46 protein-coding genes and 1 tRNA gene (2 of these 47 running past the window's edge) are annotated in these 57,671 nt (G+C 64.1%); 20 read left to right on the top strand and 27 right to left on the bottom strand.

All coding sequences use genetic code 11. The features are described 5' to 3' along the window. From AAF481_08845 to AAF481_08835, 3 genes are all read right to left on the bottom strand, one after another. Nucleotides 1-325, bottom strand: partial view of a hypothetical protein gene (locus AAF481_08845; protein ID MEM7481266.1) — the 5' portion only. 191 nt of this gene lie to the left of the window's left edge; the window shows 325 of its 516 coding nt (coding positions 1-325); the start codon lies at nt 323-325; its stop codon lies beyond the left edge, outside the window. A gap of 2 nt (nt 326-327) precedes the next feature. Further along, entirely contained in the window at nt 328-1,584 is a 1,257-nt protein-coding gene (locus tag AAF481_08840) for an XRE family transcriptional regulator (protein MEM7481265.1), read from the bottom strand. A gap of 362 nt (nt 1,585-1,946) precedes the next feature. Further along, nucleotides 1,947-2,022: transfer RNA gene (locus AAF481_08835), tRNA-Glu, on the bottom strand. A 123-nt stretch (nt 2,023-2,145) separates the two neighbouring features. On the opposite strand from AAF481_08835, the gene AAF481_08830 reads away from it, so the two are divergent. After that, a complete protein-coding gene (locus AAF481_08830) occupies nt 2,146-2,595 on the top strand; it encodes an SRPBCC domain-containing protein (protein MEM7481264.1) in 450 nt (149 codons plus the stop codon). A gap of 300 nt (nt 2,596-2,895) precedes the next feature. Here the strand turns inward: AAF481_08830 and AAF481_08825 are convergent, their stop codons facing one another. After that, complete coding sequence (locus AAF481_08825) at nt 2,896-3,105, bottom strand: hypothetical protein (GenBank protein ID MEM7481263.1); 210 nt, start codon at nt 3,103-3,105, stop codon at nt 2,896-2,898. Nucleotides 3,106-3,502: 397 nt separating this feature from the next. On the opposite strand from AAF481_08825, the gene AAF481_08820 reads away from it, so the two are divergent. From AAF481_08820 to AAF481_08795, 6 genes are all read left to right on the top strand, one after another. After that, complete coding sequence (locus AAF481_08820) at nt 3,503-3,952, top strand: ArsI/CadI family heavy metal resistance metalloenzyme (GenBank protein ID MEM7481262.1); 450 nt, start codon at nt 3,503-3,505, stop codon at nt 3,950-3,952. After that, on the top strand, nt 3,904-4,575 hold the full coding sequence (locus AAF481_08815) for a sigma-70 family RNA polymerase sigma factor (protein MEM7481261.1): 672 nt from the start codon (nt 3,904-3,906) through the stop codon (nt 4,573-4,575). Before AAF481_08820 ends, AAF481_08815 begins: the two co-directional genes overlap by 49 nt. A 221-nt stretch (nt 4,576-4,796) precedes the next feature. Then, on the top strand, nt 4,797-5,540 hold the full coding sequence (locus tag AAF481_08810) for a hypothetical protein (GenBank protein MEM7481260.1): 744 nt from the start codon (nt 4,797-4,799) through the stop codon (nt 5,538-5,540). Then, nucleotides 5,537-6,913: a PKD domain-containing protein gene (locus AAF481_08805; GenBank protein ID MEM7481259.1), complete on the top strand. Its 1,377-nt coding sequence runs from the start codon at nt 5,537-5,539 to the stop codon at nt 6,911-6,913. Before AAF481_08810 ends, AAF481_08805 begins: the two co-directional genes overlap by 4 nt. Before the next feature lie 214 nt (nt 6,914-7,127). Next, nucleotides 7,128-7,895 carry a hypothetical protein gene (locus tag AAF481_08800; protein MEM7481258.1) on the top strand — a complete coding sequence of 256 codons (768 nt, stop codon included), beginning with the start codon at nt 7,128-7,130 and terminating at the stop codon, nt 7,893-7,895. Then, nucleotides 7,892-9,280 (top strand): PKD domain-containing protein, encoded by a 1,389-nt coding sequence (locus AAF481_08795; GenBank protein MEM7481257.1) that lies wholly within the window; start codon nt 7,892-7,894, stop codon nt 9,278-9,280. Before AAF481_08800 ends, AAF481_08795 begins: the two co-directional genes overlap by 4 nt. A gap of 631 nt (nt 9,281-9,911) precedes the next feature. Here AAF481_08795 and AAF481_08790 read toward each other — a convergent pair. Both AAF481_08790 and AAF481_08785 read right to left on the bottom strand, forming a co-directional pair. Beyond that, entirely contained in the window at nt 9,912-11,249 is a 1,338-nt protein-coding gene (locus AAF481_08790; protein ID MEM7481256.1) for an ABC transporter permease, read from the bottom strand. Further along, nucleotides 11,239-12,141, bottom strand: coding sequence for an ATP-binding cassette domain-containing protein (locus AAF481_08785; protein MEM7481255.1), 903 nt, complete (start codon nt 12,139-12,141; stop codon nt 11,239-11,241). The genes AAF481_08790 and AAF481_08785 overlap by 11 nt, the downstream gene beginning before the upstream one ends. Nucleotides 12,142-12,407: 266 nt before the next feature. Here AAF481_08785 and AAF481_08780 point away from each other — a divergent pair, with 266 nt between their 5' ends. Next, nucleotides 12,408-14,525, top strand: a complete 2,118-nt coding sequence (locus AAF481_08780; protein ID MEM7481254.1) for a TonB-dependent receptor — start codon at nt 12,408-12,410, stop codon at nt 14,523-14,525. 11 nt (nt 14,526-14,536) lie between these two features. On the opposite strand, the gene AAF481_08775 is transcribed toward AAF481_08780, so the two are convergent. Together AAF481_08775 and AAF481_08770 are read right to left on the bottom strand one after the other, a co-directional pair. Continuing rightward, nucleotides 14,537-17,929, bottom strand: coding sequence for a hypothetical protein (locus tag AAF481_08775; GenBank protein MEM7481253.1), 3,393 nt, complete (start codon nt 17,927-17,929; stop codon nt 14,537-14,539). Between the two features lie 283 nt (nt 17,930-18,212). Next, nucleotides 18,213-19,169 (bottom strand): outer membrane beta-barrel protein, encoded by a 957-nt coding sequence (locus AAF481_08770; GenBank protein ID MEM7481252.1) that lies wholly within the window; start codon nt 19,167-19,169, stop codon nt 18,213-18,215. 151 nt (nt 19,170-19,320) lie between these two features. On the opposite strand from AAF481_08770, the gene AAF481_08765 reads away from it, so the two are divergent. Together AAF481_08765 and AAF481_08760 are read left to right on the top strand one after the other, a co-directional pair. Then, nucleotides 19,321-19,860, top strand: coding sequence for an RNA polymerase sigma factor (locus tag AAF481_08765; GenBank protein MEM7481251.1), 540 nt, complete (start codon nt 19,321-19,323; stop codon nt 19,858-19,860). Next, complete coding sequence (locus tag AAF481_08760; protein ID MEM7481250.1) at nt 19,857-20,531, top strand: hypothetical protein; 675 nt, start codon at nt 19,857-19,859, stop codon at nt 20,529-20,531. The genes AAF481_08765 and AAF481_08760 overlap by 4 nt, the downstream gene beginning before the upstream one ends. Here AAF481_08760 and AAF481_08755 read toward each other — a convergent pair. Beyond that, on the bottom strand, nt 20,528-22,999 hold the full coding sequence (locus AAF481_08755) for a CHAT domain-containing protein (GenBank protein MEM7481249.1): 2,472 nt from the start codon (nt 22,997-22,999) through the stop codon (nt 20,528-20,530). The two genes, AAF481_08760 and AAF481_08755, sit on opposite strands and share 4 nt — an antisense overlap. A 283-nt stretch (nt 23,000-23,282) precedes the next feature. On the opposite strand from AAF481_08755, the gene AAF481_08750 reads away from it, so the two are divergent. Continuing rightward, the gene (locus AAF481_08750; GenBank protein MEM7481248.1) at nt 23,283-23,840 is read left to right on the top strand and encodes a hypothetical protein; all 558 of its coding nucleotides are present in this window, start codon (nt 23,283-23,285) and stop codon (nt 23,838-23,840) included. On the opposite strand, the gene AAF481_08745 is transcribed toward AAF481_08750, so the two are convergent. From AAF481_08745 to AAF481_08735, 3 genes are read right to left on the bottom strand one after another with little or no spacing between them, the layout of a single operon-like run. Next, nucleotides 23,837-24,076, bottom strand: coding sequence for a hypothetical protein (locus AAF481_08745; protein MEM7481247.1), 240 nt, complete (start codon nt 24,074-24,076; stop codon nt 23,837-23,839). The two genes, AAF481_08750 and AAF481_08745, sit on opposite strands and share 4 nt — an antisense overlap. After that, nucleotides 24,073-24,690, bottom strand: coding sequence for a NapC/NirT family cytochrome c (locus AAF481_08740; GenBank protein MEM7481246.1), 618 nt, complete (start codon nt 24,688-24,690; stop codon nt 24,073-24,075). The genes AAF481_08745 and AAF481_08740 overlap by 4 nt, the downstream gene beginning before the upstream one ends. A gap of 5 nt (nt 24,691-24,695) precedes the next feature. Continuing rightward, complete coding sequence (locus tag AAF481_08735; GenBank protein ID MEM7481245.1) at nt 24,696-25,061, bottom strand: hypothetical protein; 366 nt, start codon at nt 25,059-25,061, stop codon at nt 24,696-24,698. A gap of 249 nt (nt 25,062-25,310) precedes the next feature. Between AAF481_08735 and AAF481_08730 the strand changes: the two genes are divergently transcribed. Then, nucleotides 25,311-26,294 carry a hypothetical protein gene (locus AAF481_08730; protein MEM7481244.1) on the top strand — a complete coding sequence of 328 codons (984 nt, stop codon included), beginning with the start codon at nt 25,311-25,313 and terminating at the stop codon, nt 26,292-26,294. A 57-nt stretch (nt 26,295-26,351) separates the two neighbouring features. Continuing rightward, nucleotides 26,352-27,020 (top strand): hypothetical protein, encoded by a 669-nt coding sequence (locus tag AAF481_08725; GenBank protein MEM7481243.1) that lies wholly within the window; start codon nt 26,352-26,354, stop codon nt 27,018-27,020. A 171-nt stretch (nt 27,021-27,191) separates the two neighbouring features. Here the strand turns inward: AAF481_08725 and AAF481_08720 are convergent, their stop codons facing one another. Continuing rightward, on the bottom strand, nt 27,192-29,105 hold the full coding sequence (locus tag AAF481_08720; GenBank protein MEM7481242.1) for a serine hydrolase: 1,914 nt from the start codon (nt 29,103-29,105) through the stop codon (nt 27,192-27,194). Nucleotides 29,106-30,591: 1,486 nt separating this feature from the next. On the opposite strand from AAF481_08720, the gene AAF481_08715 reads away from it, so the two are divergent. Then, nucleotides 30,592-31,101: a sigma-70 family RNA polymerase sigma factor gene (locus tag AAF481_08715; GenBank protein MEM7481241.1), complete on the top strand. Its 510-nt coding sequence runs from the start codon at nt 30,592-30,594 to the stop codon at nt 31,099-31,101. Further along, nucleotides 31,098-31,913, top strand: coding sequence for a hypothetical protein (locus AAF481_08710; protein MEM7481240.1), 816 nt, complete (start codon nt 31,098-31,100; stop codon nt 31,911-31,913). Before AAF481_08715 ends, AAF481_08710 begins: the two co-directional genes overlap by 4 nt. Here AAF481_08710 and AAF481_08705 read toward each other — a convergent pair. After that, nucleotides 31,870-33,690 (bottom strand): CHAT domain-containing protein, encoded by a 1,821-nt coding sequence (locus AAF481_08705; protein ID MEM7481239.1) that lies wholly within the window; start codon nt 33,688-33,690, stop codon nt 31,870-31,872. The two genes, AAF481_08710 and AAF481_08705, sit on opposite strands and share 44 nt — an antisense overlap. 986 nt (nt 33,691-34,676) lie before the next feature. Here AAF481_08705 and AAF481_08700 point away from each other — a divergent pair. From AAF481_08700 to AAF481_08690, 3 genes are all read left to right on the top strand, one after another. Then, nucleotides 34,677-34,838, top strand: a complete 162-nt coding sequence (locus tag AAF481_08700) for a hypothetical protein (protein MEM7481238.1) — start codon at nt 34,677-34,679, stop codon at nt 34,836-34,838. A gap of 96 nt (nt 34,839-34,934) precedes the next feature. After that, nucleotides 34,935-35,960, top strand: coding sequence for a malate dehydrogenase (locus tag AAF481_08695; protein MEM7481237.1), 1,026 nt, complete (start codon nt 34,935-34,937; stop codon nt 35,958-35,960). A 47-nt stretch (nt 35,961-36,007) separates the two neighbouring features. Next, nucleotides 36,008-36,379 (top strand): hypothetical protein, encoded by a 372-nt coding sequence (locus tag AAF481_08690; GenBank protein ID MEM7481236.1) that lies wholly within the window; start codon nt 36,008-36,010, stop codon nt 36,377-36,379. A 28-nt stretch (nt 36,380-36,407) separates the two neighbouring features. Here the strand turns inward: AAF481_08690 and AAF481_08685 are convergent, their stop codons facing one another. After that, entirely contained in the window at nt 36,408-37,601 is a 1,194-nt protein-coding gene (locus tag AAF481_08685) for a CaiB/BaiF CoA-transferase family protein (GenBank protein ID MEM7481235.1), read from the bottom strand. Nucleotides 37,602-37,742: 141 nt separating this feature from the next. On the opposite strand from AAF481_08685, the gene AAF481_08680 reads away from it, so the two are divergent. Both AAF481_08680 and AAF481_08675 read left to right on the top strand, forming a co-directional pair. Next, nucleotides 37,743-39,179 carry an ATP-binding protein gene (locus AAF481_08680; GenBank protein ID MEM7481234.1) on the top strand — a complete coding sequence of 479 codons (1,437 nt, stop codon included), beginning with the start codon at nt 37,743-37,745 and terminating at the stop codon, nt 39,177-39,179. A gap of 129 nt (nt 39,180-39,308) precedes the next feature. After that, nucleotides 39,309-44,219 (top strand): NAD-glutamate dehydrogenase, encoded by a 4,911-nt coding sequence (locus tag AAF481_08675; protein MEM7481233.1) that lies wholly within the window; start codon nt 39,309-39,311, stop codon nt 44,217-44,219. Between the two features lie 15 nt (nt 44,220-44,234). Here AAF481_08675 and AAF481_08670 read toward each other — a convergent pair whose 3' ends face one another. The 12 genes from AAF481_08670 to AAF481_08615 all read right to left on the bottom strand — a co-directional run. After that, complete coding sequence (locus AAF481_08670) at nt 44,235-44,870, bottom strand: class II aldolase/adducin family protein (GenBank protein ID MEM7481232.1); 636 nt, start codon at nt 44,868-44,870, stop codon at nt 44,235-44,237. A gap of 32 nt (nt 44,871-44,902) precedes the next feature. Next, a complete protein-coding gene (locus AAF481_08665) occupies nt 44,903-45,334 on the bottom strand; it encodes a helix-turn-helix transcriptional regulator (GenBank protein ID MEM7481231.1) in 432 nt (143 codons plus the stop codon). 416 nt (nt 45,335-45,750) lie between these two features. After that, complete coding sequence (locus AAF481_08660; protein MEM7481230.1) at nt 45,751-46,176, bottom strand: helix-turn-helix transcriptional regulator; 426 nt, start codon at nt 46,174-46,176, stop codon at nt 45,751-45,753. 272 nt (nt 46,177-46,448) lie between these two features. Next, entirely contained in the window at nt 46,449-46,928 is a 480-nt protein-coding gene (locus AAF481_08655; protein ID MEM7481229.1) for a thioesterase family protein, read from the bottom strand. Nucleotides 46,929-47,117: 189 nt separating this feature from the next. Next, entirely contained in the window at nt 47,118-48,422 is a 1,305-nt protein-coding gene (locus AAF481_08650) for a glycosyltransferase family 4 protein (GenBank protein ID MEM7481228.1), read from the bottom strand. Next, the gene (locus AAF481_08645) at nt 48,419-49,708 is read right to left on the bottom strand and encodes a tryptophan 7-halogenase (GenBank protein ID MEM7481227.1); all 1,290 of its coding nucleotides are present in this window, start codon (nt 49,706-49,708) and stop codon (nt 48,419-48,421) included. The genes AAF481_08650 and AAF481_08645 overlap by 4 nt, the downstream gene beginning before the upstream one ends. 37 nt (nt 49,709-49,745) lie before the next feature. Next, nucleotides 49,746-51,881, bottom strand: coding sequence for a TonB-dependent siderophore receptor (locus tag AAF481_08640; GenBank protein MEM7481226.1), 2,136 nt, complete (start codon nt 51,879-51,881; stop codon nt 49,746-49,748). After that, nucleotides 51,878-53,140, bottom strand: coding sequence for a PQQ-binding-like beta-propeller repeat protein (locus AAF481_08635; GenBank protein ID MEM7481225.1), 1,263 nt, complete (start codon nt 53,138-53,140; stop codon nt 51,878-51,880). The genes AAF481_08640 and AAF481_08635 overlap by 4 nt, the downstream gene beginning before the upstream one ends. Before the next feature lie 189 nt (nt 53,141-53,329). Continuing rightward, a complete protein-coding gene (locus AAF481_08630; GenBank protein MEM7481224.1) occupies nt 53,330-54,712 on the bottom strand; it encodes a coproporphyrinogen-III oxidase family protein in 1,383 nt (460 codons plus the stop codon). A 67-nt stretch (nt 54,713-54,779) separates the two neighbouring features. Continuing rightward, the gene (locus AAF481_08625; protein ID MEM7481223.1) at nt 54,780-55,958 is read right to left on the bottom strand and encodes a PQQ-binding-like beta-propeller repeat protein; all 1,179 of its coding nucleotides are present in this window, start codon (nt 55,956-55,958) and stop codon (nt 54,780-54,782) included. Between the two features lie 133 nt (nt 55,959-56,091). Further along, nucleotides 56,092-57,273 carry an iron-containing alcohol dehydrogenase gene (locus AAF481_08620; protein ID MEM7481222.1) on the bottom strand — a complete coding sequence of 394 codons (1,182 nt, stop codon included), beginning with the start codon at nt 57,271-57,273 and terminating at the stop codon, nt 56,092-56,094. Between the two features lie 31 nt (nt 57,274-57,304). Continuing rightward, nucleotides 57,305-57,671 carry the final stretch of an aldehyde dehydrogenase family protein gene (locus AAF481_08615; protein ID MEM7481221.1) on the bottom strand. 1,094 nt of this gene lie beyond the right edge of the window, so only the last 367 of its 1,461 coding nucleotides appear in the window; its start codon lies off the right edge, out of view — the gene reads right to left on this strand; the stop codon is at nt 57,305-57,307.

Raw genomic sequence — 57,671 nt, 5'->3', positions numbered from 1 at the left:
ACCTGCCTTTTTCGTCGCTCGCGACCAGCCAGCCGTGTCGCGACGCAAGGACCAAGCACGACGCTTCGCCGCGGCCCAGAAAGACCGTGAGCGCTGCGAACGCCGCAATGTCGTCCGCCTCGGTGAGGCTGACGACCTTGAAGACGCCTGCCTCGATGGACTCTTCCAGGGCTTCTCGATGCTCGCGGCGAGTTACCTCGTCACGGACATGGTCTGGAATTACGAACTCAAGGCCTGCAAGGCGAGCGCAAAAGTCTAGCCGATGAACATGTGCGAGGTTGATCAGCACATTGGCATCGGTCACGACGACCCTGGCTCGCTGCATGGTCATCGCTCCGGAATTCCCTCGGCGATCTGCTCGACAAGGCCAGCTTCTTCGAGGAGTCGCTCGAGCTCTTCTCTGGAAACACCAAGCACCAATACGAGTTCCTCCAGCTTCCCGCGCGAGATCTCCTCACGGCGGAAGGCCTCGAGTGCAAGGCCCAGGAAACGATGCCGGAACCAATTCCGCGCCTCCTCGTGATCGGGTTCCGGCAAACCAAGCGCCTGGGAGAGCTGTCGCCCTCTTCCAGCGTCATCTAAGGTCCGCAGATCATCGAACTCGGCTTCGTTGATCAGGTTCAGGTTACGCAGCCTGTATAGCGCCGCAATGCGACTCACCCCGAAGTGGGCGGCAAGCTGGACAACATCGTAGAGCTGTACTGCCTGGCTGCCAGGCGCCATTCGCCCTTCAACCTTGACGCTATCCGCTTCGTCAAAGACCTCAGACGAGGGACGACTTGGCCTTCCCTTTCCAAGGCTGCTGAGAAACTCCCGCACACCCTCTTCGGGCATAAGGAAGCTTGCGCCGAAAGCGTTGGCGCGAACCTCGATCAGATTGCTGCGTTCCGACGAGCGGCTGATGAGCCCGAAACGATCTCGATCCGCGAGCACATGAGCGTACTCGTGTGCAAAGGAGAAACGCCGGCGGAGAACGTGATGCGAGCGGTTCGCAATCACGAAGAGGCCGTGTTCTTTGTCGTTGAGCGTCAAGCCCGACACGTCGTCTGGAAGATCAACGACCCCGGTGCGTACGCCTTCCGTTTCGAGGAGTTCGGCCAGGTCCGGCAGAGCACCAGCGCCTAGGCCTAGGCGCCGACGTTCCTCCTTAGCCAGTACCTCACCTTGTCGAATCGCTTCCCAGCGAGTGCTCGGGGCCCGCAGCTGGTAACTGGCGACCACTCCAGCTGATCGTTCGATTCCGAGCAGCTCCTCTAGGTTGCTGATCTCTCTTCCTATCGCTACGCAGTCTCGAAGTGCATCCGCCACGGATGGCTCCTCCAGCACCGCCGGCTGTGCGCGGAAAAGAGCCGCAAGAGAATCGGTTTCGTCGAATGAGTCCGCTACGAAATCACGAATGTCGCGGCCAAACAGGTGAGCAAACCGGTCCAGCTCAAGGCTGGAGACCGAGCGCTTTCCTCTCTCGATCTGGGCTACAGCCGACCTCGAAACCCCGAGATCCTGAGCCACCTGCTCCTGCGTCAGCCCACATGCTTCCCGCGCGGTTCGAATCCGTCGACTGAGCTCTTTGGGCGTGACCGGCATTCTCAGCACCTCCTCCTTGGATCTGAGGTCGGACGGACAATCCGCCCAAACACGCATATGATAGAAATTCGAACATTCAATGTCAAATTTCGGACTGAGTTGTTAGTTTTTAGTCCAAGAACTACCGCCTCGATCCCAAAGAGGAACTAGCGATAGAGAGGGCGGCGAGCGAGTAAAGCTCGTCGCGGATGACACCGAATCCCGTCCGCTCTGCAACTCAGAACGACTCGACGGAGTGAGTGGCAGCCCTACCGGCAAAGGAAAGAGGATTCGCAGTCATCCAGAATCCAGCACCGCTGGGCTCTGGATGACACCGAAACCCGTACGCGCTACAACTCAGAACGACCGAAGGGAGTGAGGAGTGGTAGCGCGTACGGGATTCGAACCCGTGTTACCGGCGTGAGAGGCCGGCGTCCTAGACCCCTAGACGAACGCGCCACAAGGGACCGAGAAAATAGCAAATCCTCCCTAGAGACGCAAGAACAAAGGGCGAAGTCCACTTCCGGCCACTCCAACCCTCCGATATCCTCTCGGAAAACCCACAACCCACCAGGAGGCCCCATGAGCACCCGAGCCCACATCCACGAAGAAGCCTTCCCGGTCTCCCCCGAGGACCTTTTCGCCCTGCTCATCACCCCCAGCGCCATCCGCGGCTGGTGGGGCGCGGCGCGAGTGCTCGTCGTGCCCGAAGAGGGCGGAGTCTGGGCGGCGGCCTGGGGGGACGACGAAGACGCTCCGGACTACCTCACCACCTCCACCCTCGAAGTCTTCGACCCGCCCCGGAAACTCGTCTTCGGCAACTATCAGTACCGCTCCAAGGACGGCCCGCTGCCCTTCGAGGCGGACTTCGTCACCACCTTCGAAGTCGAGCCCCACGCCGACGGTGCCTCCTTGAGGGTGACCCAAGACGGCTTCCCCGCCGGTCCGGAGGGGGACGATTTCTACGCCGGCTGCGACACCGGTTGGCGGGAGACCTTCGGGGGGATTCGGAGGTTCTTGGGAGAAAGCTAGGTTTTTTCGTCCTACAACGCTCGCAGCAGCGGCAAGACCTGCCGGTCTTTCAGCCGCCCGGCCGCCGTCTTGACTTCGATCAGAGTCGAGAGGTCGAGGACACGAAGTTCGGAGGCCCTCGCTATCTCGCAGTTCGCTTTGGCTGAGGAGATCCTCATACGTGCGACCGTCGTGCAAGTGGCCCAGCAGATCGAATGGGCCCAGGCGGGTGGACAACAGGAGCTGCCCGGCGTTCTTCAGACGGTTCCGGGTAGGCGCCAGATCCCTGCCGGCCGGATCGCATACCCGAGCTTCGAGAGTTTAGAGAAGTGCAGCAAGGCGATCGAGGTTGGGATTCGCCTTCCGGTACACGACGCCCAGGTCGAAAGTGGACATCGGAGCACCGTGAATCACCGCAGCCACACCGCCTACGACGATATGCTCCACCCCTGCCTCGGCCAGGCTATCGAGCAGTGCCGAAAAGTCAGCCACCATCGAGAACTTCGCTCCGCCGTAGACGCGCTGGGGCATTCGCCGCGTTGGAAGCAGCATCGAGGCGCTGACGCAGGGTCAGGCTCTGGAACCATCGGAGCAGAGTGAGATCGACCTCCGATTCGTCCTCCACGCAGGCGGAATCCTCAGCCGCTTGCGGCGCTGAGGACTTAGAAAACTCAACCTCGGCCATGACGAAAAGTATACCGGCCGGCTTTCCGACGCCCGTTTGGTTGCTCGTCTCAACGATGCTCAAGTAGTGCTCGGGGACCAAGCGCGCAGGCGCCGAGCTGTCGCGTTTCGACGGGCCAGCGGCAGAGGCAAGGAATCCAGTCTTCTGAACAGTACTTCCGATCTTGCGTCCTTTCGCCCCCTTTTTCGACTACCCCAGTGGAGACCGGCAATGAAGCCGGACTTCCAGTCGGGAGAGACCGCAATGAAGCGACTTCACGTGATGCTACAAGTCGAAGACCTCGATCACTCCGTCCGGTTCTACTCGACGCTGTTCAGCGCGGAACCGACGGTGCGGGAAGACGACTACGCCAAGTGGATGTTGGACGATCCGCGGGTGAACTTCAGTTTGTCGGACCATGGCGAGCGCAAGGGCGTCGAGCACCTCGGCATCCAGGCGGAGACTCCGGAGGAGTTGGAAGAGCTGCGGGAGCGGATCGGCCGCACGGGGGCGTCCACCCTCGACGAAGGGGAGACCACCTGCTGCTACCACCACTCGGACAAGCTCTGGGTCACCGACGGCCAGGGAGTTTCCTGGGAAGCGTTCTACACTTCCGGTCGGGCGGACAGCTACTCCGCACCGCAAGATGCTGGTCGCGAGGACGGATGTTGCGCCTCGGACTGCTGCGCGCCGGCGGAGGCCGGTGCCGCTTGATTGCGGGCCCGCTCCCCAAGGACGAAAACACCGTGAATCCCAATCCGCAGACTCCGCCCGATGAAGCGAGCTGGCAGCCCTTCGTGGCGGGTCTGCGGAGATTCGTGGCCGGGAGGGTTCCGGCGTTGGATGCCGAGGATGTCGCGCAGGAGGTATTGCTGCGCCTACACCAGCGGGCGCACACCCTGCGCGACACCGCGCGCGCCGAAGCCTGGGTCTACGGCGTCGCCCGGCGGGTGATTGCGGACCACTATCGAGCCCGCAAGGTGCCGCTGAGCGAAGGAGAAGACCTCGAACGCCTGGAGCTTCCTCTGCCCGCCGACGCACCCTCCCTGGCCTCCTTCGAAGGCGATCACAGCGTCCACGAAGAGGTCCTGACCTGGCTGCGCCCGCTGGCCGAGGAACTGCCGGAGAAATACCGCCGCGCATTGGTCCTGGCGGACTTCGAGGGCCGCACCCAACGCGAAGTCGCCGCCGAGCTGGGATTGTCTCTCTCCGGCGCCAAGTCGCGGGTCCAACGCGCCAGATCCATGCTCGGCGATGCCCTCGCCCGCTGCTGCCAGGTGGAAATGGGGCCGGACGGACGAGCGGTCGATTTCCTGCGCCGCGAGTGTGCCTGCTGAGCCGGCCCTTTCGAAGCCTACCCCCCTAGAACCTTCCTCCCCTCTGCCGGAGCTCGCCCGCTCACCGGCACTCCTCAGCCGGAGAGTATTGATTCATTGCAATTCATATAATATTGAGCATAATTATATGTGTTGCACAATTCAGATCGGTCCTATGCCCGATCCAATGATCGAAAGGAGCAAGGATGATGCGACCGGAACGAAAGTGGAGTACGCCCTGGATGGGACTTCTCGTTCTACTCATCGCGGCCACCTCATCACAGGCCACAACCCTCGTTCGCCAAAGCCTTGGAGAACAGATCGACCGCGCGGAGCTGATCTTCGAAGGTTCCGTGGTCCACATCGAAACGGTCGTGACGTCCAAGACCGGATACCCCTTCACCTTGGTGACCTTCGAGGTCGATCGAACCTACAAGGGCGAGCGACCGACGACCGGGCAACTGACGCTACGTTTCACCGGCGGGGATACGGACGACATCTTCGCCTACATTCCCAGCGTTCCGCGCTTCGCGTTGGGCGGACGACACCTGCTGTTTGTCGCCGGCAACACCAAGGCGCTCTGCCCGCTGGTGGGATGGAGCCAGGGCAAGCTGGACTTCCGCCAGCATCCGGAAAGCGGTGCGGCCCTTCTGGTGGATCACGACGGCTGGCCGGTGACCGGGATCGCTGATGACGACTGGATGCGAGCCGATCAGGCGCTTGCCGCCGATGGCTATTGGAAGGTTCACCGATCGGCGGGGATCGTTCTCCTCGGGCAGGAAGGCGTGGAAGTCACCGAAGTGGCACCTCAGAACGCCGCCCGCGCGATCGACCTACCGTTGGCCGACACGGTGCTAGGGGACCTTAGCGCCAGGATTCAGGCGCAACAGAAGCGAGCTTCTTACCGCCAGCCGGTGCCGGTGGTCTCCGCCACGGCTGCCGACGTCCCTCCGACCGTCCTGAACCTCAAGGGAGGTGCTCGATGAACCAGCAACGTCTCATCGTAGGCTGCGCGATCGTCATTCTCACCGTCGTCGGAGCCACCCCGGCCAGCGCCTTCGAGTGGATCGAAGAGTGCCGCAACCGAGTGGTTTGGGATACCAACACCATCAACATGAACGTTTCCGCTGTCGACTTTCCGGTGGGTTCACAACAACGTGCGGCCGTGGAACGAATGCGGACGGCCTGGAACGCTGAATCCCCCGGCACCAACTTCACGATCAACTACACCTTTGTGGCGAACGACAACTTCGTTATCGGCGACGGCGTCAACAACATCGCGATCGCGACCGCGGCAGAGTGGAACGCTCTCGGTCTACCGGCTGACGTCTTGGCGGCAGCCTTCCCTCGGTACTCCCGAAACAACTGCCCGTGGCTATGGGGTGCGGATCCGGACATCATCGAAAAGGACGTCATCTTCAACCCGACACCCGACGGCAATGTTTGGGATTTCCAGATCAACCCGCCGCCGCCGCACCCACAAGGGCCGTTTGTCCTGGCGATCGTGGGTATCCACGAGTTCGGTCACGTGTTTGGCGCCGATCACGAGAATGACGTCATGAGCACACTGGATGAGTTCTACGAAGACGGCGGCGTCATCGGCAACTTCAACGAAATCCAGCCCCACGCCGACGACACCCTCGCGGTGCGCGCCGGCTACGGTACCGCGGGCACCGCCCGAGACCTTGCCGCATCGGCCTTTCAAAGCCGTGCGGGATTTCCGGGGGAATCGCAACCGATTCCGGCTCCGGCCACGGCAGCGCGCAATCAGCCCGTCAACATTCGCTTCACCATCGAGAATCGCGGCACTACCAACCAGAACTCCGTAAGAGTTGAGTTCTTCGCCTCGACCAATCGGTTCATCACCACCGGTGACACGTTCCTCGGCGCGGCCAACTTCTCGCTCAACGCCGGCGCCCTAGGAACCTTCAACGTCGCGATGACCATCCCGGCCACCCTGGCGGCGGGCAACTACCATTTGGGCTGGATCATCGACTCGCCCAATTCCATCGCCGAAGTGGACGAAGGCAACAACGGCGTCGGTTTGGTGGATCAGACGACGGTCACCGCCAACTCGGCCCCGACGGCCTGCTGTACGGCTTCGCCGGTGTTCGGCACCGCACCGCTGAACGCCTCCTTCGACGCATCCTGCTCCAACGACCCGGACGGAGGCGCCCTGACCTACACCTGGGACTTCGATGACGGCGGCACCGGCACCGGTCAGACGACCAGTCATTGGTTCCAGGATCCGGGTCTCTACTTCGTGGAGGTGACCGTCCAGGAGCCCGGCGGCCTGACCGACACGTCAGACTGCGAGGTCGAAGTCACCTGCGAAGACGAGGGGGAGTGCGACGTTTAGACCGGCCGTTCGCCTCGGCCGTCCCTTGGTCCCACGAGTCGAGTCTTGCCATCGGCCGGCCCGTCCGGAACGGCCGACGGCACCCTCTCGGAGCCCGAGAGTAGCGGGAGTGTCCGTCACAATCTTGCAAAAAATCTCAATTTTCAAATAATGAGATATCTTTTGTTCATCAAGTCTCCCGGCCACGGAGACGATTCCGAAAGGAGCAAGGTTGATGCGACGACTTTGGAACTCGGCGCCGCTGGGACTCATCGTCCTGTTGATCTCGGCCACCGCTATTCACGCCACCTCGCTGGTTCGGCAGGATCTAGGAGAACAGATCGACCTCGCCGAGCTGATCTTCGAAGGCTCCGTCGTCAACATCGAGACGGCCCTGACGAAGAAAACCGGCTATCCGTTCACCCTGGTCACCTTCCAAGTGGAGCGAACCTTCAAGGGCGAGCTCCCCGCCAACGGAGAGCTGACCCTGCGCTTTACCGGTGGGGAGACGGACGAGATCTTCGCCTACACTCCGAGCGTTCCGCGCTTTGAGGTCGGCGGACGTCACGTCCTGTTCGTCGCCGGCAACACCAAGGCGCTCTGCCCGCTGGTCGGATGGAGCCAGGGCAAGCTGGACTTCCGCCAGCACCCGGAAACCGGTGCGCCGATCCTGACGGACCACAGCGGCTGGCCGGTGACGGGCATCGAAAACGACCAGTGGGTTCTTGCCGAGCAGGCCATCAACGCCGACGGGTTCTGGAAGGAACCCCGAGTAGGAATTGTCTTGCTCGAGCAGGACGGCGTCGAGATCACCGGTCTACCCGAAAGGAACGCGGTTCGCGCCCTCGATCTGCCGACCGCCGATGCGGTGCTCTCGGGTCTACAAAGCAAGGTCGTCGACCAACAGGGTCGCAGCACCTATCGACAACCCGTTCCGGTGGTCTCCGCTACCGCCCTCGATGAACCCTTCTCCGGGCTCCCCGGCAAAGGAGGTGAGCGATGAGCAAGTCGCGGCTGATCGTCGGTTGCTCAGCTCTCGTCCTCGCCGCCACCGTCGCGGCTCCAACAAGCGCCTTCGAGTGGGTCCAAGAATGTCGGAACCGCGTGGTGTGGGACGGCACCAACCTCAACATGGAAGTATCCGCCGCCGACTTCCCGGTCGGCTCGCCGCAACTGGCGGCTCTGGAGCAGATGCGCACCGCCTGGAATCTGGAATCCCCGGGTTCGCGCTTTCGCTTCAACTACACCTTCGTGGCTAACGACAACGTGGTCGCCGGCGACGGACGCAGCAGCGTGGTCATCGCCACACCGGACCAGTGGAACGACTGGGGACTGAACCAGCCAGGAAACTTCATTCTAGGGTTCGCAAATCCCATCTATTCCAGGAACAACTGTCCTTGGCTGTGGGGAGCGCAACCGCGGATCGTTGAGCAGGACGTACTGTTCAACCCCGCTCCCAACAACGGCTGGGACTTTCGCCCCAATCCTCCGCCCGGAGGAATTTTCGCCCCCACGGTCTTCGCCATCGTCGGCATGCACGAATTCGGTCACGTCTTCGGTGCGGCTCACGAGAACGATGTGATGGGCACGATGGACGCCATCTACCCGGACGGCGGAGTGATCGGAAACTTCAACGAGATCCAGCCCCACGCCGACGACACCCTCGCAGTGCGCGCCGGCTATGGCACTTCGGGTACGTTCCGCGATGTGGCGGCCTCCGCCTATCAGCGCATCGGCGTCGGTAACTCGGCCATCATTCCGGCCCCTGCCACGGCAGCGCGCAACCAGCGCATCGCCATTCCCTTCACCATCGAGAACCGCGGCACCACCAACCAGAACTCGGTGCGGGTGGAATTCTTCTTGTCCACGGACCGCTTCATCACCACCGCGGACCGCCTACTCGGGTCCGCGACCTTCTCGATGAACGCCGGTACTCTCTCGACCCTCAACGTCTTCATGACCATCCCCGCTACCACGCCAGCCGGCCTTTACCACCTGGGGTGGATCGTCGATGCGAACAACGCCATCGGCGAAACGGACGAAGGCAACAACGGGGTGGGTCTGGTCGGCCGGACGAACATCACCGCCAACGCCCAGCCCAACGCCTGCTGCACCGTCACGCCGCAGTTTGGTTCGGCACCGCTGCGGGCGGCGATCAGCGGCGCCTGTTCCAACGATCCGGACGGCGGCGCCCTCACCTACACCTGGAACTTTGGAGACGGCACCACCGGGACCGGCCAATCGGTGAACCACTGGTACACCGAAAGCGGTTCCTACCTCATCCAGTTGACCGTCCGTGAACCCGGAGGCCTCACCGATAACGCCACCTGCTGGGTCGACGTGTTCTGCGAAGGCAACGGACCCTTCGGGGATGAATGTTTTGAGTAGGGAGTAGTTCGGTCGAGTTGGGCGCCCGCCTGCGGGGCTCGAAGGGAGGGCGGCCGAGTCGGTCGTCCGCGGGCGGTGCTCGAACTCGCCGGATCATCACCTCATCGGCCGACGCTGTCTGGGGTTCGACAACGTCGGCCGGTTTGCTTTCTCTTCTCAGCTCAGACACGCTGCGCTCCGCCCGCGGGCGCCCCCTCGACCTCTGTGATGGGGGTGGGGCGGGGGTGGATGACCCTGATTGTCGGCCTTCGGGGGGAGAGGGGTAGAAGTGCTGGGGTAGACTCCTGGACTCGAAATTCTTGGATTTCGTAGGTTCGGAAGGATTGAGGTGGGTGACCAGAAGCCCGTTCGGGCCCTTCGGACTACAAGAATCCGAGCCTTTGATGAAAGGGCACTGCAGATCGACGAGGAAACCTACGGACCCCAGCACCCAAAAATCGCTACCCGACTCAGTAATCTGACGCTGCTCTTCAAAGACACCAACCGACAGCAAGAGGCTGAGCCCCTTGCTGTCCGCGCCGCTGAGATAATGGAGGCAAGTCTCGGTCCGGACCATCCCGACACTCAACTCACGCAGGACAACCTCGCCGCCATCCGCGCCGAACTCGCCCCCGAGGCCTCCGACTAACCCTCACGCATACCGCACCCACCGCCAGATCTCTCGCAGGGTCGGCTTTTTGCCGTGCATGAGGATCCCCACCCGGTAGATGCGGCCGCAGAGCCAGACCATGAAGAAGACGAAGGCGGTGGTGAGGAGGAGGGATAGGGCGATTTCCCACGCCGGGGGCATTTTCACCGCGATGCGCACGGGCATGAGCATGGGGGTGAAGATGGGGATCAAGGAGCTGATGGTCGCCAGGGCGCCGTCCGGATCGTTGATCACCGGCATCACCACCATCACCGGGGCGATGATGAAGGCCATCGGCACGGCGGCGAGCTGTTGGGCTTCCTGCAGGTTGTTGAAGGCGGAGCCAACGGCGGCGTAGATGGAGGAGTAGACGAAGAATCCCAGCAGGAAGAAGAGGGCGAAGAACACCGCCACGACGGGGCTCAGGGTGGGCAGGTTGAAGCCCTCCGGCAGGGTGGCGAGGGCGGTGGCGATGCCCGGAGCGGTGAGCACCGTCATGGTCACCAGCCAGGTGCCGAGCTGGGTGAGGCCGGCCAGACCGATGCCGGTGAGCTTGCCCATCATCAACTCCCGCGGGGTGGCCGAGGAGACGATCACCTCGACGATGCGGGAACTCTTTTCTTCGAGCACGCCGGTCAGCACCTGCTGGCCCCAGATCAGCAGGATCAGGTAGAGCAGGAAGAACATGCCGTAGGCCAGGATGAAGCCGGCGAAGCCGGTTTCCTCGCGGCTGCCCTCGGCGGACACCCGCACCGTTTGGATGTCCACGCCGCGGGACAGTTCGCGGATGCGCTCGGCATCGAGGCCCGCTTCGGTGAGGCGCAGGGAGCGCACTTCCGCCGAGACGGCGCGCTCGATGACACTCTGGGTGAAGAGGTTCGAAACGCTCTCGGCGTGGTACTCGAAGGTGTCCTCTTCGAGGCCCGCTTCGGACACCCAGATCCAGGCGTCGAGGTCGCCGTCGAGCACCCGCTGGTCGAGAGCCGCCACCTGGGCTTGGCGGTCCGCCGCCGGCGCCTCTTCCGCCAGCGAGAGGGTGGCGTTCTGGTCGTCGTCCTGCTGGTCTTGGAGGCGCGAGATCACCCCTTCGGCCACCTGGCCGGTCTCGTCCACGATCACCGCCGTCTGCTGGGAGCGGGTCTTGGAGATGACCAACCCCGGCACGATGAACATCGCCGCCATGAACAGCGGCAGCACGAGGGTGGCGATCCAGAAGCCCTTGGACTTGATGCGGGTGGCGTACTCGCGCTTGGCGAGCACCCAGATCTTCGACGGCCGGGAGCGCTTGGCGCCGGCGTCCGACGGCGGCGGGGTGTTCGGGGTGGAGGAATCAACCGGCATCGCGCACCGCCTTTACGAAGATGTCCGCCAGCTCCGGCTCTTCGTTCCGGAACTCGTGGACGGTGAGGAACTGGACCACCGCCCCTAGCACGTCGGCACCGCTGGCCTCCGGTTCGAGAATCAGCTTGGCCTCGCCGTCGCCGCCGATTACCTGGTCGATGCCCGGCACCTCGGCCAGGCGGTCGAGGTCGCCGGCGGCTTTCAGGCGATAGGTGTTGCCGCCGATCTCGCGCTTGAGCTCCGCCAACGGGCCGGAGAGGATGGTTCGGCCGTGGGAGATCAGGCAGATGTGGTCGCAGAGCTTCTCCGCCTGCTCCATCACGTGGGTCGAGAAGACCACCGTGCGGCCCTCCTGTTTGAATTCCGCCAGCAGGTCCTTGAACAACCCCTGGTTGATCGGGTCGAGGCCAGAGAAGGGCTCGTCGAGAATGACCATCGCCGGTTCGTGGAGCAAGGTGCCAGCGATCTGCACCTTCTGCTGCATGCCCTTGGACAGCTCTTCGACCTTCTTCTTGCCCCACTCGCCCAGCTCCAGGCGATCGAGCCAGCGCTGGCCGCGTTCGAGGCCTTCGGCGTGGCGGATGCCGTTCAGCTCGCCGAGGAAGGCGAGGTGGTCCAGCACCGTCATCTTGCGGTAGAGGCCGCGCTCTTCCGGCAGGTAGCCGATGCGCTCCAGGTCCTTGCGAGTGCGCTGCCGGCCCTCGAAGAGAATCTCGCCCTGGTCCGGCGCGATGATGTCCATGATCATGCGGATGGTGGTGGTCTTGCCGGCACCGTTCGGACCGAGCAGGCCGTAGATCTTGCCCGGCGGCACGGAGAGGGATACGGAATCCACCGCGACCACGTCGCGATAGGCCTTCCGCAATTGGCGCAGCTCCAGGGTGGGGGTCATGAATTCTCCCTCGTAATGGCCCTTCGCCGAGGGCCGACGATCTTCTGGGGTCGAGTCGACGCGCGGCTTTATCCTCCAAGAAGCAGTCCGCGCTGGCGTGACTGTATACGGATCGCGGGATCGAAGGATTCTCGACGGGAAGCACGGCGACGACTGATCGGCGTTGGGCGACGCTGCGCAACCACTCGGCGACCCGCCGCGTATGCCATGTGGTACACCTTACCGGCGCGCTTCTCCCAATACTTCAACCATCGTCCGCCGCCCCCATGAACCCACTCCTCCGCTCCCTCGTTCCGGGCCTTTTCGTGCTGGTTCACCCGGCCGCCCTGTGGGCCGCCCAGGGCAAAGTGACAACGGACCAGGGGGTGGCGGTGGAGGGGGCCCGGGTGAGCCTTGCCGATCAGGCGCAAGCCCTGGCGCGGACGGATCTCCAGGGGCGCTTCGACTTGGGCGAGATCGCAGCCGGCACGGCGCTGGTGGTGCGCCATCCGCGCTTCTCGGAGGCCACCGCCACGGTGCCAGCGGACGACACCGGCTGGACCATCGCCCTCACCCCCAAGCAGAAAGTGTTCGAGGAGATCGTGGTGTCGGTGGGGCGCGGTGGCGGCGCGGCGCTCGAAGCCACCACCGCCGCCGCCACCCGGGTGCGGCCCCTCGACCAGCCGGCGCCGGTGGAAACGCTGACGGCGCTGGTGGAAGGCACCCCCGGCGTGTCCGAGAACGGCCAGGGGGGCATTTTCCAGACCTATTCGATCCGCGGCGTATCGCGCCAGCGGGTGCTCACCCTGGTCGCCGGCGTGCCGATCAATGGCGAACGCCGGGCGGGGGTTTCCGCCTCGTTTCTGGATCCGCTGCTGATGGACTCGGTGGAGGTGGTCCGCGGCCCGGCCTCCAGCTCCTACGGATCTGGGGCGTTGGGCGGCATCGTGCAGGTGTTTCCGCGCACCTTTTCGGCCTTGAGCGTCGATCTCGGCTACTCCACCGTCGGCGACGGCCGCCACCTGCGGGTGGGCTGGGGTTCGACTCCCGGCGCGGGCGGCGAAAGCTGGTCCCTGGGGTTGGCCTACCGCGCCTCGGACGATGGCGAAGCGGCCGACGGCGAACCGCTCTTCAACCGCTTCGAGAGCCTGTCCGCGGCGTGGAGCCTGCGCGGCACGCTGGGAGAAAGCGACCAGCCCTGGAGCCTGTCGGTGATGCCGACCTTCGCCCGGGACATCGGCAAGGCGAGTTCCGAGTTTCCGGAATCGATCACCCTCTATCCGGAAGAGCGGCACCTGCTCGCCCGTTGGTCGATCACCCTGCGAAAAGGGTGGGACCTCTCGGTCTATGCGCATCCCAACGACTTGATCACCGAGTCCCGCGAGGACGGTACGGTGGACACGGTCGAGAATCAGGCTTTCGATCTCGGCGGCTCGGCTCTCCGGGAGTCCACCTGGGGCGAAGCGAGCCTGCGCTGGGGAGTGGACTACGCGGCGCGCCGGGGGGTGACCGCTGAGGAGGCGGGATTCAAGACCCTCGATGACGGCGAGGAGGACGAGCTGTCGTTCTTCGGCTCGGTGCGGACCAACGCCGGCCCCCTGGTGGTGGAAGCCGGCGGCCGGGCGACGGCTTTCCGCCAAACCAACTCCGGCGCCCGTAGCCGGCAAGACGAGGCGGTGAACGCCTTCGTGGGCTCGTCGCTGCCGCTGGCGGCGGGCTTCGAACTGACCGGCACCGCCGGCACCGGCCTACGCTTCCCCAGCCTGACGGAACGATTCTTCACCGGCACCACCGGCCGGGGCCGGGTGATCGGCAATCCGGAACTCGAGCCGGAGCGCTCGGTGAGCGTTGACCTGGGACTCCGCTGGTACGGCAACCGGGCCTTCGCGGCGGCGCATGTCTTTCGCAACGACATTGATGACCTGATCGAACGAATCCGCCTCGATCCGGATACCCGCACCTTCCGCAATCTCACCGGTGGCACCCTGGAAGGCTTCGAGCTGGAAGGGTTCTTCCAGATCAACGAGCGCTGGGGCCTGGCCTGGAGCGGCCACCGCATCGAAGGCGAGGCAGACGACGGCTCACCGCTGGTGGACGTGCCGCCGGACCGGCTTCGCCTGGAGGGCAAACACCAGCGGGGCCGCTGGCAAGGCACGCTGCGCTGGGAGCATCGGGCAGCGGTCGACGACCCGGGTGCAGGCGAGCAGGCCATTCCTTCCGCCGAGCTGGTGACGGCGGCCCTCGCCTATGAGCTGCGCCCGGACTGGAAGCTCCGCCTCTCCGGCAGCAATCTGCTCGACCGGCGCTACTTCCGCTCGGCGGACGACCGGGCGCCGCTGGCCGAGGGCCGGGGATTCTCCCTCGGCTTCTCCTGGTCGCCGGCGGTAGGGCCGACCGCTCCTTAGGGGAACCGCGCCTACCGTTCCTCACCCTTTTCACCGGCAATTTCGATCGCCGGAATCCGCTGGTAGCCGGAATCGCGGACCTTGGCGCGATACGGCTCGACGGTCTCCGCCACCGCCTTCTCCACTCCGGCGAGGGCTTCTTCGACCACCGCTTCTGCCTGCTCCAGGTAGCGCCGCTGCGCCTCCGTGGGCGCGTCCCACGAGCTGCCGACCAGCCACTGCGCATCGCCCAGGATGGACCACGGCACGTCGCCGGCACGGATGCCCTTCGACTCCGGCGGATACCACAGGGTGAGCTCCAGATCCTTCAAGGCCTTCGCCACCTTGCGGCCGTCCTTCGCGGCCTGCTTCTTGCCCTCATCCTCCGGCTCGCCCTTGCGCTCCGCCTTCTTCGCCTCAGCCTCCAGTTCGCCGGCCAACCTCTCGATCGCTCCCCGCGCTTCGCGGATATCCACGATCGCCCGGGTGAGGGATTCCTGTAGCGCGCCGGCCCGCAGGATCATCGCCTCCTTCGCCTGGCGATCCTGCGGTGAGATGTCGAACCGGGGATCCGCCAACACCCGCACCGGCCCGCGGGCCTCGTGGTCGCCGTGCTTCACCACCACCGTGTACTCGCCGGGCAGAATGGACGGGCCGGAGTAGTCTCCCCAGGTCGGTCCGTCGCCGCGCGGTGGCGACTCGAAGGCGTTGCGCCTCAGGTTCCAGGCGACGCGGTTGATGCCGCGGGTGACCTTCGTTTCGAAGGTGCGGACGAGGGAGCCGTCGGCGGCGAGGATCTGCAAGGTGGCTTTCGGTTCCTCGCCGCCCTTCTTCTCTTCGGCTGCGGCGTCGTCCGCGGCCTCCTCTTCGCCAGTGGTTTCTTCTTCCCCCTTGGATGCTTTCTTGCCCTTGCGCTCACCGCGAGGAGCGCGGCCGCGCGGCTCGTCCGTCATTCCCTCGGCCTCGCGGGCCGCGTCGCGCTTGGCCTGCAGGCGTTCGCGCTCGCGCTCGTCGTCCGGCAGCGGCAAGTCGTCGTCCGCCAGGGAGAAAGTGATGAGGGCGCCGTAGGGCCGGTTCTCGCCGCGGAACTCGTTGTCGCCGGCGAAGCGCGACGAGCCCGTCTGCCCCACCCAGTACTGCTGGGCGTCGGGGATGGCGAACAGGTGGATGGGCTTCGCCAGCACTTCCGCCGACAGCTCACGGAGCGGCCGCACGTCGTCCAGGATGTAGGCCGACCGGCCGTGAGTGCCGAGCACCAGGTCGTGCTCGCGCGGCTGCACCACCAGATCCATCACCGACACCGTCGGCACGCCGTGGCGCCAGCGGAAGAAGCTCGCGCCGCCGTCGAGGGAGATCCACAGACCGAATTCCGTCCCCAGGTAGAGGAGGTTCGGCGCCACCGGATCCTGCTCGATGACCAGCGCGTAGCCCTCCACCTCGGAGGTGTCGAGGCGCGCCCAGGTGGCGCCGTAGCCAGAAACCCGGTAGGCGTAGGGCTGCCAGTTCGAGCGCCGATGATCGTCGAACACGATGAAGGCGGTGTCGGCCGCGTGCGGCGAGGCGGCGATGTGCGGTACCCAGGTGTGTTCCGGCACGGCGCTGGCGCCTTCGTCCACCCGGTTCCAGGTCTCGCCACCATCGCGGGTCACGTGAATCCGGCCATCGTCGCTGCCGGCCCACAGCACGCCTCGCTCGTGGGGACTCGCCTCAAGGGCCACCAGGGAGGTGAAGTTCTCGGCGCCGGTGACGTCCGGCGTCAAACCGCCGGCTTCGGCCTGCTTCTGCCACTCGGGGAGATCGGTGGTGAGATCCGGGCTGATCACCTCCCAGGTCTCTCCACGATCCTTCGAGTAGTGCACATACTGGCTGCCGTAATAGACCCCCGCTGGATCGAAGGGATCGAGGGCGATGGCGGCGTTCCAGTTGAAGCGCAACGGCTCGTCCGGGCGCTCCGGCGCCGGTCGGACGGACTTTCGGGCTCCGGTCTCGACGTCCCAGCGCGACAGGTAGCCCTCCTGGCTCATGGCGTAACCCTGGGTGGAATCGTCCGCCATCGGCACCGTGTCGAAGCCGTCGCCGAAACCCACCTCCTGCCAGTGGTGGTTGCGGATGCCGGCGTTCTCCCACACGCTGCTCGGGCCGCGCCAGGAGCCGTTGTCCTGCATGCCGCCGTAGACGTTGTAGGGCACGTCGTTATCCACCCGCAGGTGGTAGAACTGCCCCAGCGGCAGGTTGTTCACGTAGCGCCAGGTCTTGCCGCGGTCACGGCTGATCGCCACGCCGCCGTCATTGCCGTTGATCAACAGATCCGGGTTCTCCGGATCGATCCACATCTCATGATGGTCCGGGTGGACGGAGCGGAAGGGCACCAACACATCGAAGCTCTTGCCGCCATCGTCCGAAACGGAAACCGCCGACCACAGGCTGTAAACGCGATCCTCGTCCGCCGGGTCCACCCGAATGTCAGCGTAATAGAAGGGGCGGTTGCCCACCTGGCGGTCCGTCGTGCGCTCGGCCCAGCTCTTGCCGCCGTCGTCCGAGCGGTAGAGAGCGAGATCGCCGGAGCTTTCGATCAAGGCGTAGGCGACGTTCGGATTCGACGCCGCAAAGGCCAACCCCATGCGGCCGAGGTCGCCCTCCGGCAGGCCGTCCTCGGGGGTGAGGCGCTGCCAGCTCTCACCGCCGTCGCGGCTCAAATAGAGGCCCGAACCGGGGCCGCCGGAGCGAAAAGACCAGGGCCAGCGGCGGTAGTCCCACATCGCCGCCAGCAGCTTGCGCGGGTTCGACGGATCGATCACCAGATCGGCGGCGCCGGTGCGCTCGTCCACGTACAGCACCTTCTCCCAGGTCTCGCCGCCGTCGGTGCTCTTGAACACCCCGCGCTCCGGGTTCTCGCCCCAGGCCCGGCCGAGGGCGGCGACCCACACCGTGTCCGGATCCTCCGGATGGACGATCACCCGGTGGATGCGCTCCGTCGCCTCCAGCCCTTTGAGCGCCCAGGTCTCGCCGCCGTCGTCGGAGCGGTAGATGCCGCCGCCGACGGAGGTGCTGTTGCGGGGATTGCCCTCGCCGGTGCCCACCCACACCCGCTCCGGCGCCGACGGATCGAGAGCCACCGCGCCGATCGAGGCCACCGGCTGATCGTCGAACACCGGTTCCCAGGTGAGCCCGTAGTCCGTCGAACGCCACACACCGCCGGTCGCCGCGCCAACGAAGATCGTCTCGCCACCAGCCGTCGCATCCACCGAAGCCACCCGCCCACTCATCGTCGCCGGCCCGATGGACCGCGCCCGCATCCCGGCCAGGAGATCGGGGTCGATGGCGTCGCTCTGAGTTTTCGAGGCCAGCAGCCCGGTCGAGCAAAAGACTCCGATGAGAAGAGCAACCAACGGGACGACGACGCGAGAGCGGGGCAGGGCTTTCATGGGTTCTCCAAGGAAGTCTCAGGTGTAGGCGCAGAGCCTACCGCAAGGACCTCGGAGCTTGCCGCCCCACCCGCCCCGACCCAAGGTGGGCCGTCGTCGCCGAAGCCCGGTGGCTCGGCCTCGACCAACAGGTCACCACCGCCTCGACCGCATGGCGCAGATCGCCTTGCGCACCTCCCCGGCGTGAAGAAGCGCTTCAACGAACGAAGGAAAGGTTACGCTGGTTTCTCTCGAACCCCAAAAGAGTACTTGCGGAACAACGATTGCCCCAACGAAGTTGGGCTCAGAATGCGATACCCACGAAGACCGCACTTTCCAAGTTGATCTGGCTTTCATCTTTCCCGTGCTGATAGCGGGCCAAGAGATCTGCCCCGGCAAAGAAGTGATCATTCATCCGGGCCTTGAAACCCACCCCCGCGGTTGCACCCCAGCCTTTGGCGTATCGTTTGGTGTCAACCTCAAGATCTGAATAGCCGACACCCAGAAAAGCACCCGCCTCGATTCGACAGGTGCGAAAAAAATTAAAGGCGCCTCGAAGATCTCCAAGCAGTACATCTTGCGTTGCCTCGGAAGCCAGATCCGAAAAAGGTATTTCGTCCTCCGCCGCCAACGCTGCCACCTGGACACCGAAGCGCCCCTTCCAGAACAGATCAAACCTCGCCCCGAGGTCAGTATTTACACCGGATGAGTTCCGATCCTTGAAATAGGATGCGTTTAAGAAAAATATTACAAATCGCTCTAGGTCAGGAGCCTCACCGCTTACGGTTGCGACCTCTTCATGGGAAGTCTCTCCTTCGCAGTTTGGGAGACACAGCTCTACGTCGGCCGAATGATCTTGCAAGCCTAGGCATAACGAATGAAGGGAAATGACAACGATCTCATTATCGTCCGAAGAAGATTGATCCGACGACTGGGCCTCGAAATCGATCCGTCCACCCCGCCAGCCAAACCTTTGTTTGGCCAAATTGATCGTCGTCAGAGAGCGGCTCGCGGTCGAATAGTAGATCTCTCCTCCCTGGTCGCAATCATGCCCAACTTCAAGTCCGACGGTTCTTGTGTTCGGATCGAACGATGCGATCTCCACACGAACTCGGCCGTCCGACCAGCCCGAGCATCCTGGACAACTAGCCCAACTGGTACCGGGCATCCACAAAAAGACCAAAGATCCCAACACCACGGCCGAACCCTTCAGCCTTTTCACTCGACTCACCGAACTGCCCTGCCGGCTCATTGTGCACATGAATCCCTCCTATCAAAAAGATTCGAGAAGTGAGGCCGAACAGCATCAGCCTCACGCCCTCGACGAACGAGCAGCGGGAAACACTCACCCCAAACTAAGATGAGCTCCGTCGTGTACAATACGCGCCGTCAAATCAGTGAGTCTTGAAACAATGGCTGAAGACGGCAGGGAATCCATTGGCGGGATCGTCGCCGATATCCGTATCGGTTTGATTCGGGCTGTCCAGGCCAGATTCTCCTTCCTTCGCCCGGATGAGGTGGAGGACTTCGTTCAGGAAGCTCTGATGCGGATGACGCAGAAGCTCCGAGAAGACGCGGATGAGATTGAGAATCCGTTCGCCTTTGCCAAGAAAACAGCCTGCAATTTGGTGATCGACGAGATTCGACGCCGACAATGCCTAGCGCCGGTGCCGTTGCCCAACTCTACGGGCGATCTTCCACCGTCCCGGGAACACGACCCGGAACGCCATCTCACCCTCAAACAGGCGCATGACGCCATTTACAAGTGCCTCGAACGCCTGAACGAGGCTCGCCGCATCGCTGTATTTCTTCGACTGCGCGAACACAGCGTCAAGGAGATCGGAGCGATGCTGGATTGGCCCAACAAGAAGGTGGAGAACCTGGTACTCCGCGGACGGAGCGACCTTGCGTCCTGTCTACGGAAAAAGGGAGTGCAAGGAGCCTCACGATGAACCCAGCGTCATGGACAGACGAAGAGTTGAGAGAGATGCTTTCGGTGGACGGAGAGACCGACCGGCCGCAGAGCGACTGCCCCGACTCCGACCTGATCTGGCAGGCGGTCGCCCAGGAACTCTCACCAGAAGATACTCGGAAGGTATTGGCTCACGTCTCGCAATGTCCCTTCTGCGCCCGCGCCTGGGGGTTGGCTTCGGACATGGAGTCTCTACCCCGCCCCTCCGAAAGACGCACCGCCGCCTTCATCGGCTACCTTCCGAAGATCGCCGCGGCAGCGGTGGTTCTGGTCGTCATCGGCGTCGGAGCGCTTTTCTTCTTGCCAAAGGATGTCGAGCGGGGAGCCCAGGCCGAACTCACGACTTCGATGACTGCGGACACCGTGCTGTCTGCCAGTGAATTCGAGCTTCGGTGGCAGCACCTGGACGCCGATCGTTTCGACCTGCGGGTGACCTGGATCACCTCCGATCACAGTGGCGAGGTGATCGAGATCGAAAATCTGACGGCTTCGCCTTCCGGCGAGACAACGTTTCGGGTACCCGAGCAAGATCTGGAGGGGGTACCCTCGGGCGCCCGTATTCTCTGGCGGGTAACGGCAAAGAGCGGCGCGCTCGTTCTGGATGAGCAAACTTTCACCGCGCGCTTCGGTTCGACCGCTTCGCCTCCCTAGCGATCTCGCGCTCGCCTTTGCCGCCAGAGAACCACCAAAGCCCCAACGGCCAGAAGGGCGAGAGCGATGGCGAGGATCCATTCCAGATGTCCCGACTCTCTCGGAACGGAGATGCCGCCTGGGAAAGGCACCCAGTCAGCATCTCCGAGAACCCGGAGGGAACCCCAACCGGCGGACGGAGCGCCAGCTCGGATGCGCTCCCGCTGCACCCGTTGGAGCGCTTCCCCGACGCTCAAGCCCTCGCTCAGATGGCGGTAGACCGCGGAGAAAATCAGGGAGGACTCATAGTCCGGTAGATCCCGCTGGCTGGCTACCACCACCCTCGCGCCAGCTTCAAAGAACGACCGGACGAGGCTCATCACCCCTTCACCTCGGACTACCCTTCCATCGGCCGTTCGGCAGGCGGCCAAAACGATCATCGGCGGCAGATTGTCGAGTTCCAAAATGTCAGCGGGCCGGAGGTGTCCGTCTTGCTGGGCATCGCCCGCCGCCAACAGAATCGCTGAGGCTTCCGGGCGACTCGGCAAGGTGCACGCATGGGCGGCAAAATGGATGAGCGAGTGTTCGCTGAGCGGCTCCGCCTTGAGAGCCGCTTCCGATGCGTCGACTCCTATCCACAGGCGGCCCATACCCAGGCTCTTCAACACCTGGCGCCCCTCCTCCCTGGCGTGAAGGAGCGGAGGAAGATCCCGACAATCCGGTCGCCCCCTCAAGCCCTTCAACCCAGGCACTGGATCCGATACGGGAAGCATCGGATCGGCCAGTGCGAGGACGGAGAGTGGCGGCTTCATCTCGACAGGCAGGGTCCGCCACTTCAGCCAAAGGGTGGCCGATGGCTGATAGGAAATGCGAAACCGGTTCACGAGGGACGCGCTCGGGTCAGGGGAAGCTCGCAAGGCTTCGAACGGAATCCGATGCAGCTCTCCATCGAGCACCAGAATCAAGTGTTCAACCGCCGCCGGCAGAGTCGCCAGTGCCTTCGCGAGCAACTGCCCATGAAGCAACTGCAAGACTTCGGGCGCTTCATCCAACCGCTTCAGTCGCACCAGGTCTCCGATTGGCGGCTCGACTTTCAGGCGATCCTCCAACCGGATGGCTCGACTCCCGTCGTGGGTTGAGACGATCACCCAGGAACCTCCGACGGATCGGCCGAAGACGTCTCTCTCGACGGAGAATTGAAACGACAGCATGGCCTCGTGCTCCTCCAACTCGCGCTCTACCGAGGCCAGGGACGCCGGTTCTTGCGGCCTCTCCGAGCGTGATTCGGCCAAGCTGTCGAGCAGCACCCGACCCCGCATCCGCTCGATCACCTGGAAGGCCCGTTCCAGTTCGATTCGATCGGTCTCACTTCGGCCGGCGAGCAACTCGCCGGCGAGCCATAGGTACGGCTCCCAGCGAGCCGCGAGAACACCAACTCTGCCGCTGTCTCCGGACTGAGCGTCGCGCAACTCTTCCAATCGATCCAGAATCTTGAGACCCGCATTCCATCCGCGCTCCCGATGACCCTGTAACCAAAGGACTCGAGCAGCGGCCCGCTCCAAGGTCAGGCGCGGCCAATCATCGTCGAGCCCTTCGACCACTTGCTGCGCTTCGACGATTCGGGACCATGCGTTCGGATCGCCGTCGCGAGCCTCCGAGACCGCAAGAGCGGACAGGCAGTCCACGCGCAATCTCGCCAGGCCGGCGGAGTCCCTCGTCAACTCAAGGCACCGTGCAAAGTGACGACGGCCCTCGTCGCCGCCCCGGAGCTGGCCGAGCAATCGAAGCGACCTGGCTTCCAAAGGAGCAACACCAGCCGCCTGGCTCAACTCCAGGCTTCGCTCCGCGTTCGTGACAGCGGCCTCGCGGACAGCAGACGTCGGGAGGTTGGTGGTGATCGCGAAAAGGGTTTGGAAGAGCGCCGCCGTGGCCCGGCCCTGGGCGCTTCCCGCGGTCTCGGAAGCCGTGACCAGCTCGTCGAGCAACGGCTTCGCCTCATCGTAACGACCGAGTTCATAGGTGGCAGTGAAGGCCTGATTGAGCCAGCGACGCTTGAGATTGATATCCACCGTACCGGAATCGCGCACATAGGCTTCGGAGCGCCGAAGGACGTCCACCGCGCGGTCGAGACTTTTGTCGGCGATCACCAGAAAACGTGCTTCCACGATGTCGACCCAAGCCCGATTTTCTGGCGAGGTTTCCGGTCCCACCAAGGCCTTCATGCGCTCCAACTCTGCCGAGGACTCTGCCGCATCACCAATGTCGAGAAGAAAGGTCGAGCGGCCGCGCCGAGCATCCATTTCGCCATCGAAGTCTCCCCGTCGTTGGAGGAGATCCGCCGCCCGCGAATAGTGTTTGGGCACTCTGGGCGTTCGCGAAGTCCATTCTGTGCTCGCCAGGTAGTAGTACAGCCACGGCTCGTCGGGAAAGCGGCGAATCAAGGCTTCGAACCGCTCGACCACCTCCTCCCGGTTGCCCGGCGTGGCCATCTGCCGGAAACACTTGGCGGACGCCCGTTCGCTCGGCGCTGTATCGAACAGACGCTGGCAATTCTCGAACGCCTCCCGACTCTCAGAAGCCCAAGCGGCCGGCGCCGCGAGAAGGGCAATCACAGGAGCCAAAAGAAAGGTGACCCTCTGAGGACCTCTCACCACCCATATAATACGCATCGCAGTATTTTAACCACACGGTAGCTCCTGTATTGTCAAATGAAAGATCCGCGGTTCGGCAACGCATCCAGCGCCACGCAATCTCCCCTGGTAACCTCCCGCCATGAACAAACCGCTGCCTATGCCTCCGGACTCCACCCCCCGAAACCGCCGCGGACTGATGGTCGCGGGCGCGGTGGTGGTCACCGTGGCGATCTGGCTGCTGCTCGATGCCCTCGGCGTCGGCGTGCCGTCGCTCAAGCGCTTCTGGCCGGCGTTCGTCTTGGTGGGTGGGTTGGCTTCGGTGGTGGATTTCTTGGTGGGTTCGCGGCGACCAGCCTCCCTGGGGCGCGGGGTGGCGGGGATCGGTTTCGCGGTGCTGTTCTTCGCGCTGACCTACGGCCGGCTCTCCTGGCGGCCGCTTCTCGACTGGCTGCCGGGCCTTCCGTTGGTCGCCGGTCTCGCCCTGATCGCCACCTGGCTCGCCGGCCGCGGCCGGCGGGCCTCGCTGATGGCCTCCGGGCTGATCCTCACCGGTGTCGGCGTATCGGGCTTCGCGGCCCGCTTCGACTGGCTGGAGCGGTTGTTGCCTTCGCCCGTCATCTTCTGGGCGGTACTGCTATTGGTGGTGGGCCTGTTCATGATCTGGCGCGCCGTGCGGAGCAACCGCCGCAAGGCCTAACCGGGCTTGGTGCCGCCGGGGATCGGGTACATGCTTCGCCGCGGTGACCGAGCGGTGACCAGTTCCCAGAGGTAGAGGAGCACGCCCAGGCCCGTCAGCGGCAATCCAACGCCGAGAAACACCAGAAACGCCAGCGGATGGGACCAGGCCAAGGTCACCGCTTCCACCAGCAGCCCCAGGACGACGGCGATGCCGGCCAGGCGGAGACGACGGGGGCGCGGGCGGGTGTCGTTCATCGACTACCTCCTGGACTCTCCCATTTCGGCAGGTCGGCGACCTCGAGGACGTCGTGGAACGGCCCGTGGCAATCGAGGCAGGAGGTTTCGCCACTGGTCAGCTCCTCGCGGATCTCGGCGTGGAGCTCCTCCGCCTCGAAACGGCGCGCGCCGCCGTGGCAACTCAGACACTCGCGGTTCTGGTAGGGCTCGTACAGCTCGATGGGCTCGGCCACTTCGCCGAGGTAGTAGACCCAAACGTGCTGGAGGCCCTGCATCTTGGCCTTGAAGCCTCCGAACATCGTGTACTGCGTGTGGCAGGTGAAACAGGCGCGCTCCGGTGGCACCCAGTGATTCTGAAAGTGGGCCGCCGGCACGTAGCTCTCGTCTGCGACCTGCAGGCTCTCACCGTAGGGCTCCATGACGTGGCAAGAGAGACAGAACTCGGTGCTCTTGGCGTGTTCCAGGTGAGCGGAAACCCCAGCCCCGGCCAGAACCAGAGGCAACAGAAAGAGGGCGAAGAAGGCCGCCACCTTGCCGCGCCGGTCGAAGGGTTGGTGGATCCGGCTGGTCACCAACGCCACCACGACCACCCCCAGGGCGATCATCACTCCGATCCACGCGGTGGCAGACACTCTTCCTACTCTTCCGGCGCCGGCGGATCGAGGCTGGTTAGCCAGTCGAGAATGGTCTGCAACTCTTCGTCCGTACCCTTGTATTCGCGCTTGTGTTCCTTGCCGTCTAGTTCTTGCTGCTGGCGCAGGTAAGCCGCCAGGGCGACCGGGTCAACCTCCGGTAGTGGCCCGCCGAGTTCGGGACCGAGCAGCTTCTTGGATTTCGTTTTGGCCGCGATGCCCACGGCCGGTACGCCGTGGCAGAGGTTGCATTTGTGGGCCATGAAGCGTGTCGGGCCCTCGTCCGAATCGTCGGCTCTCACGGCACCGGACATCGACAGGACGATGAGCATCCCCATCGCCGTGAGGAGCGCCACCTTCTTTCTGGGCATTTCTAGAGCCTCCCTAGATCGATCCACGCACAGCGGGTGGAAGGCTGCATCGCCTGCCACCAGCCCCACGGCTCGCCGAACCGCCACATGCTGACCTTCCAGGCGGTGGCGGATCTCTGCTACTCATGCCACGCGGTCGTTCCGGGCTTCCACACCCGATTCACCTCCGACACGGTGTGCACCAACTGTCACTCCACAATCCACGGCTCGAACTTAGATCCAGCGTTCCTCAAGTAGAAGAAGGAGACCATGAACCTTGCGACCCATCGCTGGCTGGTCGGCTTCGCTCTGGCGCTACTCCTGTCGGCACCCGGACCCTTGGTCGCCGACGAAACGGACGACAAGCCCCTCACCGGAGGATTCCGCCTCGGCTACCGGCTGGTAGACGTGAACGGTGCCGAGACCAAGTACCGCGAAGACTTCGACCTTCAGGAAGGCGCCCACCTGTTCGAATTCGACCTCGAGATGGTGCCGACAGACGGCGGCACCCGTAAGGTGCTCGACCGCTTCGAGCTGGGAGCTTCGAATCTCGGCGGCGAGGCCTTCGAAGCCTTTCGCCTCAGCGCCGAAAAGCGTGTTGTCTACGATCTCGACTACCGCCGTACGGAATTCCGCTACTTCTACGAGGACACCATCGTTCCTCACTCGCTGGCGGACCCGCGGCTATCGGACGGCGGCGACTTCCGGGTGGGCTTCAAATACGCCTGGCTGAAGGTCACCCTGATCCTCGAGGAGTCGGTACGGAACTACGAGAACGCGGTGGAGGTTTTCCTGCCCGGGTTCTCCCTGGGGGAAAACACCACCAACAACACCACCCTCGACTTCTTCTTCCTCGACCAGCCCTACGAGTACACCGCACAGCAACACACGGTAAGGGTGAACGCCCGCCCGACGAAGCGCTGGCGAATTCAGGCCTCGGCGGCGGTTCAGAGCCTCGACCTCGACGTCGAGGCGACGGAGGAGTCCCAGGGCATCGCCTTCAACAGCCAACCATTCACCACCGATGTGCGCGGTGCCGGCGAGATTGAACGCGACCTCGACTTCTTCGATATCGATCTCTCCTCCCGCTTGAGCGATCGGGTGGGACTCATCGCCGGTGTCCGGCGCTACGAGCTGGACCAGGAAGGCGAGTTCGAATTCGATGTGGACGGGCGCGGCCTGTGGCAAATCGAGACCACCGGCTTCGAGTTGGGCGCCCAGGCCCATTTGACGCCCGAGTGGACCGTCTCTTGAGGGCTGCGCCTGGAGAGCCGGGACGCCACCTTCGGCCACACCACGGACGGATCGGCGGTGGACTCCGACGAGGAAACCACCGACCAGCAGGGCCTCTTCGCCACCGCCTCGTGGCGTCCAAACAAAGTCTTTCGACTCGAAGCGGATTTCGACGAAGCGTCCTATGACGACCCCTTCACCCTCTCCTCGCCCACCGACCGGCGGCACTACCGCCTCAAGGCGCGGCTGCGCTCGGAGCAAGGCCTTTTCGCTTCGGCGACGCTGCTGGCGCATCGCTTCGAGAACGACGACTCCGGCTGGACGGCGGATCGCGATCAATGGTCGCTGCGGGCGGGGTACCGGCGCGAGGGGATCCAGATCGACGGCGGCTTCACCCGCTTCGAGTCGGATCGCGCGATCGACCAAACGGTCACCACGAGGCCGGGCTTCGGAGGCGGAGTGCAGTTTCTCGTTTCGGTGCTCTACCAATCCGACGCCGACCTGTTCGATCTGCGGGGTCGCTGGCAGGCCCACGAGCGGCTGACCTTCGGCACCCACTTGCGCTGGTGGGACAACGAAGGGAGCTTCGCCAACGAGCGTCAGGACCTCGGCTGCTACGCTGACGTCGCCATCGCCAACGGCTACTCGGCGCGCCTCGCCTATCGCACCATCGACTACCAAGAGTCCGCTCGGTTCGACGACTACGACGCCGAGATCGTAGAGCTGTCGGTGGGATACCGCTGGTAGCGAGAGTTCGAGGCGATCGCTCAAAGGCCGCGGTGTTTCCTGGAGTGAAACGCCGCCGGCAACTCCGCCCGCAAAGGCGGCCCCCTCCTCTCGTGCGTCGACCCGCGACGACAGCACTCTCGCCGCGGGTCTATCAATCGCTCGACCTTCAACTCAGCGAAGCTGAATGGGTCAGTCCGCAGCGAGAGCCTGATTGAAGGACTTCCGCAACAGGCGGCACTTGTCCTGAGGAGGCGGTGAATTGAAGATCACTGAAGCTGTGATCCCATAGGGCAACTTCATCATGCAAGTCCGAGTTCCGGGCGAGCGAACGCCGCCATGCGAGTAGGCCGTACCTCCTCCTTCGACCAAGACTCGACCGTTCCATCCCGCCAGATCGCCATCCATTACTTCTTGATGTTCGGAACTCATCACAGAACGCGAGTACCTGAAGGCATCTGCGTAACGTGTCAGTTCTTGCGCAGACATATGAAGGCCACCCTGACCACCGCAACGTGCTGGAGGCGCCGACCTGAGCACTCCTCGCTCCGACGACTCAACCGACGGATACGAAAGAACCGGCGGAGCGCCCTCCAATGGCCAGCAGCCAACAAAGGGCATACCCTCGGGCGCTATAATCCGTGAGTTAAGATACTCCAGATACCTCTCACCGAAGTTTTCGCTCGTCACTTCTCCCGAAGGTCCATCGACCGCCCTCCATAACATGGGTATCAGCAGCCGCAAGAAGGCGTAGTTCAGATTGCTATAGGAGCGGTCCGCTCCGGGCTCAAGCCCCACTCCTACCAAACTGCGCAATCCATCCCATCGATGGTCAGCATCCCGAACTCCGATTCCCGATGTGTGCGTGAGCAGGTGTTTGAAGGACAAGTCCGAGGGCCCATTGCCGAAACCCGGTCCCCGCTCCCAATCCACTGGAAGCCAGGGACCGACTTTTGAGTCCACGGTCAGACCGTTCTGATCCAGCAGCTGATACAGAGCCACTGCACTGACGGTTTTTGTGACACTGCCTATCGTTGATCGCAACTGTGAGCTCATCGGCACCTCAGGGTCGGGAGATCGCTGAGCAAGACCGATCGATCCAGCAAACGCAAGTTGGCCATGTTGAGAGAACGCATAGGACATTCCAACTACATCTCCAGCAACGAGCGCCTCTAGCTCTTGCGCCATTCGCTTCAAGCTTGGGCCGTCGCGGGTGACATTGGGAGCGGGCCCAAAGGTACCCAGGTATTGGTATCGAGCGTTACCGACATAGGTCACTTCGAGATCGACGAGCACCTGACCTCTCTCAGCCAGCTCCGCCCACTTACGCCGGAAGCTCTGCCATGAAAAGGTACGCCAAAGCGCACGCTGAGGGCCACGGTGCCAAACACCTACATAGTGAATGGTTGAATCTGATCGTCGAGTCACATCCATATCTACCAATTGATATCCATCACGCGTCAAATTTCGCCACTTTGAGACGAACGCACTCCACGAGGAGAATCCAAAGAGGGATTGGTCATTCCCACCTCCGCGCCAGACTCCGAGATAGATAACTTGGCCATTGCGCTCACTCACATCGATATCGGCCAAGCGGAAGCCTCGGCGATTCAGCTCCTGCCATTTTTGGGTGAAAGCGGACCATGAACCGTACCGATAGAGCGCGTAGGGACCTTGTCCGGAACGCCATACACCGTAGTACCAGAATCGACCCCCATGGAAAACCCTCTCGGTGTCGATCAAGCGAAAGCCTTGCTGGCCGAGTTCTCTCCAGCGAGCCACGAAATTGGACCAGTTGTCATAGCGAAGAAGGTAGTAGCCATCGTTACCAGGCTTCCACACTCCCGCATACGTCGATCGACCATCCTCCACCACCACCTCAAGATCCACTAGGCGCAAGCCCGCGCCGTTCATGACACGCCAACGGTGCACGAACTCAGGCCAGGAATCGTGACGATAGGTAGCATGCCGACTAGCCGCTGCCTCTGTGCTGAGGGATTGTTCGTCCTGGGCGGCATGGACGCTGCCCTCCCCTAGTGCTATCTGTACGATCACAAGCAACACAATACGTTTAACCATTGCGACCTCCCAAAGAGAGTCGGCCAATCATTTGCCCTCCCTCGGTCTCGCCGGAAACCTGCGCCTCCACGCCGCGAGCAGCCAGATCCGAGAACAAACCGACGACCCACAGAGCTTTCGCAATACTTTTTGCAAATTTCATATGAATTCTCCTTGAATGTTTCCATCTGAAAAAGACACACCTCTCCTACAATAGGCACCTCCTTTGCCTGCCTACGATGAAATCGATGGGACCGCGTCTCGACCCAGACGCATTGCCTGGCTCTCGGCGGCCAATTCAGACTTGCTGCAGTGAACTAGAAGCGCCAGCCCAAACCAAAGGTTGCATTTAGCTGGATCTGGTCGTCCTCATTCTCATGTTCGTACCGGGCACCGAGGCCTGTCACTACGAACACGCGATGGGATACATCAGCCTCAACGCGTAAGCCTCCCACGGCCCCCAATCCATCCTCATCATCTGAATCAATGAAGCATGGACCCAGGGAAAAATTGGCTCGCGCCTTCCTATGACTTCCGATCTGATAACCCGCTCTCAAGTCAATGACCCTCACCTCTCGGGGATCTTGGACAACGGAGGGTCGATTGCCTCCACCAGAACTCGAACTGGCCACGAACGACTCGACATCTGCAGATTGCTCCTCTGAGGAGGTATCCGGTTCCTCCGTGCGGTTCAGCCCCAGTGACAAGATCCAGTTCCTTGCAAGCCGCAGGTCAACTTCCGCACCCACGCCGCCATCCAACAGACCAGAATTTCCTTTGGCGTACCTCACCTCTCCATAGAGCTTGATTGCATGAAGCTTAGGAGGACCATTGCTTACGGTCACAACTTCTGGTGGTTGAAGTGACGGTCGAGGACTATCTTCAGCCTCGGCCTCAGATGGTAGGACTTGCCCTTTCGGCCTAGCGCGTGTCGCTTCTCCTCGACAGATTTCAAAGCAATCTTCGAACGGTCGGTCGAACCCCTCACAAACCACTTGGAACACTATGTCCCTAAGACCGGAGCTAAGGGGCACTTCTGCAAAATATTCGCCCTGAACCGGCTGAATCGATTCCGCTCCTTCCGGTTCCAAGTGGGACCAATAGTAGACCCCTTTGACGGCGTCCTCGCATTTGGGCACCACCTGGACTCGCGAGACATTCGGATCCTGATCAGGGCCTGTGGGAACAAGCATCAGTTCGAAGTGTTTCGCCGTGTAAGACGAATCTCCGATACATCCCGCACTCAGGCTCAAAGGACTCAGGATTGCTACGGCTAGAGCAAGTCCAGAAGCGCCAAGAAACCATTTGGGCCCCCTGGGCCGAGTTCGACGACACGTACCTCCCATTTCCGTTGTGTGCATTACATCCCTCCAAATTGGATCTATGAGTACAAGGCTCAGCAACAGCCGCTGAGCGTTGTCTCTCCCTAAAGATGATTTGGGACTCGAAAGTACTCACGTAAGTGAGGCCGCAGGAAAGATAGTATTATCGGCACCGCTTGCTGGGTGGATCTTGCAACAAGGGGTAGAGCCGCATGGAAGACCGCTACTACGAAGAGCTCAGAGCGTCGTTGACCCGTGGGGTCAGGGCGCGCTACCCGTCTCTGTGTCCTCAAGATGTAGAGGATGTAGTCCACGAGGCGCTTCTGGCTACGATGAAGGTCCTTGAGCGCAAAGGTTCCGAGGTTCGGAACCCTTCAGCCTATGCATACAAGACGGCTTGTCATCGCGCGGCGGAGCTGCTTCGCAGGAGAAGCCGAGAGTTCCCGCCAACGGACGAGGCCGACTTCGACAACAGCCCAATAGATCAAGGGAACCCTGAGGTGGAAGCACGCTGGAGGGCTTCAAAAGGTCTGATCTATGATTGCTTGCGCTCGATGGACAACCAGGATCGGCGGCGCGCGGTCTGGCTTTTCCTCATGGAGTATCGCGCAAAAGAAGTAGCCAGAATTCACGGCTGGGATCGGCGCCGGGCTGAGAATCTCATTTATCGCGGCAGAAATGACTTGAAACGCTGTCTTGAAAGGAAAGGAGTGGGACGATGAGCTCTTCGCCCTGGACGGACGACGAGCTTCGGGCGATGCTCTTCGAGGCGGAGCCGGATGCACCCTCTCTCTCGGATTGCCCCGATGCTGATTCCATTCGGCGGGCCGCGGCTCTGGAGCTACCCAGGGATGAGATGCGCGGAATCGTGGACCACGCCTCCCAGTGCCCCGCCTGCACCCGAGCCTGGGGGCTCGCTCTAAACCTCGGCGCTCGCTCGAAGGCGGAAGGGATGAGTCTTCAATCTGAAGACAAAGCGGCCGCGGTCAGTATGCCGGTAGGCCCCGGAGATCTCGCCGCCGAACCTGAAACTTCGTTTCCATCCCTTTCTCTGGTGGCAGCCGCTCTGTCGTTCGTTGTTGTAGCGATGCTGCTGATCCCGACGTTCACCAAACCCGACCGGGTGCGAGGACCTTCCGAGCTGACCTCCACTCTCGGAGCGGACTCGGTTCTGACTTCGGACGAAGCGGTACTCCGCTGGCAAGGCATGGATAAGGCCGAGCGCTTTAATCTCCAGGTGAGCTGGACGACGGCGGAAGCGAGCGGCCTGGTGAAGGAGGTGACAGATGTGCCAGCGGCAAAGAGCGGAGAGACGACCTACCGCCTCACCGAGGACGACCTACGGGAGGTGCCGTCCGGAGCCCGCATCTTGTGGCGGGTGGCGGCGAAGAGTGGAGGGGGTCTCGACGAGAAGTTGCTGGGTGAGAAGACCTTCACGGCTCGCTTCGTACGTTCTGGTTCAACACCACCTGAAGCATCGCGTGATCCTCTCATTCCCGTCGGCGAGAGCGGCGGACATACGAAGACCCCATGAGGCTCAAAACGAGAAGGCCGAGGGAGGCGACGGCGACCTGCGGTACATAGGCCGGAAGGCTCGGCGATGGCTCGGGCTCGCGAAGGCCCCATGGGAAGGGAATCCACTCCGCGTCACCCATCACCCGTAGGGATCCCCACACGGAGGCGGGTGCGCCGGCCTGAATGCTTTTCCGCCGTACACGATGGAGGGCCTCCCCCACGCTCGAGCCCTCGCTCAGGTAGCCGTAAAAGGAGTCAACGGCGCGGGAGGTTTCGCGATCGGGAAGGTCGTTCTGGCTGGCCACCACCACCCGCGCCCCCGCTGCGAAGAAGGCGCGGACCAGACTGATGACTCCCTCACCGCGCACCAGCTTGCCGTCGGCGGTTCGGCAGGCCGCCAGAACCACCATTGGGGGAACCCGTTGGAGATCGAGGATGTCCGCCGAAGTCAAACGCCCATCCTCCCTCTCAGCTCCCGGGGTCAGTAGAATCGCGGACTGGTCGGGTTGGTTCGGCAAGGTGCAGGCGTGTGCCGCGAAATGGAGTATAGAGTAGCGGCCGAGGGATTCGGCTTTGAGGGCCGTTTCGGATGCCTCTTCTCCCTGTAGTAGATGCCCGGTTTCTCCCAGGCGCTCCAGGACGTTTCGACCCTCCTCGCGCGCGGCGGCTAACGGCGGAAGGCCTTCGCAGCGCGGGTCTCCGCTCAAGATCGCCGGATCCCGTTCGGACCCTCTCGCTGGCAGCTCGGGGTCCGCGAAGACCAGCACTGGGTTTGTTGCCTCCACGTTCCTCGGTTGGGATTTCCAGCCCAGCCAGAGGCCGGCCGAAGGCTGATACGAGATGCGGAACCGGTTTCCCACGGAGGCCTCCGCTCCAGAAACCGGTCGTAGGATTTCGAATGGAAGGCGATGGAGCACTCCGTCCGGTATCAGGACGAGCTCCTCGACCCCTTCAGGCAAGGCTTCAAGAGCTTCCGCGAGAACAAGGTCATAGAGCCGCATCAACAGCTCCTCAGCCTGGGACGGGTCGCCGAGATCCACCAGGCTTTCGACCAAAGGCTCGAGCTCGAGGCGGTCTGCCAAGGGGATCGCTCGAGTTCCTTCTCGAGTAACCACGAGGACCCAGGAGCCACCGAGCGACTCGCCGAAATGCCCCTGCTCGAGAGAGAGTTGGAACGACAGGAGGGCGGTCTCTTCATCGAGGGTCTCTTCGATCAACGCCAGCGTAGGTTTCCGGTTGGAGGTGTGGGCGTAGAGGTCACCGAGGCGCGCCGCCAACGATTCCTGAAGGGTTTGCGCCCGTTGGCGTTCGACGAGATCGAAGGCCAGCTCCAGGTCCGGCCGGAGAGGCTCGGGGTGCGCGGCGAGGAGCTCTCCGGCGAGCCACAGGTAGGGCTCCCAACGCGCCGCCAGAACCCCCATGCGCCCGGCGGAAGAGTCCTGCGCCAAGCGTAGCTCTTCGATTCCCTCGATGATTTTCAGCCCTTCGGCGCGGCCCGCTTCGACGTCGCCCTCCAGCCAGCGGATCCGAGCCCTTGCGAGCTCGACTCCAAAGGTGGTCCAACCGTCCTCAAACTCCTCCACAAGCCGGTCTGCTTCAGCCAGATGGACCTCGGCCTGCCCCAAGTTTCCAGCTCGGGCCTCCAGTTCGGCAAGGGCCCGGAGGCAATCGGGAAACTGCCTAAAACCTTCCTCCTGATGGACTGGAAGATTCAAGCACTCGTGGAGCAACAAACGGCCGACAGCGGGCTCTTCGAGCTGCCCCAGGAAGGCCAGACTTCGACCGACGAGAGCCATTTGCTCAGACTCCTTCGCCATGCGAAGAGAGCGCTTCGCTTTCTGTCGTGCCGATTCACGATGGGATGGCGTCGGCAGGTGGGCGGCGAGCTCGAATGCAGTTTCGAAGAGCGCCACTCTTGCCTGATGAGACGCTTGACCTCTCTTGGCCAATTCCTTTAGCTCCAGGAGTAGCGCTTCGGCGGCGTCGTAGCGCCCGAGTGAATAGGTAGCGCTGAAAGCTAAATGGAGCCACACTCGTTTGAGCTCATAAGGGGAGCCCTCGGCCTCCAGTGCCTGAGCCTCTGCTTCGCTCAAGAGGGTGAGCGCTGCATCCAGATGGCCTTCGAGCGTCAGGTGATCGGCCTCGACTACCTTGACCCAAGCATGAAGCAAGAGATCTAGAGAGGCTTCAACCTCCTGCTTCATAAGACGGATCTCATTTCCAGCCTTCTCAAGCTCACCTGTCTTGAGCAAGAAACCCGCTCGTCCCCGACGAGCAAGGATCTCGTTCCCGAGCTCGCCCCGCTCGTGAAAAAGCCGGGCAGCCTTGGCATAGCGTTCAGGAACTTGGGGGGAATCCGAACCCCATTCGAGAAATGCGAGATAGAAGTAGAGCCAGGGTTGGTCGGGAAACTCGCCGAGAAGCTGCTCCATGGCTTCGACCTTCTTGGCAGTCAAAGAATTCGCGAAGGCAAAGCACCGAGACGACTTTCGGGCACCCGGCGCATTTCGAAACTGGCTGACGCACCGGGCAAGGCTGGGCGACGCTACGGACCTAGGCCGCGTCTCATCCGCGCAAGCCGTTGGGGAGTGGCAAACTGCAATGGGCAAGATCAGAGAACAGGCGACTACGTTCTGAATCCAAACTCTCCAGTTTTTCGTCATGGTTCGGCGATTCTATTCCTTCGGACTCTCGCTTCTTCGACGGTTCACCAAGATGGGCTCTAGCCGAAGAACCACTCTCCCCCCCAACCTCCACTCATGCCGCCCTCGGAGCGGTGCTGATGAGCCTCGGGCTCACCAGGTTCGTCCACTACTTCGGCTGGCTGGAGCGGCTGTTACCCTCGCCGGTGACCACCTGGGCGGTGTTGCTGCTGGCGGTGGGCGTTCCGCTCATCGTGCGTGTCTTCCGGCGGGGTGGTTCCAGCCGCGGCGAGTCGCGGTAAGCTCTCGGGTGATGCGAGCACTCTACGTTATCCGCGGCCTCCAGGCCGCGACTGGCTCCGACGACATGCAAACTTTCTAGCGAGAAGATCCCTCCTATGACCGGTTCACAACCAGTTCCCGATCACGCAAACTCCCAACCGAATCAGCGCCCGGTGCGCGTCGCCATCACCGGCGCCGCGGGCAATATTGGATACGCCCTCGCCTTCCGCATCGCCGCCGGCGACATGCTCGGACCGGACCAGCCGATCTGCCTGCAGTTGATCGAGATTCCGCCCGCCATGGACGCGCTGCGGGGCGTGGTGATGGAGTTGAACGACTGCGCTTTCCCGCTGCTCCACGAGGTGATCGCCACGGATCACCTCGACGAAGGCTTCGCGAACGCCGACTACGCTCTGCTGGTGGGAGCGCGACCGCGCGGCGCCGGCATGGAACGCAAGGATCTGCTGGGAGCGAACGGCCAGATCTTCGCGCCGCAGGGGCAGTCGCTGAGTGGCCATGCCTCGCAGGACGTGCGGGTGCTGGTGGTCGGCAACCCGGCCAACACCAACGCCCTGATCGCCGCCTCGAACGCGGCCCGCCTGGACCGCCGCCAATTCACCGCCATGACCCGACTGGACCACAATCGGGCGATCAGCCAGCTGGCCGAGAGGACCGGCGCCCACTCGACGGAGATCCGCCGGATGACCATCTGGGGCAACCACTCCGCGACCCAGTTTCCGGACATCGCCAACACCCTGATCCGCGAGGAACCGGCGACGCTCCAGATCGATGGCGACTGGTACACGGAGACGTTCATCCCCACCGTGCAGCAGCGCGGCGCGGCGATCATCAAGGCGCGCGGCGCGTCGTCCGCCGCTTCCGCCGCTTCCGCCGCCATCGATCACATGCGCACCTGGGCTCTCGGCTCACCGGAGGGCGACTGGGTGAGTATGGCCGTACCGTCGGACGGCAGCTACGGTATCGCCGAAGGGGTGGTGTACTCCTTCCCCTGTGTCTGCAAGAACGGGGACTGGGAGATCGTTCAAGACTTGGAACTCGATGCTTTCCAGCGCGGCAAGATGGAGGCGACGGACGCCGAATTGCGTGAAGAGCGCGCCGCGGTGGAAGACCTGTTGACCTAGGCGGTCCGCAGTAAGAACCCGGCGGGCCGCCCAAAGGGAGGAACGACATGGGTGTGATGGACAAGATGGCCCGCTTCCTGCTGGCAGCGATCTTCGTGGTGTTCGGCGTGAACGGCTTCGTGGGTTTCCTACCGCCACCGGAGGCGGCACCGGACGGCGCCCAGTTCTTGGGCCTGATGATCGCTTCCGGCTACCTGGCGGTGGTGAAGGTCTTGGAGATCATCGGCGGTCTCCTGCTGTTGATCGGTCGGCTGCCGCTCGGCTTGACGGTGCTCGGCCCGATCGTCGTCAACATCGTCCTCTTTCACCTGTTCCTCGACCCCGCCAACATCGCCCTCGCCGCCGTGACGTTTCTGCTGTGGGCATTCTTGATGTGGCGGAACTGGTCGGCCTTCAAGCCGATCGTGCAGGGGAAGTAGGAAGAGTCTCGAAGCGAGGGCTGCGGCGTCAGATGACGGCGCGGCCCTCGAGGTCGGCCAGTTCCTCGTCGGTCAGCTTCAACAGGCCGGTCAGCACTTCGCGGGTGTGCGCGCCGATGGTCGGGCCGGGCCATTCGGTGCGGCCCGGGGTGTCTTCAAGCTTTGGCATCATCGCCGGAATTTCGAGCGCCCTGCCGCCCCACTCCACCTTCTCGAAGAGCCCGCGCGCCCGGTAGTGGGGATCTGTCGCCATGTCGGCGACGGAGTAGATCGGGCCAGCCGGCACTTTCGCCACCTCGAGGAGGTGGAGCACCTGCTCACGGGTGAGGGTGCTCGTCCAGGCGGCGATCGCCCGGTCGATTTCTTCTTGGTGCTCGACCCGGCCCTCGTTCGACGCCAAACGCGGATCGTTGCCCAGATCTTCGCGCCCCGCCGCCGCCATCAACCGGCGGTACAGGGACTCGCCGTTGGCGCCGATCACCACCTGCTGACCATCGGCGCAGGGGTAGGTGTTGGAGGGCACGACGCCGGTGATGGTCGAACCGGAGGGCTGGCGCACCTCGCCGAGGCGATCGTACTCCGGCACCACCGCCTCCATCAGGTTGTAGACCGATTCGAAAATCGACACGTCGATGCGCTGACCCCGACCGGCGCCGGTGCGCTCGCGGTGGAGCAGAGCGAGGAGAATCCCCAAAGCCGCATGCAGGCCGCAGAGGGAATCCCCCAGGCTGAGATTGGCGCGCACCGGCGGCTCGCCGGGGTTGCCAGTGACGTAGCGCAGCCCACCGAAGGCCTCGCACACCGAGGCATAGCCGGGCTGGGAGGCGTAGGGGCCCGTCTGCCCGAAACCGGAGACTCGGGCGACGATCAATTTCGGGTTGTCGGCCTCCAGCACCTCCGGCGCCAGGCCCCATTTCTCCAGAGTCCCGGGGCGGAAGTTCTCGATCAACACGTCGCACTCCCCGGCCAGCCGCCGCGCCAGCGCACGGCCCTCTTCCCGCCGCAGGTCCAGGGTGATGCACTTCTTGTTGCGCCCCAGGGTGGACCACCAGAGGGACGTGTCGCCGTCCATCTTCCGAAATCGCCGCACCGGATCTCCCTCCGGCGGCTCGATCTTGATCACCTCTGCTCCGAAGTAGCCGAGGACCGTGCCGGCGAAGGGTCCGGCCATGAGCTGGCCCATTTCGAGCACGCGAAGGTCGTCGAGGGGGCGGGCAGACATAGAGACAGAGGATAGCTCTTAACGGCCCAAAATCAAAATAGAGACAGTCGACATTGCTTATCTGTGGATCTGGCGGTTAAGATAAGTGAACTTGCCCTATTTCGCATTCGGGGTCGCCGAAGAACTCTCTGGAGCGAAGCCATGCTGGATATTCCCAAAGAGAAAGTCCTAGAACGACTACGCCTAGACAACCCCTGGTGGCGAAAACCGCATCAGATTCCGAAGCACTTCGTCGAGGTCCGACCCAGACCCTACATCGAGCGCCTCTTCCCTCTGGTGACTCAGCGAGACATTCGACGCGCGGTCGTCCTGATGGGACCTCGGCGCGTGGGCAAGACCTACCTCGTCCATCACACGATTGGCCGACTGATCGACGAAGGATTCGAGCCTCACAACCTGTGCTACGTCTCGATCGACAACCCTCTATACCTCGGGCTCTCCCTACAGACGTTTCTGGAACTGTTCGCGGAGGCGACCGGCGATGATCCAAGCACCGAAGCTTTTGTCTTCTTCGATGAGATTCAGTATCTCAAGGATTGGGAACAACATCTGAAAACGCTGGTGGACTCCTACCCAACCCTTAGAGTCGTGGTGTCCGGATCCGCCGCCGCTGCCCTTCGATTGAAGAGCCGCGAATCTGGAGCTGGCAGGTTCACGGACTTCTTTCTTCCACCGTTGACCTTCTATGAGTATCTCCAGATCCTCGGTGAGGAGCCTCCCGTCGACGTGGAAATAAAAGACGATATCGGGATCTACACCGCCACGGATCTCGAGGCCTTGAACCGATCCTTCGAGGACTATGTTCAGTTCGGCGGTTACCCTGAGGTCGCCACTTCGACCGAGATCCAGGAGAATCCGAGCCGCTTCATCAAAAGTGACATCATCGACAAAGTGCTGTTGCGCGATCTCCCCTCGCTCTACGGTATCTCCGACGTGCAGGAACTCAACGCCTTGTTCACCTCCCTCGCCTTCAACACCGCAGGAGAGGTTTCCCTCGAGCAGGTCACCCAACGATCCGGCGCTGCCAAAGCGACCATCAAGCGCTACATCGAATACCTACAGGCGGCCTTCATGATCCGCATCGTCCATCGAGTCGACGAGAGTGCACGGACCTTTCAAAGGGTCCGCGCCTTCAAGGTCTATCTCACCAATCCTTCGTTGCGGACCGCCCTCTTCGGCCCAACCCAGGACGAACGTGTCTTCGGTGCTCTAGTCGAAAACGCGATCCTCGCCCAGTGGTTCGCCGCCGAAGGGCTTCATCTGCACTATGCCAGGTGGAAAGACGGAGAAATCGACCTCGTGAACCTTCTCGGCCATCGCGTGGACTGGGCCGTCGAAGTCAAGTGGTCAGACCGTCATCGCCGTAGCCTCGGTCTACTCAAGGGACCACTGGACTTCTGCGCGAAGAACAACGTAAGTACCTTGGTCACCACAAGCCGGACCGCCCAAGGAGCGGAGACCCTCTCGAACATCCGGATCGTCTACTGGCCGGCGGCCCTGTATGCCTACGCCGTCAGCCACTCGCAGATCAGCACAAACGTTCATCAACTGGAAGTGCGATCACCGGAATCACTGTAGAATCTCCGTCCGAGGCACGATGGCTCGTGATCACGACGAAGCCCGCGCCAACGGACACCCCACCGACCCCTCTCCAGCATGGATCACCGCTGCTCTTCGGAAGTAGCGCCCTAACACCTGAGCCTTGCCATGACCGATTCCCACTCACTCCGAGACCAGAGGATCGACGAGGTCGTCGAACTCTATCGCCGCGACTCCGGATCCTTCGACGATGAGGTAGCGCGCTTCCTGCGGCGGTACTACGCCACCGTCGCGCCGTCCGACGTATTGGCGACGGACGTTCCCGACCTGCTCGCCGCCGCCCTTTCTTTGTGGCGTTTTGGCGTTCAGCGGAAGCCCGGCGAGGCGAAGGTGCGGATGTTCAATCCCACCGCCGAGGAAGATGGCTGGCAGGCCCGGCACACGGTGGTGGAGATCGTCAACGACGACATGCCGTTCCTGGTGTCGTCGGTCACCGGCGCCCTCAACCGCAGGGGTCTCACCCTCCACCTGGTCGCCCACCCGACCGTGCGCATCGAGCGCTCCGCCAAGGACGGACACCGCCAGCTTGAGACAGACGATGGGTCCCCGTCCGGCCAACCGGGGTCCGGCCAACCGGGGTCCGGCCAACCGGGGTCCCGCCTCCCGGGGTCTGGCCAACCGGGGTCCGGCCAACCGGAATCGTTCATCCACGTGGAGGTGGACCGCATCGCCGCCGCCGGCCGCCGCGAGAAGATCACCCACCGATTGGCCAGGGTGCTGGCGGACGTGCGCGCCGCCGTCGAGGACTTCGCCGTGATGGGGCAGCGGGTGGACGAAGCGCTCGCCGAGCTGAGCGTCGATCCGCCGGTGATCGAACCGACCAAGGCCGAAGAAACGGTGACCTTTCTCCGCTGGCTCAAGGAACATTTCCTCTTCCTCGGCTACCGTGAGTACGACCTGGTCGAGAACACCGACGGCACCTTCCTGCGGGTCGATCCGGATAGCGGATTGGGGCTCTTGCGCCAGGTTTCCGAGGCTTCCGTCGAGCGCTCCCGGACCCCTCTATCGCCGGAGGCGGCGGAACACGCCAAGGGACCGGAGGCGCTGTTCATCACCAAGACCTACAACCGTTCGACGGTCCATCGCCCGGTGCACATGGACTACATCGGCGTGCGGAGCTACGACGACGAAGGCCGCGTCTATCGCGAACGCCGCTTCATCGGCCTCTTCACCTCGGAAGTCTACGACGGCTCGGTCCAGCGCCTGCCGCTCCTCGGACCCAAGGTGCAGCGGGTGCTCCAACGTGCCGAGTTCGGCGAGGACAGCCACGCCGAGCGGGTACTGCTGCACATCTTCGAGTCGCTGCCGCGGGACGAAGTATTCCAGATGTCCGATGACGAGTTGTACGACCTGAGCCTCGGCATTCTGCATCTTCAGGAGCGCCAGCGCCTGGCGCTCTTCGTGCGGCGCGACCCCTTCGACCGCTTTGTCTCGTGTCTGGTCTACGTCCCCCGGGACCGCTACAACACCGAGCTGCGCGAGACGATGGCGGAGATTCTCAGCGTGGCCTTCAACGGCCGCCTGCGCGCCTTCGACGTGCAGACCAGCGACTCGCCGCTGGCGCGGGTGCTGTTCATCGTGCGCACCCGGAGCGGAAAGATCCCGCCGTTCGACGTGCGGCAACTCCGCGAGCGCCTCGAAGCAGCATCCCTGACCTGGGAAGACCACCTCCAGCGAAGCCTCATCGCGCTCCACGGCGAGGAGGCCGGCCAGGCGATCTACGGCCGCAGCCGCAAAGCCTTCCCGGCCGCCTACCGCGCCCGCTTCGATGCCGCGGCGGCGATTGCCGATCTCGCATCGATCGCCCGGGTGGCGGAAAACGGCGAGCTGCGCCTGAGCGTCTATCGCTCCGCTGAAGATCCGCCCCACAGCATGCGGGTCAAGATCTACTCGAAGGCCCTGCGGTTGCTGTCGGACATCGTGCCGATGTTCGAGAACATGGGCCTCAAGGTGGTTGCCGAGCAACCCTACGAGATTCACCCGAAGGATTCCGCGACCTCCACCTGGCTGCTCGACTTCGAACTGATGCGGGCGGACGGCTCGGCCATCGATCTCGAGACCCAAGGGGAAGGTGACGGCGACGGCGAGCGTTTCCGGGAAGCCTTCACCCGGGTGTGGAACGGCGAGGTGGAAAACGATGGCTTCAACCGCCTAGTGCTGGCCGCCGCCCTCCACTGGCGCGAGGTGGTCATTCTGCGCGCCTACTACAAGTACCTGCGGCAAATTCGCACCGCCTTCAGCCAGGCCTACATGCAGCAAACATTGGTGCGCAACCCGCTGCCGGCGCGGTTGCTGGTGGAGCTCTTCCAGGCCCGCTTCGATCCCGAGCGCCAGGGCGAGGCCAAGGAACGCACCGTCAGACTGCGCGGCGAGTTGCGTCGAGCCCTGGAGGGCGTGCGGGTGCTCGACGAAGATCGCATCCTGCGGCGCTACGTCAACCTGATCCGCTCCACCCTGCGCACTAACTACTTTCAGCCTAGCGCCGCCGGGCAGCCGAAGGAGTATCTGTCGCTCAAGTTCGATTCGCGCTTCGTCAACCGCCTGCCGGAGCCGCGGCCGGCCTACGAGATCTTCGTCTACTCGCCGACCATGGAAGGCGTGCACCTGCGCGGCGGGCGGGTGGCCCGCGGCGGCATCCGCTGGTCCGACCGCATCGAAGACTTTCGCACCGAGATCCTCGGGCTGGTGAAGGCGCAGCGGGTGAAGAACGCGGTGATCGTGCCGGAGGGGGCCAAGGGCGGCTTCGTGGTGAAGGCGCCGGACGGGCGCAGCCCCAGTCCCGAAGAAGGGGTGGAGGCCTACCGCAACCTGGTGCGCGGCATGCTCGACATCACCGACAGTCTCGACGGCGGCGAAGTGATCCCGCCACCGCGGGTCGCCCGACACGACGGTGACGACCCCTACCTGGTGGTGGCCGCCGACAAAGGTACGGCGCGCTTTTCGGACATCGCCAACGCCCTCTCCCTGGACTACCGTTTCTGGCTCGGCGACGCCTTCGCCTCCGGCGGCTCCGCCGGCTACGACCACAAGGCCATGGGCATCACCGCCCGCGGCGCCTGGGAATCCGTCAAGCGGCACTTCCGGGAGATGGGCAGAGACATCCAAGACGAGGACTTCACCGCCGTCGGCGTCGGCGACATGGCCGGCGACGTGTTCGGCAACGGCATGCTGCTGTCTCCCCACACGCGGCTGGTGGCGGCCTTCAACCACCTGCACATCTTCGTCGACCCGAACCCCGATGCGGCCGCTTCCTTTGCCGAGCGCAAGCGCCTATTCGAGCTGCCGCGCTCCGCCTGGACGGACTACGACGTGACGGTTCTCTCGCCCGGGGGCCGCATCTTCGAGCGTTCCGAAAAGTCCCTGGAGCTGACCCCGGAGATCCAAGAGCGCCTCGCCGTGGCGCGCGCCGCCCTCGCCCCGGACGACCTGATCCGGGCGATTCTCAAGGCCCCCGTCGACCTGCTTTGGTTCGGCGGCATCGGCACCTTCGTCAAAGCCCACTCGGAGAATCACCTGGCCGCCGACGACCGCCACAACGATGCACTGCGGGTGGACGCTCCGGAGGTGCGAGCCCAGGTGGTGGGGGAAGGGGCCAACCTCGGCGTCACCCAGCGGGGGCGGATCGAGCTGGCGGCGGCCGGGGTGCGCCTCAACACCGACGCCATCGACAACTCCGCCGGCGTCGACACCTCGGATCACGAGGTCAACATCAAGATTCTGCTCGCCGACGTCGTCGCCCGCGGCGATCTCGACGTCGCGGGCCGCAACGCCCTGCTGGCGGAGATGACCGACGAAGTGGCCCGCCTGGTGCTCACCCACAACTACTTGCAAACCCAAGCGATCAGCGTCGAGGAGGCGCAGGGCGTGCAGGGCCTCGATGCCCAGGCCCAGACCCTGCGGGCGCTCGAGAGCAAGGCGGGCCTCGATCGCGAACAGGAAAAGCTGCCGACGGACGAGGAGATCGAACAGCGCCGCGACCTGGAGCGCGGATTCACCCGACCGGAACTCTCGGTCCTCCTGGCCTACGCCAAGATCGCCGTCTACCGGGCGATCCTGCCCTCCAGCCTGCCGGACGACCCGGAGCTGCAGCACGACCTGATCCGGTACTTCCCGCGTCCCCTGGCGGAACGCTTCTCGGACGACATCCGGCAGCACCGGCTGCGCCGCGAGATCATCGCCACCCATCTCGCCAGCAGTGTCGTCAACCGCGTCGGGCCGACCTTCGTCAGCCGGATCGGCGAGGAAACCGGCGCGTCGGCAGTGGACATCACCCGCGCCTTTGTCGTCGCCCGCGACTCCTTCGGGTTGCGGCAACTTTGGGCAGAGGTCGAGGCTTTGGACCTGGAGGTGCCGGCCGCTCTCCAGGTGGAATTGATGCAGGCCATCGCCCGCCTGATCGAGCGCACCAGCCTGTGGCTGCTGCGGCACAACGGCGGCAACCTGAAGAATCTCTCGGAGCGCATTGCCGAGCTCCGCCCGGCGGCCACGGCGGTGCTCGACGCGGCGATCGGAGCGACGAAACTGCTGCCGCCGGATCAGCGGAGCGCCGCCCGCCAGCGCGCCGCTGACCTGATGAAGCGCAGCGTACCGGCGAGCCTGGCGAAACGCTTCGCCTGCATCGACCTGCTCGGCGCTGTTTGCGACCTGGTGGCGGTGGCGCGGGAAGCCGGCGTCGATGTGGTCGCCACGGCGAAGGTCTACCTGGAGCTGGAGGTCCGTTTCCGCCTTGCCACCCTACGCCGCCGGGCGGCGGAACTCGGAGAAGAGAACGCCGATCTCAAAGCCGCCGCGGACACCCTGATCCAGGATCTCTACGGTCTGCAGGGAAGGCTCACCCGCCGGGTGTTGATCGAGACCTCGGGAGCGGAGGGCGACTCTCCGGTGAGCGCCTGGCTAGAGGACCACAAAGCGCTGGCCGAGCGGGCCGAAGGGCACACCCTGCGGCTCGCCGGCGAGCCCACCACCGAACTGCCCGACCTGATCGTCACCACCCACCACCTCCGCCGCCTCGCCTTTTAGGCTCGGAACTCGATGTCAGATAGCTAGGCGGAGAGCCGCGAGAAGCTTTCCGCCGGCCTCGTCCTCGCTCCGTCCGTAGGCCAGCAGACCGTCCTCGTGGCCGGCCAGCACGATCACGCCGGCCGGCCAGGGAGCCTCCAGCTCTCGCAGCGCCAGAGCGAGTTCCGGAGTACCGTTGGCGGCGGAGGGTAGCGTGGCCGGCCAGCCCTCGGCGAGGGCATAGTTCCAGAGCGGCGGTGAATGGATGTGGAAAACCGCCCGCACCTCCGGCGAACGGTCATAGAGGGCGGCGTGCGACAGGCTTTCGCTCGAAGGCAACCCTTCGCCCACGCTGACCAGGGAATGGCCGCCCAGCTTCCAGGCCGCCACCCGGCTCCAGTGTTCGGCCGTCAGATCGGGCAGGCCGGAGGTCTGCGAAGCGGTGATCAGAAACGCTCGCTCGCCGGGCGGTGCCTGCCAGGGAGGCAGGCGCCGGCTGAGATTGCCGTAGCCGAGACCTTCATAGCGGTGGGCGGCCTGTCCTAGGAGCTTTCGCCGGCGCAGAATCCTACGCCAGACGAGCAGTCGGCCGCCGTGCGACAGATCCTCATCGGCCAGCCGCTGCCGGCGGTGATCCAGCTCGAACCCGATGACCCCTTCGCGGTGTGCCACGGCGGAAAGTCTACCGGTTGAGGCCGGGGGCTCTACTCCGGCTCCGGGTCGCCGCGGTCGATGCCGCGGTGCATAAAGCGCATCAGCCGGTGGAAACCCCGCAGCATCTCCGTGAAAGCCTGCTCTTGCTCCGGCGGCAGGGTGCGGTCGACGTTGAGGATGCGGTAGATGTCGAGGGCCGGCTCATTCCGTCCGCCACCCAGGGTGCTCGCCCGGCGGGTCCAGCCACCGAGCGGGGTGTTTTCGGTGATGACGAGAATCGCTTCGTGGAGATCCGACAGATCGACGGACAGCGCTTCCATGATCTTCTCTAGGGTTTCGAGAGACGGCCGCTGCTTGCCGGTCTCGTAGGCCGAGAGCATCGCCTTGGTGATTCCCGCCAGCTCCGCCACCTGGTACTGCCGCTTGTCCTGCTTGGCGCGCAGCCAGCGAAGAGCCTTACCGAGTCCGTCGAAAACAGGCATGCACGCAATCTACTTGCTTACTGCCTTCGTGGCAAGATAAACCCTTTGGGGTCAGATACTTACACTTTCGTCAAATATTTCCCCTGGGAGTAACAAGGTCGCGCCTCGTCGCGACAAAGGGAGCCCTCGGTACTCCACCGTCGCGCACAATTTTCGACAAGACGAATGCGACGAGGATTATCCGGAGGCGCGAAAAACCGTCCTGCGGGTGATCGGCGGGGCGTTTTGGGGGTGACGAGCACAAGTTTCCTCAGAGCTGCGCTGGCGATCTGCTACCCGAGCAGACCGCAACCGAGCCCGAAGGGCGAGGCGGCGGCAGAGCCGCCGGGGTGGGGCGGCCCGCGAAGGGGTGAGACGCCAAGAAGGACACTGATTGGCGGTGAGGGGGCGGTCCCGCACGCGGACGCCCAGCCCTCCTAGGAAGGAAGTCGGCCGGACTTGACGGCGGTCTCGTACATGTAGCGGGAAATCTGGCGAAAGCCGTGGATCATGTCGGCGAATCCCTCTTCGAGTTCCGCCGGGAGTGCCTCCTCGATACCGAGGAAGGCCTTGACGTCGATCTCCTCGCGGGTGAATCCGCGGCCGCTGACGTAACCGAAGCGCTGGTTGCGCATCGGCCGGTCGTTGACCACGTCGAGGGCATCATCGAACTTGCCGAGGTAGAGATCCAGCGCATCGATGATCTTGCCGAGGCTGTCGAGGGAGGGCTTTTTCTCACCGGTCTCATAGTTGCTGAGCATGGCGCTCGTGATGCCGGCGGCCAGGGCCAACTCCTTCTGACTCTTGCCGTTCTTCTCGCGGATGAGCCGCAGGGCCTTGCCGATATTCTCGAAGCGCGTCATGGCGTTGAATCTAGCCCTAATCGTCGCCGGACGCAACCATAACTCCCCTGATTCCAGACGTTTACCCGCAACCGCAGAGATTCATTCAAGAATAATAATTATTTTATTGGGATGAAATTATTCGCAAAAAATGAACTTTCCGAAAAAAAATTATCGAAAGACGAAATGATGGATTGGCGGAACAAAGAGATAACCGGAGGAGCCCAAGATGCGTCAATCCGTAAACTCTTTCCCCTCGGCGGGAGGGCCTCACGGAGAGTTTCTATGAGACCTTAGAGCGCTTCTGCGAGACGATCCGCCAGCGGCTGCGGAATGGCCACCGGGCGGATCCCCGCCGGATCGTCGAGCACACAGCAAACGGAGGAGATGCGGCCCTCCGCGACCCTCCGTTCGCCCACCCAAAAGGTCGCCTCGTAGGTCATCGAGCTGTGCCCCTTGCGGGCCACCCGCAGGCGGATTTCGACCTCATCGCCATAGCGCAGGGGGCTCATATACTTGCAGTGCGCCTCCACCCGCGGCCAGCCGATAGCGTGGCCCTGGTGGCGGGTGTGGACGAGGGTGCCGAGGGCGCGCAGCAGCTCGTGCTCAGCGGTCTCCATGAAGACGAAGAAGCGCGAGAAGTGGACGATGCCGCCAAGATCCGTGTCGGCGAACTCGACCCGCCGGCGCACGTCGATGCCGGAGACCGGGCCCTCGGAGGGAATCGGGCCGGCCTCGACGGGCAACGGTGGGGAAGGAGAGGTCTCGGTCATGGCCGCCAGTATAGATGGACGCGCAGAATCTCTAGCACCAACACCAGAGTTGCCAGGCGCGGAGCACGAGCGAGCCCAAAAGGCGAGCCGGCGAAGCCGACTCGGGGGCGCCCTGCCGGGGGTGAGCCCCGAAAAGTCGCACTTTTTCGGGGCTAGGGGGCTGGAACAGCCCCCTAGAATCGGGCCGCCCTAGACCGCGGCCGCCGTTCGACTCTGCTGGACGCTGCGGTACACCGCCAGGGTTTCTTCGGCCATCGCCGCGGCGTGGAAACGGCGCTGGATCATGTCCCGGCCGCGGCGGCCGAGTTCGGCTCGCAAACTGTGGTTCTCCACCAAGCGCCGCAGGCCGTGGACCAGGTCGTCGATGGATCCAGGATCCGTCAACACCCCACCGCCGGTGGCCTGCACCATCTCCGGGAAGGCACCGTGGCGCGGCTGCACCACCGGCACACCGTGGGCCAGGGCTTCGAGCACATACAGGCCCTTGGCTTCGCGGTAGTCCGTCGGCACGCTGAGAATATCGAGGCCGGAGAGGAAGTCGAGCTTGCCCTGGCGGTCCACCTCGCCGTGGAAGGTCACCCGGTCCGCCAGGCCCCATTCCTCCACCCGTCGCTCCAGGCCGGCAACGAATTCTCGGTCCCGCGGGCCGACATAGCCGGCGATCGCCAGGCGGGGGCTCATGGCGGTCTCCGACGCGAGCCGCCGAAAGGCCTCGACCAGGTGATGCAGCCCCTTCTCGGGACACTGGCGCGCCAGAAAGCCAATGGTCGGCGAATCTCCCGGTGCATGCGTCGCCGCCGGCCCGACATCGCTCAACCGCACCCCGAGGGGCACAACGAACAGATTCTTCGGCGGGATCCCCAGGCGCTCCTTGGTCTCTTCGGCGTAGTACCGGCTGCTGGCGATGAAGGCCTCGACGTCGCCCGCCCGGCGGCGCAGTTCTTCGACCACCCGGCCGCGGGACGGCTCCGGCAAGTAGTCCAGAAAAAGATCTTCGCCGGTGAGGCCACAGACCACCGGTGCGCCGAGGGCTTGGTGAATGGCCGGCGCCATCCCCAAGAGCATGGCGTTGGTGAGCTGCACCAGATCCGGCTGGAAGTCTTCGAGCCAGGCGATCAACTTTTCGAGCTCCTTGGCCTGGTGACCTTCCTCCCCGCGCAGGACCGAAAGGGTCAAGTCACCCAGCTCGCCGGCGTCCGTCGAGGCGCCCAGCTTGGAAACCTGTTCGAGGAGCGCCGGCCGGTCGAGCAGGCGGTCGAAGAACGCTGGAGTGTGGCGGAAGAGAGCCGACTTCTGCTGCAGGTAGACGTTGACGGCGCCGTAGAACACCCGATTTTCGCTGACGTTTTCCTCATCCGTCCGCATCGGGGTATAGATCGGCACCAGGGCCACCTCGTGGCCCATTTCGATCAGTGCCGCCGCCAAGGTGTTGTCGTGCAGACAGGTGCCGCAGTACATGCCCGCGGCGCCGGCAGCGATGTAGGCGATCCTCATGCCGGGCTGGGAGGAGCGGAAGCCCGGGCCGATTTCGCCACCGGGGCGCCGGCGCCGCGGCCCTGGAAGGCGTCGAGGGCGGTGATCAGGTGATCCACCGGCTTGCGGTAGACGTTGCCCACCAGGAGGTCGACCACCGGCTCGCGGCAATCCGGGAAGCGCTTCAAGAATCGGGCGAAGGAGAAGCCTTTGTCGTAGAAGGCGTACACCAAGCGCCGGATAGCGGTCATGCCGGCGACGTACTCGGCCTCGTGGCGACGCAGACTGGCGGCGGACAGATCGCCCTCGGCGAAACCGGCGAGGAGCGCATCGGCCGCTACTTCACCGGACCTCATAGCCAGGAAGACGCCGGAGGAATAGATCGGATCGAGAAAACCGAAGGCATCGCCGGCCAGCAGCCAGCCGTCGCCGGCCATCTGGTCGGAGAGGTAGGAGAAGTCCTTGAGCACCCGCACTTCGCGCAGTTGCCGCGCACCTTCGAGGCGGGGGTGGAGCGCCGGGCACTTGGCGAGTTCTTCGTCGAACACCCGCTGCGGATCCGCCGGCCTGCCCTTGAGCAGGTAGTCCACGTAGCCCACCACCCCCACGCTCACCACGTCGCCGGGCAGCGGGATGAACCAGAACCAGGAGTCCTGATTCTCCGTGTGGAGGATGAGGGTGGCTCCTTCGTCGAGGCCCTCGTCGCGCTTTGCCCCTGCGAAGTGGGTGAAGTAGGAGGCGTTGCGCAGGCAGGGATGGTCCTGTTTGATGCGCAACTTGCGGGAGAGCAAGGCACGCTGGCCGCTGGCGTCGATCACCGCCCGGCAGGAGACGTCCCGGGCCTCGCCGCCGTCCAGCTCCAGACGCACGCCGCAAGCCCGGTCGCCGTCGAAAAGCACGTCCTTGGCGGGAGAGGAGAACCGCACGTCTACCCCCTTATCCCGCGCATTGTCGAGCAGCATGCCGTCGAATTGGCTGCGCTCCACTTGCCAGGTTTGGGAACTCACGTGGTCGTCGGACTCGAAGAAGTAGAAGGGTGACGCGCCCTTGCCGTGGCGGTTGAAGAACTGCACCGAGTACTTCTTCGGGAAGGCACTCTCGTTCATCCGCTCGAGCACCCCGAGGCGCTCCAGGGACCAGTAGGTCGCCGGCATCAGCGACTCGCCGATCTTGAACACCGGGCCGTCGTTGCGCTCGGCCAAGAGCACCCGATAGCCGGCATCGGCGACCAGGGTCGCGGCGGTGGCGCCGGCGGGACCGCCGCCAATGACGATGACGTCGTAGTCCAGAATCCTGTTGTCACTCATAGAAGTTCATTCCAAGCCGGCGGTTCTATCGCGGCCCCTAGAACCGAAAATCAAAGGACGAGAAGGCCGAGAAACCGGCGGTGGGAATCACCGAGGTGTTCTGGAAGCCGCGGGTCAGCACATCCTCATCGGTCAGGTTGTCGAGGTGAAGACGTAGGCGCCAAGGTCCGCGCTCGTAGAACAGCGAGGCGTCGGCGACCAGGGAATCGTCGATGGCGTAGACGTTGTCCTCGTCGATGAACTGCTCGCCCAGGTAGCGGCCGCCCAGGGCGGCGCCGAAGCCGTTGCCCCAACGGTGGCTGAACCACGCCCGCGCCGAGTGCTCCGGCGCGAAGGGCGCGCGGTTGCCGGAGTAGTCGAGCAGCAGCGGCGGCAGCACCGGCGAGAAGAACACCAGCTCGGAAAAGCGGGTCATCTCGCTGTCGGTGTAGGCGTAGGAGAGGAGCCAGCGGGTGCCGGTGGGCAGATCGCCGCGCAGCTCCACCTCCAGGCCTTCGGACTGCTGGTCGCCCACCTGCCGCTCGGCGCCGAAACCCACCGGAATGGCGATGTTCTCGCGCTCCAGGCGGAAGGCCGCGACGCTCCCCTCCACCGGCCCGGAAAAGCGCACCCCGGCCTCCACCTGCTGGCTTTCTTCCGGAACCCGGCTCGCGTCCGTAGCGAAGGTCGACGGCGGCGCGAAGGCCTGGCCGGCGTTGCCGTAGAGGGTGACCTTGGGGGTGGCGGCGAAGACGGCGCCGATCATTGGCGAAACTTCGTCGTCGTCGCGCGAAGCACCGGAAGCATCGTCCTCGAAGTCCACCCGGTCGAAGCGCAGGCCGACGAGCAGCTCGAAGCGCTCGCCGAAGCGCATCTGGTCCACCACATAGGGCGCCAGCACCCGGCTGCGGGCATCTACCGAGCGGCCTTGGCCAGGAATGCGGAAGAGCTGATCGAGGGAAGCCGGCGAGCCCTCCACCGGCGCAAACAGATCGATCTCCGGTAGCGCCGCCACGTCGAAGGTGAAGGTGTCTTCAAGCTGCGATGCTTCGAATCCCACCAGCAGCGAGTGCTCGACCCGGCCGGTGGTGAGTTCGGCAATGCCTTCGAGTTGATTGCCAAAGAGGGTCTGTTCGTCGTCCAGCAGCAGCAGGCTGCGGCTGACCACCAGATTACCCATGGGCAGCGGGAAAACACCGTTGAACACCGTGCCCTTGGAGTCCCAGTCGAGGTTGCGGAAGTACACCTTGTCGCGCAGCCGGAAGCGGTCGCCAAAGCGCCGCTCGATGTCCACTTGGGCGCGGTCGAGGGTCTGGTCGGAGACGTCGAAGGGCGACTGGTAGGAACGCTCCCGCGGCACCGGCGCGAGCGAAGCGCCGCCGCGGCCGTCGAACAACAGCGGCAGGCCGGCATCGCTCTCGCCGTCGATCTCCAGTCGCTCGAGATTGACGTTGATCGACAGATCGTCGCTCGGCCGCCAGGTGAAGGCCGGGTTGAAGGACACCGTCTCCATCGCCTTGTCGTCGCGGTAGCCGTCGGTTTCGCGCCACAGGCCGTTCAGGCGGAAGCTCCAGCGGCCGTCCTCGGCGGCGACGTTGCCATCGAAAGTGCCTTCGAGGGTGCCGAAGCTGCCGGCACCCACTCCCACCCGGCCGAAGGAGGCCGGCAGCGGCTGCTTGCGCACCAGGTTGACGGTGCCGCCCAGCGGGCTGCCGCCGTAGAGGAAGGCCGTCGGGCCGCGGTAGACCTCCGCCCGCTCGACGTTGTAGAGCTGGTAGAAGGTGGTTTCCGGCTCCGGCGCACCGTCCGTCAGGATGAGCCCTGAGGAGATCGAATCGAGCCCCCGCACGACGAAGAAATCGAACACCCCGTTGCCGGTCTGCACATTGAGGCCGGCGGCATTCTCCAGCGCGTCGCCCAGCACCTGACCCCCCTGATCCTCGAACAGGCCGATCGGGATGACGGCGACGCTTGCCGGGGTGCGCTCCAGGGTCAGCGGCAGTTTGGCGGCGACGGTATTGGAAGTCGGCACCCAGGGCAAGTCGGCCTCCACCCGCACTTCGCCGCCCTCCACCAGGTATGGCGTGGACTCTTCAGTCTCCGCTTCAGGATCCTGAGCCGCTAGAGGAAAAGCCAACAATAGAGTACAAGCGCCGGCGAGAACGGCGCGGCGTAGAAGAAAGGTCGAGGTCATTTGGCGGTGGTCTCCGAGGGTTGAGTCGACGTGGAAGCGGAATTCTTGACGTCGAGAGCGATGATCTCGCTCTCGTTGCGCAGGTAGAGCACGCCGTCGGCCAGGGTGGGCACGGTCCAGGCTTTGGCCTTGAAAGGCTCGACGGACGAGATTTCACGGTAGGCCTCCGCCGTGGCCTCGACCAGCGCCAAGCGGCCGCCTTCCCCGAGCACGAACAGCTTGCCGTCGGCCGCCGTCAAGGAACCGTGCTGGAACCCGCGGGCCTTCCACAGTTCCTCGCCGGTGGCCGGGTCGATGGCCTTCAAGATCGAGTTGTCGAAACCGAAGATCGCGCCCCGGTAGAGGACCGAGCTGGAGAATTGATTCTTCATTCGCCGCTGGTCCCACACCTTGCGGACGGAGGCCCTGTCTCCTTCGGTTTCGATCTCGAAGAGGGCCGAACCGGTGTCGTAACCGGAGGAGATGAACAGTCGGCTCGGCGGCACCAGGATCGGCGCCGCGGCGTTGACGTTGTAGCTGGTGGACCAGGGCTCCCGCCACAGCACCTCGCCGCTCTGCGGCCGCACCGCAAGGATCTGGGTGGCGGTGAAGAAAATCGCCTGGCGCACTCCGCCCACCTCCACAAGTAGCGGCATGGAGTAGCCGGCCTTGTCGCTGCCGGCGGACCACACCAGCACTCCGGTGAGCTTGCGGAAGGCGGCAACGGAAGCGCCATCGCGGCCGCCGACGTCAACCAGCAGGAGATCACCATCTACCACCGGCTGGGCGCTGGTGCCCCAGCGCGGCGGACGGGCACCGAGGGATTTCTTGAGGTCCTGGCTCCAGATCTTCTTGCCGCTCTCGGCGTCAACAGCGGCGAGCATGCTCTGGGCGCCGTAAGCGTAGACCACGCCGTCACTCACCGTCGGAGTGGACCGCGGGCCATCGCCCTGGCTGTCGGCGTAAAGATCGTCCAGCCGGTAGCGCCAGCGTTCAGAACCATCCGCAGTGGCAAGACTGACCAGGTACTCGCCGGAGCGGTCCGCGAACAAGGTGTAGAGGCTGTTGCCGACCGCCGACACTCCGGAAAAGCCCCGCCCCAGGGGCCGGCGCCAGAGTTCCTTCGGTCCACCCTCATCCCAGGAGTCCAGCAGGCCGGCCTCGGCGGAGATACCGGTCCCCTCGGGACCGCGGAAGCGCGGCCAGTCCTCGGCCGCCAGGGTCGGCGCCAGGCAGAGCGCGAGAAGAGAGAGAAGCGCGAGGCAGAAGTGCTTTCTCATGATTCTCCGAAGCGGCAAGGGTTGCCCGCATTGCTCATCTGCAACCGTAGCGAGAGACCGTAGGTCGTTGAAGATGCAAGGCATCCACGGGTTCTGTGACGAAGGCGTACTTGTAGTACGTCGAGGAGCAGGTACTGTGGATAACGCAGCAGATTCAATGACATACGGCCTCGCAGTAGGTTGCAGGCATCAGGTGTAGCGGGCGCCGCGATAGGTCTCGGCGTAGAAGTTCGGCAGTAAAGAGTCCACCTGCAGCAGGCCGGCGCGGGTCAACTCCACCGCGCCGGACGGTTCGACGGAAAGCATCCCCCGCTCCTCCAGGTCCTTCCAGGCCGGCTCGTAGCGCCGCAGCACATCCACCCCGAACTTCTGCTCGAAGGACTCCGGCGAGATCTCACCCAGCTTGAGCTGCAAAATCAGTTCCCGGGTGAGGCGATCTTCGGCGGCCGTCTCGAAGGCTCGGAACCAAGGCAGCTCTCCGGCCTCAATCCCGGCCAGGTAGTCCGCCCAGCTCGCCGTGTTCTGGAAGTGCACGCCCTGGAAGTGAGAGAACGAGGCGATCCCGGTGCCGATCAGATCGCTGCCGTGCCACAGGGCGTCGCGGTACAGGAAGCGCGATGCTTTCTTGCCCGGGCGGATCATGGTGTAGGCGGAGGACACCTCGTAGCCGGCGGCGGCGAGCTGCTCGATAGCGAAGTCGTTCCAGGCGCGCTTGGTTTCCCAGTCCGCCAGCGGCTGCTCAAGCCCCTCGCCGTCCAGCAGCTTTTGCGAAAAGCGAGCGTTGAAGGGCAGCTCCATCTGGTACACGGTGACGCTGTCCGGCGCCAGGTCGACGGTGCGGGCAACGGTCTCGCGCCAGGTGTCCCAGGTCTCGCCGACCATGCCGGCGATGAGGTCGACGTTGAGCTGGTCGAAATCGAGTTCCTCGATCCAAGGCAGCACCCGATCGATCTCCTTGGTCAGGTGGGCACGGCCGTTTTCCCGCAGGATGGCGTCGTTGAAGTTCTCGATGCCGAGGGACAAGCGGGTGATCCCCAGTTCCCGGATCGCTGCGAGCTTCGAGCGGGTGAGAGTGCCCGGCTCGCACTCGAAGGTCACCTCCTCCACCGCGTCCCAGGAGAATGCCTGGCGGAGCCGCTCGACCAGTGCGGTGAGGTGGCGCACGCTGATGTAGGACGGCGTGCCACCGCCGAAGTACACGAAGCGCAGCGGCCGTCCGGCCAGCGCCGGCTTGCCGGCGTAGATCTCCACTTCCTTGGCCAGGGCGTCCGTGTAGCGGCCGATCTCGCCGCTGTTCTTGTCGGTGTAAACGCGGAAGTAGCAGAACTTGCAGCGCTTGCGGCAGAACGGAAGGTGCAAGTAGAGGCCGAAGGGCTCGTCGGCGTTTTCGGGCGGCGCGGTGAGGGCCTCTTCGGCCGCCGCGAGCTGTTCCTTCGACCAGGCGGAGAACGGCGGGTAGTTGGAAACGAAGACGCTCCCCACCTGGGTTTCGGAGCCCTGATGGCCGGCGGTGGCCGGCTCCGGCCGGGCGGTGTCGGACGGCGAGATCGTGGGATGGGTGGATTCGCTCATGATCGGATCGGGCTCCCGGGGAGTCGCATTCTTTGGAGCGGGATCGAAGAGATCGATGGGAAAGTGGTCATCGGCTAGCTCGCGTTTTGTCCCTGCTCGCGGAGTCGTTGGACTCCACCGACGACGATTGGGTTCCGAAGCAATACAAGGTGCCGTCGGCACTGCCAATCACCAGGCGGCCGTCGGCGATCGCCGGCGAGGCGTCGAAGGCGGAGCCCGTCTCGAACTGCCAGGCGACCTCTCCGGAGGCCAAGCCGAGGGCGTGGAGGCTGCCGTCCTGGCCGGCGATGTAGGCCCGCTCACCGGCCACCACCGGCGAGGCGTCGAGGCGAGCCCGGAAGGAACGCTTCCACAGTTCCGAACCGTCCTTCAAAGACAGGGCGCGCACCGCCTTGTCGCGACCGGCCACTACCGCCCGGTCGCCAGCGATGGCCGCCGAGGCGTAATACGGAAAGGCGCGCTCGGGGTTTTCGTAAGTCCAGCGCACCTCGCCGGAAGCCACCTCCACAGCGAGCACCTGATTCTCGAAGGTGCCGACGACGGCGACACCTTCGGTGATCGCCGGGCTGGCCGCCGCATATCCGCCGAGGGAAGTCGAACCCAGCTCTTCGCCATCCTTTAGCCGCACCCGCCGCAGGGCGCCGTCGCAGCCGGCAATCAGCACCTCGGAGTTGTCAAACACCGCCGGGGTAGCGTGGACATAGCTCTGGGTTTCGACCTTCCAGCGCTCTTTCCCGCTCGCCGGATCGAGGCAATAAAGGTTGTTGTCGTAGGCGCCAAAGAGCAGGCAGCCGCCGGCCAGGTTGGGCGACGAGGTGACGGCGGCGCCGGCCTCGAAGGTCCAGCGGGCCCCGCCGGTCTCAGCGTCGACGGCGTGGAGTACACCGGACTCGTCGCCGAAGTAGACGACGCCCTCGCGTACCAGCGGCGACGACTTGATCTCGTTCTTCGCCCGGTAGCTCCACAGCTCAGAGCCGGTGGCCTGGTCGAGAACGTAGAGCACACCATCCAAGGCCGGCGCGTAGACCTTGCCGTCGACCAGCGCCGCGGTAGCAAAAAAGCCATCGTCGACCTGGAAGGTCCACAGCGGTTCGAGCCGCTCCGGCAAGGCCGCGTCGGCGCGGCCGGTGAGGGACGAGTCGCCGCGGAACGACGCCCAGTCGGCAGCGGCGGGCGCGGCGCAGAGCAGCAGCGCGATGCAATGGATCCACAGCGCTTTGCAAACTCTAGGAGCTCGCTGAAGCATTGACGGCGGGAGTCTCGTGTGAGCCGGCATCGGCGAACCGGCGCAGCCGACTCGGGGGCGCCCCGCACGGGGGTGAGACCCGAAGAATCGCACTTCTTCGGGTCGAGGGGGGCTGGAACAGCCCCCCTGAGATTCAACGCACGGACGCATAGAGCCTCGCGAAGTCGTCGGGGGTGAGGGAACGGGGATTGAAAGTACCGGTCCACTGGGTCGCCGCCTGGGAGGCGAGCTGCGCGATTTCGCCTTCGTTCGGCGCGGCACCGCAGTCTGCGAAAGAGCCCGGCAGACCGGCAGCGGCGCGCAGCGTTTCGAGGCGCCGGGCCAGCTTGTCGGCGGCGGCGCCCTCGCGCTGCGGCTGACCCGCCGGCAGCAGCTCGCCGTATCGCTCCTCCGCCACGGACGCGTTGAAGCGCACGACGGCCGGCAGCATCAGGGCGACGGCGGCGCCGTGGGGGATGTCCCAGCGGGCGGTCAGCGGGTTGGCGCAGGCGTGAGCCGCGCCGAGCATCGACTGTTCGATGGCGGCACCGGCCAGGTGGGCGCCGAGGAACACGTCGGCGGCGCCCTCGAGCTCCCCGGGGTCTGCCAGGAAGCCTTCCAGCGAGCGGTCGAGGAGCCGCCAGGCCTCCCGCGCCAGCATCCGCGACACGGCGTGGCCAGCGCGGGTGACGTAGCTCTCGACGGCGTGGGACACCGCATCCAGGCCGGAGCGGGCGGCCACCGCGGCGGGCACCGAGACGAGCACCTCCGGATCGAGCAGCACCTCCCGGAAGCGGATTCCCTGGTCACCGCAGGCCATCTTGCGGTGGTCCTCGTCGCGCGAGATCAAGGCGAAGGACTGGGCCTCGCTGCCGGTACCGGCAGTGGTGGGCACGCCGACGGACGGCAGCAGCGGCCGCGGCGCCCGGTGGCGGCCCTCGTAATCGTCGATGCGCCCGCCGTTGATCAGCACCAGATTGATGCCCTTGGCGCAATCCATCGCGCTGCCGCCACCGACGGCTACGATGAAGTCCGGCCCGAATTCCCGGGCCGCCTCCACCCCGGCGGTCACCTGCGAAGCGGTCGGGTTCTCGGACACTCCATCGAACACTTCGAAGGCCAAACCGGCCGCCCGCAGACGCTCTTCCGACGCCGGCGCGATACCCGCCGCGCGCACCCCCGGGTCCGTCACCAGGAATACCCGAGATCCGCCGTGTGCAAGCACCGCCTCGCCCAGCTCCATCAGGCAACCGGCGCCGAAGCGCACCGCTACGGTGCCCACCTGCGCGCTCCACCGGTCGGCGGCGGCGGCGGGGAGGGTGTGGGGTCGGTTCATGGGTCGGATCTCTCGGATGGGGGGTCGATTCTCAGGCGCTGGCCTGGAAGGACCGCTGACGGTAGAGGTGCCCGAAGAGATTGCCCTCGTGGGGCTGATCCCAGGACACCCGGCTGGTGGGGATGGAGCCGAGGTTCAGGCGTTCGACGGAGCGGTGGCCGAGGAGCCGGCGACGGAGATTCGCATCGTCCGTCAAGGCGCTCACCACCAGGCTCGGCGGCAAGTCATCGAGGTCGCTTTGGAGGTCGACTTCCACCACGCTGACGAAGGGAAACAGAAGCTCCGTTTGGGCGAGGGGATGGTTGCGGTCGTCGCACCACACCACCGTCGGCAACAGGTAGGTGAGGCCGTCCACCTCGACCAGCCGGTCGCCGACGGGGCGATACCGGGCGGTCAGG

The organism is Acidobacteriota bacterium, assembly GCA_039030395.1.
Classification (GTDB): Bacteria; Acidobacteriota; Thermoanaerobaculia; order Multivoradales; family JBCCEF01; genus JBCCEF01.
The sequence above is the reverse complement of the archived record's forward strand: the minus strand, read 5'-3'. Positions and strand labels throughout refer to the sequence as shown.

Bases quoted from the DNA above. Each gene is read 5' to 3' on its own strand.
- AAF481_08665 (MEM7481231.1), bottom strand. From the start codon at position 45,334: ATGCCTGTTTTCGACGGACTCGGTAAGGCTCTTCGCTGGCTGCGCGCC.
- AAF481_08650 (MEM7481228.1), bottom strand. From the start codon at position 48,422: ATGAGGATCGCCTACATCGCTGCCGGCGCCGCGGGCATGTACTGCGGC.
- AAF481_08765 (MEM7481251.1), top strand. From the start codon at position 19,321: ATGGCTGAAGACGGCAGGGAATCCATTGGCGGGATCGTCGCCGATATC.
- AAF481_08795 (MEM7481257.1), top strand. From the start codon at position 7,892: ATGAGCAAGTCGCGGCTGATCGTCGGTTGCTCAGCTCTCGTCCTCGCC.
- AAF481_08705 (MEM7481239.1), bottom strand. From the start codon at position 33,690: ATGGCTCTCGTCGGTCGAAGTCTGGCCTTCCTGGGGCAGCTCGAAGAG.
- AAF481_08810 (MEM7481260.1), top strand. From the start codon at position 4,797: ATGGGACTTCTCGTTCTACTCATCGCGGCCACCTCATCACAGGCCACA.
- AAF481_08840 (MEM7481265.1), bottom strand. From the start codon at position 1,584: ATGCCGGTCACGCCCAAAGAGCTCAGTCGACGGATTCGAACCGCGCGG.
- AAF481_08790 (MEM7481256.1), bottom strand. From the start codon at position 11,249: ATGCCGGTTGATTCCTCCACCCCGAACACCCCGCCGCCGTCGGACGCC.
- AAF481_08770 (MEM7481252.1), bottom strand. From the start codon at position 19,169: ATGTGCACAATGAGCCGGCAGGGCAGTTCGGTGAGTCGAGTGAAAAGG.
- AAF481_08690 (MEM7481236.1), top strand. From the start codon at position 36,008: ATGGGTGTGATGGACAAGATGGCCCGCTTCCTGCTGGCAGCGATCTTC.
- AAF481_08675 (MEM7481233.1), top strand. From the start codon at position 39,309: ATGACCGATTCCCACTCACTCCGAGACCAGAGGATCGACGAGGTCGTC.
- AAF481_08785 (MEM7481255.1), bottom strand. From the start codon at position 12,141: ATGACCCCCACCCTGGAGCTGCGCCAATTGCGGAAGGCCTATCGCGAC.
- AAF481_08735 (MEM7481245.1), bottom strand. From the start codon at position 25,061: ATGCCCAGAAAGAAGGTGGCGCTCCTCACGGCGATGGGGATGCTCATC.
- AAF481_08745 (MEM7481247.1), bottom strand. From the start codon at position 24,076: ATGAACGACACCCGCCCGCGCCCCCGTCGTCTCCGCCTGGCCGGCATC.
- AAF481_08715 (MEM7481241.1), top strand. From the start codon at position 30,592: ATGGAAGACCGCTACTACGAAGAGCTCAGAGCGTCGTTGACCCGTGGG.
- AAF481_08755 (MEM7481249.1), bottom strand. From the start codon at position 22,999: ATGGCCACGCCGGGCAACCGGGAGGAGGTGGTCGAGCGGTTCGAAGCC.
- AAF481_08825 (MEM7481263.1), bottom strand. From the start codon at position 3,105: ATGCCCCAGCGCGTCTACGGCGGAGCGAAGTTCTCGATGGTGGCTGAC.
- AAF481_08625 (MEM7481223.1), bottom strand. From the start codon at position 55,958: ATGCTTCAGCGAGCTCCTAGAGTTTGCAAAGCGCTGTGGATCCATTGC.
- AAF481_08630 (MEM7481224.1), bottom strand. From the start codon at position 54,712: ATGAGCGAATCCACCCATCCCACGATCTCGCCGTCCGACACCGCCCGG.
- AAF481_08660 (MEM7481230.1), bottom strand. From the start codon at position 46,176: ATGACGCGCTTCGAGAATATCGGCAAGGCCCTGCGGCTCATCCGCGAG.
- AAF481_08635 (MEM7481225.1), bottom strand. From the start codon at position 53,140: ATGAGAAAGCACTTCTGCCTCGCGCTTCTCTCTCTTCTCGCGCTCTGC.
- AAF481_08645 (MEM7481227.1), bottom strand. From the start codon at position 49,708: ATGAGTGACAACAGGATTCTGGACTACGACGTCATCGTCATTGGCGGC.
- AAF481_08780 (MEM7481254.1), top strand. From the start codon at position 12,408: ATGAACCCACTCCTCCGCTCCCTCGTTCCGGGCCTTTTCGTGCTGGTT.
- AAF481_08695 (MEM7481237.1), top strand. From the start codon at position 34,935: ATGACCGGTTCACAACCAGTTCCCGATCACGCAAACTCCCAACCGAAT.
- AAF481_08800 (MEM7481258.1), top strand. From the start codon at position 7,128: ATGCGACGACTTTGGAACTCGGCGCCGCTGGGACTCATCGTCCTGTTG.
- AAF481_08805 (MEM7481259.1), top strand. From the start codon at position 5,537: ATGAACCAGCAACGTCTCATCGTAGGCTGCGCGATCGTCATTCTCACC.
- AAF481_08620 (MEM7481222.1), bottom strand. From the start codon at position 57,273: ATGAACCGACCCCACACCCTCCCCGCCGCCGCCGCCGACCGGTGGAGC.
- AAF481_08700 (MEM7481238.1), top strand. From the start codon at position 34,677: ATGAGCCTCGGGCTCACCAGGTTCGTCCACTACTTCGGCTGGCTGGAG.
- AAF481_08760 (MEM7481250.1), top strand. From the start codon at position 19,857: ATGAACCCAGCGTCATGGACAGACGAAGAGTTGAGAGAGATGCTTTCG.
- AAF481_08820 (MEM7481262.1), top strand. From the start codon at position 3,503: ATGAAGCGACTTCACGTGATGCTACAAGTCGAAGACCTCGATCACTCC.
- AAF481_08830 (MEM7481264.1), top strand. From the start codon at position 2,146: ATGAGCACCCGAGCCCACATCCACGAAGAAGCCTTCCCGGTCTCCCCC.
- AAF481_08685 (MEM7481235.1), bottom strand. From the start codon at position 37,601: ATGTCTGCCCGCCCCCTCGACGACCTTCGCGTGCTCGAAATGGGCCAG.
- AAF481_08680 (MEM7481234.1), top strand. From the start codon at position 37,743: ATGCTGGATATTCCCAAAGAGAAAGTCCTAGAACGACTACGCCTAGAC.
- AAF481_08730 (MEM7481244.1), top strand. From the start codon at position 25,311: ATGAACCTTGCGACCCATCGCTGGCTGGTCGGCTTCGCTCTGGCGCTA.
- AAF481_08775 (MEM7481253.1), bottom strand. From the start codon at position 17,929: ATGAAAGCCCTGCCCCGCTCTCGCGTCGTCGTCCCGTTGGTTGCTCTT.
- AAF481_08710 (MEM7481240.1), top strand. From the start codon at position 31,098: ATGAGCTCTTCGCCCTGGACGGACGACGAGCTTCGGGCGATGCTCTTC.
- AAF481_08640 (MEM7481226.1), bottom strand. From the start codon at position 51,881: ATGACCTCGACCTTTCTTCTACGCCGCGCCGTTCTCGCCGGCGCTTGT.
- AAF481_08655 (MEM7481229.1), bottom strand. From the start codon at position 46,928: ATGACCGAGACCTCTCCTTCCCCACCGTTGCCCGTCGAGGCCGGCCCG.
- AAF481_08750 (MEM7481248.1), top strand. From the start codon at position 23,283: ATGAACAAACCGCTGCCTATGCCTCCGGACTCCACCCCCCGAAACCGC.
- AAF481_08815 (MEM7481261.1), top strand. From the start codon at position 3,904: ATGTTGCGCCTCGGACTGCTGCGCGCCGGCGGAGGCCGGTGCCGCTTG.